The sequence below is a fragment of the Photobacterium sp. GB-56 genome, assembly GCF_003026105.1.
Taxonomy (GTDB): Bacteria; Pseudomonadota; Gammaproteobacteria; order Enterobacterales; family Vibrionaceae; genus Photobacterium.
This window is the reverse complement of record NZ_PYNW01000010.1, coordinates 1-57,671: the sequence shown is the minus strand read 5'-3', so window position 1 is coordinate 57,671 and position 57,671 is coordinate 1. Positions and strand designations below refer to the sequence as shown.

General features: G+C 42.9%; 56 protein-coding genes. 41 read left to right on the top strand and 15 right to left on the bottom strand.

All coding sequences use genetic code 11. The features are described from left to right. Window positions 1–60 precede the first annotated feature (60 nt). Both rpmE and C9J42_RS14135 read left to right on the top strand, forming a co-directional pair. Window positions 61–273 (top strand): 50S ribosomal protein L31, encoded by a 213-nt coding sequence (rpmE, locus tag C9J42_RS14140; protein WP_105061118.1) that lies wholly within the window; start codon window positions 61–63, stop codon window positions 271–273. Window positions 274–471: 198 nt separating this feature from the next. Continuing rightward, window positions 472–1,719 (top strand): malic enzyme-like NAD(P)-binding protein, encoded by a 1,248-nt coding sequence (locus C9J42_RS14135; RefSeq protein WP_107207482.1) that lies wholly within the window; start codon window positions 472–474, stop codon window positions 1,717–1,719. A 78-nt stretch (window positions 1,720–1,797) separates the two neighbouring features. Here the strand turns inward: C9J42_RS14135 and metJ are convergent, their stop codons facing one another. Continuing rightward, window positions 1,798–2,115 carry a met regulon transcriptional regulator MetJ gene (metJ, locus tag C9J42_RS14130; RefSeq protein WP_005371859.1) on the bottom strand — a complete coding sequence of 106 codons (318 nt, stop codon included), beginning with the start codon at window positions 2,113–2,115 and terminating at the stop codon, window positions 1,798–1,800. Window positions 2,116–2,418: 303 nt separating this feature from the next. Between metJ and C9J42_RS14125 the strand changes: the two genes are divergently transcribed. Both C9J42_RS14125 and C9J42_RS14120 read left to right on the top strand, forming a co-directional pair. After that, window positions 2,419–3,585 (top strand): O-succinylhomoserine (thiol)-lyase, encoded by a 1,167-nt coding sequence (locus C9J42_RS14125; RefSeq protein ID WP_107260631.1) that lies wholly within the window; start codon window positions 2,419–2,421, stop codon window positions 3,583–3,585. Then, window positions 3,585–5,999: a bifunctional aspartate kinase/homoserine dehydrogenase II gene (locus tag C9J42_RS14120; protein WP_107207484.1), complete on the top strand. Its 2,415-nt coding sequence runs from the start codon at window positions 3,585–3,587 to the stop codon at window positions 5,997–5,999. Before C9J42_RS14125 ends, C9J42_RS14120 begins: the two co-directional genes overlap by 1 nt. A 138-nt stretch (window positions 6,000–6,137) precedes the next feature. Here C9J42_RS14120 and C9J42_RS14115 read toward each other — a convergent pair whose 3' ends face one another. After that, window positions 6,138–6,701 carry a PadR family transcriptional regulator gene (locus C9J42_RS14115; RefSeq protein WP_107207485.1) on the bottom strand — a complete coding sequence of 188 codons (564 nt, stop codon included), beginning with the start codon at window positions 6,699–6,701 and terminating at the stop codon, window positions 6,138–6,140. A 409-nt stretch (window positions 6,702–7,110) separates the two neighbouring features. Beyond that, complete coding sequence (ppc, locus tag C9J42_RS14110; RefSeq protein WP_107247099.1) at window positions 7,111–9,741, bottom strand: phosphoenolpyruvate carboxylase; 2,631 nt, start codon at window positions 9,739–9,741, stop codon at window positions 7,111–7,113. A 625-nt stretch (window positions 9,742–10,366) separates the two neighbouring features. Between ppc and argC the strand changes: the two genes are divergently transcribed. The 4 genes from argC (at window position 10,367) to argH (ending at window position 15,422) form a co-directional block, all read left to right on the top strand. Next, on the top strand, window positions 10,367–11,380 hold the full coding sequence (gene argC, locus C9J42_RS14105; RefSeq protein WP_107207487.1) for an N-acetyl-gamma-glutamyl-phosphate reductase: 1,014 nt from the start codon (window positions 10,367–10,369) through the stop codon (window positions 11,378–11,380). Between the two features lie 10 nt (window positions 11,381–11,390). Beyond that, complete coding sequence (gene argB / locus C9J42_RS14100) at window positions 11,391–12,170, top strand: acetylglutamate kinase (protein ID WP_107207488.1); 780 nt, start codon at window positions 11,391–11,393, stop codon at window positions 12,168–12,170. A 73-nt stretch (window positions 12,171–12,243) separates the two neighbouring features. Then, a complete protein-coding gene (locus tag C9J42_RS14095) occupies window positions 12,244–13,452 on the top strand; it encodes an argininosuccinate synthase (protein WP_045083862.1) in 1,209 nt (402 codons plus the stop codon). Window positions 13,453–13,544: 92 nt separating this feature from the next. After that, complete coding sequence (gene argH, locus C9J42_RS14090) at window positions 13,545–15,422, top strand: argininosuccinate lyase (protein WP_107247102.1); 1,878 nt, start codon at window positions 13,545–13,547, stop codon at window positions 15,420–15,422. A 153-nt stretch (window positions 15,423–15,575) separates the two neighbouring features. On the opposite strand, the gene C9J42_RS14085 is transcribed toward argH, so the two are convergent. Continuing rightward, on the bottom strand, window positions 15,576–16,304 hold the full coding sequence (locus tag C9J42_RS14085; protein WP_107207490.1) for a glutathione peroxidase: 729 nt from the start codon (window positions 16,302–16,304) through the stop codon (window positions 15,576–15,578). Window positions 16,305–16,459: 155 nt separating this feature from the next. Between C9J42_RS14085 and oxyR the strand changes: the two genes are divergently transcribed. Further along, entirely contained in the window at window positions 16,460–17,371 is a 912-nt protein-coding gene (gene oxyR / locus C9J42_RS14080) for a DNA-binding transcriptional regulator OxyR (RefSeq protein ID WP_005371846.1), read from the top strand. A 64-nt stretch (window positions 17,372–17,435) separates the two neighbouring features. On the opposite strand, the gene C9J42_RS14075 is transcribed toward oxyR, so the two are convergent. Then, window positions 17,436–20,084, bottom strand: a complete 2,649-nt coding sequence (locus C9J42_RS14075) for a penicillin-binding protein 1A (protein WP_107247104.1) — start codon at window positions 20,082–20,084, stop codon at window positions 17,436–17,438. A 148-nt stretch (window positions 20,085–20,232) separates the two neighbouring features. Between C9J42_RS14075 and pilM the strand changes: the two genes are divergently transcribed. From pilM to dam, 9 genes are all read left to right on the top strand, one after another. Further along, entirely contained in the window at window positions 20,233–21,216 is a 984-nt protein-coding gene (pilM, locus tag C9J42_RS14070; protein WP_107207492.1) for a type IV pilus biogenesis protein PilM, read from the top strand. Continuing rightward, window positions 21,213–21,818: a PilN domain-containing protein gene (locus C9J42_RS14065; protein WP_107207493.1), complete on the top strand. Its 606-nt coding sequence runs from the start codon at window positions 21,213–21,215 to the stop codon at window positions 21,816–21,818. Before pilM ends, C9J42_RS14065 begins: the two co-directional genes overlap by 4 nt. A 1-nt stretch (window position 21,819) precedes the next feature. Beyond that, entirely contained in the window at window positions 21,820–22,434 is a 615-nt protein-coding gene (locus C9J42_RS14060) for a type 4a pilus biogenesis protein PilO (RefSeq protein ID WP_107247105.1), read from the top strand. Between the two features lie 3 nt (window positions 22,435–22,437). Next, window positions 22,438–22,953 carry a pilus assembly protein PilP gene (locus C9J42_RS14055; protein WP_107207495.1) on the top strand — a complete coding sequence of 172 codons (516 nt, stop codon included), beginning with the start codon at window positions 22,438–22,440 and terminating at the stop codon, window positions 22,951–22,953. A 31-nt stretch (window positions 22,954–22,984) separates the two neighbouring features. After that, window positions 22,985–24,691 (top strand): type IV pilus secretin PilQ, encoded by a 1,707-nt coding sequence (locus C9J42_RS14050; protein ID WP_107207522.1) that lies wholly within the window; start codon window positions 22,985–22,987, stop codon window positions 24,689–24,691. 386 nt (window positions 24,692–25,077) lie between these two features. Continuing rightward, window positions 25,078–25,596 (top strand): shikimate kinase AroK, encoded by a 519-nt coding sequence (gene aroK, locus C9J42_RS14045; protein ID WP_105061105.1) that lies wholly within the window; start codon window positions 25,078–25,080, stop codon window positions 25,594–25,596. A gap of 24 nt (window positions 25,597–25,620) precedes the next feature. Then, complete coding sequence (gene aroB, locus C9J42_RS14040) at window positions 25,621–26,700, top strand: 3-dehydroquinate synthase (RefSeq protein ID WP_045083869.1); 1,080 nt, start codon at window positions 25,621–25,623, stop codon at window positions 26,698–26,700. A 13-nt stretch (window positions 26,701–26,713) separates the two neighbouring features. Continuing rightward, window positions 26,714–28,351, top strand: a complete 1,638-nt coding sequence (locus C9J42_RS14035) for an AAA family ATPase (RefSeq protein ID WP_107302085.1) — start codon at window positions 26,714–26,716, stop codon at window positions 28,349–28,351. A 114-nt stretch (window positions 28,352–28,465) separates the two neighbouring features. Next, window positions 28,466–29,323, top strand: coding sequence for an adenine-specific DNA-methyltransferase (dam, locus tag C9J42_RS14030; RefSeq protein WP_107207497.1), 858 nt, complete (start codon window positions 28,466–28,468; stop codon window positions 29,321–29,323). Here the strand turns inward: dam and C9J42_RS14025 are convergent, their stop codons facing one another. Further along, complete coding sequence (locus tag C9J42_RS14025; protein WP_107207498.1) at window positions 29,324–29,530, bottom strand: DUF2970 domain-containing protein; 207 nt, start codon at window positions 29,528–29,530, stop codon at window positions 29,324–29,326. A 178-nt stretch (window positions 29,531–29,708) separates the two neighbouring features. On the opposite strand from C9J42_RS14025, the gene rpe reads away from it, so the two are divergent. From rpe to C9J42_RS13985, 8 genes are all read left to right on the top strand, one after another. Then, the gene (rpe, locus tag C9J42_RS14020; protein WP_105061101.1) at window positions 29,709–30,383 is read left to right on the top strand and encodes a ribulose-phosphate 3-epimerase; all 675 of its coding nucleotides are present in this window, start codon (window positions 29,709–29,711) and stop codon (window positions 30,381–30,383) included. Further along, the gene (locus C9J42_RS14015; protein ID WP_369918984.1) at window positions 30,383–31,069 is read left to right on the top strand and encodes a phosphoglycolate phosphatase; all 687 of its coding nucleotides are present in this window, start codon (window positions 30,383–30,385) and stop codon (window positions 31,067–31,069) included. Before rpe ends, C9J42_RS14015 begins: the two co-directional genes overlap by 1 nt. Before the next feature lie 91 nt (window positions 31,070–31,160). Then, on the top strand, window positions 31,161–32,183 hold the full coding sequence (gene trpS / locus C9J42_RS14010; protein WP_107247110.1) for a tryptophan--tRNA ligase: 1,023 nt from the start codon (window positions 31,161–31,163) through the stop codon (window positions 32,181–32,183). A gap of 113 nt (window positions 32,184–32,296) precedes the next feature. Further along, window positions 32,297–32,872, top strand: coding sequence for an aminodeoxychorismate/anthranilate synthase component II (locus C9J42_RS14005; protein WP_107207501.1), 576 nt, complete (start codon window positions 32,297–32,299; stop codon window positions 32,870–32,872). 328 nt (window positions 32,873–33,200) lie between these two features. After that, window positions 33,201–34,421 (top strand): aspartate aminotransferase family protein, encoded by a 1,221-nt coding sequence (locus tag C9J42_RS14000; protein WP_105061097.1) that lies wholly within the window; start codon window positions 33,201–33,203, stop codon window positions 34,419–34,421. Between the two features lie 115 nt (window positions 34,422–34,536). Continuing rightward, window positions 34,537–35,553, top strand: a complete 1,017-nt coding sequence (gene astA, locus C9J42_RS13995; protein WP_107207503.1) for an arginine N-succinyltransferase — start codon at window positions 34,537–34,539, stop codon at window positions 35,551–35,553. 29 nt (window positions 35,554–35,582) lie between these two features. Further along, window positions 35,583–37,040 (top strand): succinylglutamate-semialdehyde dehydrogenase, encoded by a 1,458-nt coding sequence (astD, locus tag C9J42_RS13990; protein ID WP_107207504.1) that lies wholly within the window; start codon window positions 35,583–35,585, stop codon window positions 37,038–37,040. Window positions 37,041–37,084: 44 nt separating this feature from the next. Continuing rightward, entirely contained in the window at window positions 37,085–37,873 is a 789-nt protein-coding gene (locus C9J42_RS13985; RefSeq protein ID WP_107207505.1) for a DUF1338 domain-containing protein, read from the top strand. A gap of 53 nt (window positions 37,874–37,926) precedes the next feature. On the opposite strand, the gene C9J42_RS13980 is transcribed toward C9J42_RS13985, so the two are convergent. Together C9J42_RS13980 and crp are read right to left on the bottom strand one after the other, a co-directional pair. Further along, on the bottom strand, window positions 37,927–38,109 hold the full coding sequence (locus tag C9J42_RS13980) for a hypothetical protein (RefSeq protein WP_008988108.1): 183 nt from the start codon (window positions 38,107–38,109) through the stop codon (window positions 37,927–37,929). Between the two features lie 188 nt (window positions 38,110–38,297). Continuing rightward, window positions 38,298–38,930, bottom strand: a complete 633-nt coding sequence (crp, locus tag C9J42_RS13975) for a cAMP-activated global transcriptional regulator CRP (protein WP_005371802.1) — start codon at window positions 38,928–38,930, stop codon at window positions 38,298–38,300. A gap of 379 nt (window positions 38,931–39,309) precedes the next feature. Between crp and C9J42_RS13970 the strand changes: the two genes are divergently transcribed. Further along, window positions 39,310–39,714 (top strand): OsmC family protein, encoded by a 405-nt coding sequence (locus C9J42_RS13970; protein WP_107294663.1) that lies wholly within the window; start codon window positions 39,310–39,312, stop codon window positions 39,712–39,714. A 69-nt stretch (window positions 39,715–39,783) separates the two neighbouring features. On the opposite strand, the gene C9J42_RS13965 is transcribed toward C9J42_RS13970, so the two are convergent. From C9J42_RS13965 to C9J42_RS13950, 4 genes are all read right to left on the bottom strand, one after another. After that, a complete protein-coding gene (locus C9J42_RS13965; RefSeq protein WP_005371800.1) occupies window positions 39,784–40,653 on the bottom strand; it encodes a phosphoribulokinase in 870 nt (289 codons plus the stop codon). A 181-nt stretch (window positions 40,654–40,834) separates the two neighbouring features. After that, window positions 40,835–41,050, bottom strand: a complete 216-nt coding sequence (locus C9J42_RS13960) for a YheU family protein (RefSeq protein ID WP_005371799.1) — start codon at window positions 41,048–41,050, stop codon at window positions 40,835–40,837. A 61-nt stretch (window positions 41,051–41,111) separates the two neighbouring features. Then, entirely contained in the window at window positions 41,112–42,083 is a 972-nt protein-coding gene (locus C9J42_RS13955; protein ID WP_107290821.1) for a hydrolase, read from the bottom strand. Window positions 42,084–42,095: 12 nt separating this feature from the next. After that, window positions 42,096–43,499, bottom strand: coding sequence for a PLP-dependent aminotransferase family protein (locus tag C9J42_RS13950; protein ID WP_107260657.1), 1,404 nt, complete (start codon window positions 43,497–43,499; stop codon window positions 42,096–42,098). Window positions 43,500–43,677: 178 nt separating this feature from the next. On the opposite strand from C9J42_RS13950, the gene C9J42_RS13945 reads away from it, so the two are divergent. Beyond that, window positions 43,678–44,277 (top strand): LysE family translocator, encoded by a 600-nt coding sequence (locus C9J42_RS13945; RefSeq protein ID WP_107207509.1) that lies wholly within the window; start codon window positions 43,678–43,680, stop codon window positions 44,275–44,277. A 78-nt stretch (window positions 44,278–44,355) separates the two neighbouring features. Here the strand turns inward: C9J42_RS13945 and C9J42_RS13940 are convergent, their stop codons facing one another. Further along, window positions 44,356–46,278 carry an ABC transporter ATP-binding protein gene (locus tag C9J42_RS13940; protein WP_107207510.1) on the bottom strand — a complete coding sequence of 641 codons (1,923 nt, stop codon included), beginning with the start codon at window positions 46,276–46,278 and terminating at the stop codon, window positions 44,356–44,358. A gap of 229 nt (window positions 46,279–46,507) precedes the next feature. On the opposite strand from C9J42_RS13940, the gene kefG reads away from it, so the two are divergent. From kefG to slyD, 4 genes are all read left to right on the top strand, one after another. After that, a complete protein-coding gene (gene kefG / locus C9J42_RS13935) occupies window positions 46,508–47,098 on the top strand; it encodes a glutathione-regulated potassium-efflux system ancillary protein KefG (RefSeq protein ID WP_107207511.1) in 591 nt (196 codons plus the stop codon). Further along, complete coding sequence (gene kefB, locus C9J42_RS13930; RefSeq protein WP_107260659.1) at window positions 47,088–48,893, top strand: glutathione-regulated potassium-efflux system protein KefB; 1,806 nt, start codon at window positions 47,088–47,090, stop codon at window positions 48,891–48,893. The genes kefG and kefB overlap by 11 nt, the downstream gene beginning before the upstream one ends. A 35-nt stretch (window positions 48,894–48,928) precedes the next feature. Beyond that, complete coding sequence (locus tag C9J42_RS13925) at window positions 48,929–49,138, top strand: YheV family putative zinc ribbon protein (RefSeq protein ID WP_107207513.1); 210 nt, start codon at window positions 48,929–48,931, stop codon at window positions 49,136–49,138. Between the two features lie 82 nt (window positions 49,139–49,220). Next, entirely contained in the window at window positions 49,221–49,784 is a 564-nt protein-coding gene (gene slyD / locus C9J42_RS13920; RefSeq protein WP_107207514.1) for a peptidylprolyl isomerase, read from the top strand. 73 nt (window positions 49,785–49,857) lie between these two features. Here slyD and C9J42_RS13915 read toward each other — a convergent pair whose 3' ends face one another. Together C9J42_RS13915 and C9J42_RS13910 are read right to left on the bottom strand one after the other, a co-directional pair. Continuing rightward, window positions 49,858–50,079 (bottom strand): SlyX family protein, encoded by a 222-nt coding sequence (locus C9J42_RS13915; protein ID WP_005371779.1) that lies wholly within the window; start codon window positions 50,077–50,079, stop codon window positions 49,858–49,860. An 8-nt stretch (window positions 50,080–50,087) separates the two neighbouring features. Next, window positions 50,088–51,065, bottom strand: a complete 978-nt coding sequence (locus C9J42_RS13910) for a WD40 repeat domain-containing protein (RefSeq protein ID WP_107302084.1) — start codon at window positions 51,063–51,065, stop codon at window positions 50,088–50,090. 191 nt (window positions 51,066–51,256) lie between these two features. On the opposite strand from C9J42_RS13910, the gene fkpA reads away from it, so the two are divergent. The 9 genes from fkpA to C9J42_RS13865 all read left to right on the top strand — a co-directional run. Next, window positions 51,257–52,111, top strand: coding sequence for an FKBP-type peptidyl-prolyl cis-trans isomerase (gene fkpA / locus C9J42_RS13905; protein WP_107207516.1), 855 nt, complete (start codon window positions 51,257–51,259; stop codon window positions 52,109–52,111). Window positions 52,112–52,295: 184 nt separating this feature from the next. Next, window positions 52,296–53,018, top strand: coding sequence for a transcriptional regulator (locus C9J42_RS13900; RefSeq protein ID WP_005371773.1), 723 nt, complete (start codon window positions 52,296–52,298; stop codon window positions 53,016–53,018). Beyond that, on the top strand, window positions 53,015–53,407 hold the full coding sequence (gene tusD, locus C9J42_RS13895; RefSeq protein WP_107260661.1) for a sulfurtransferase complex subunit TusD: 393 nt from the start codon (window positions 53,015–53,017) through the stop codon (window positions 53,405–53,407). Before C9J42_RS13900 ends, tusD begins: the two co-directional genes overlap by 4 nt. 10 nt (window positions 53,408–53,417) lie before the next feature. Next, entirely contained in the window at window positions 53,418–53,774 is a 357-nt protein-coding gene (gene tusC / locus C9J42_RS13890) for a sulfurtransferase complex subunit TusC (protein ID WP_005371769.1), read from the top strand. A gap of 7 nt (window positions 53,775–53,781) precedes the next feature. After that, on the top strand, window positions 53,782–54,075 hold the full coding sequence (tusB, locus tag C9J42_RS13885; RefSeq protein WP_107260663.1) for a sulfurtransferase complex subunit TusB: 294 nt from the start codon (window positions 53,782–53,784) through the stop codon (window positions 54,073–54,075). Between the two features lie 176 nt (window positions 54,076–54,251). Further along, complete coding sequence (gene rpsL, locus C9J42_RS13880) at window positions 54,252–54,626, top strand: 30S ribosomal protein S12 (protein WP_004399892.1); 375 nt, start codon at window positions 54,252–54,254, stop codon at window positions 54,624–54,626. 95 nt (window positions 54,627–54,721) lie between these two features. Then, entirely contained in the window at window positions 54,722–55,192 is a 471-nt protein-coding gene (rpsG, locus tag C9J42_RS13875) for a 30S ribosomal protein S7 (protein ID WP_005371760.1), read from the top strand. A gap of 89 nt (window positions 55,193–55,281) precedes the next feature. Beyond that, window positions 55,282–57,387 (top strand): elongation factor G, encoded by a 2,106-nt coding sequence (fusA, locus tag C9J42_RS13870; RefSeq protein ID WP_107287706.1) that lies wholly within the window; start codon window positions 55,282–55,284, stop codon window positions 57,385–57,387. Between the two features lie 100 nt (window positions 57,388–57,487). Beyond that, the coding region (locus C9J42_RS13865; RefSeq protein ID WP_233217677.1) for a GTP-binding protein at window positions 57,488–57,671 on the top strand (184 nt) is incomplete at its 3' end.

Genomic DNA, 57,671 nt, shown 5'->3' with positions numbered 1-57,671 from the left:
ACGTGTGGTGCCCGGCTTTGGATCGGGAGAGCGACACGGCCTTTATTTTGAGGTTATCCCATGAAACAAGGTATTCATCCTGAGTACAAAGCAGTAAACGCACGTTGTTCTTGTGGCAACACTTTCGTATTTAACTCTACTATGGGTAAAGACATCAACCTTGATGTATGCGACAAGTGCCACCCATTCTACACTGGTAAACAACGTCAAGTTAGCTCTGGCGGCCGTGTTGACAAATTCAACAAGCGTTTCGGTGCGCTTACTAGCAAGTAATTACTTGCCAGATGAATTTAGAAAAAAGGGATGCGAAAGCATCCTTTTTTTTATGTCTCAATAAAATATGTGAAGAATAACTGTTAGCTATCAGCTGGGAAATTAATACTTAATGGCATATGATTTAATAACAAATACGAATTACACATAGATGTAATTTGCCATTATAAATGTCAGCGTTGAGGCTCAAATATCACTATGACCGAAGATTTTCGTCAACAAGCTCTAGATTACCATTCCCTTCCTACTCCTGGAAAAATAGCCGTTGCACTGACAAAGCCAGCAAATACGGTTGAAGATCTTGCTTTAGCGTATAGCCCAGGTGTTGCTGAGCCCGTAAGGGAAATCGCTCAAGATCCTGATAACGTTTACAAATATACCGCAAAAGGGAATATAGTTGCGGTGATCACCAATGGCACCGCTATTTTAGGTCTTGGTAATTTAGGCCCGTTAGCTTCTAAGCCTGTTATGGAAGGGAAATCATTACTTTTTAAGCGCTTTGCAGGTATTGATTCGATTGATATTGAAGTCAAACATCGCACTATTGATGAGTTCGTTGATACTGTCGCAAATATTGCCGATACTTTTGGTGGTATTAATTTAGAAGATATTAAAGCGCCAGATTGTTTTGAGATCGAACAGCGCTTAATTGAGCGTTGTAATGTTCCGGTGTTTCACGATGATCAGCATGGTACGGCGATTGTTACCGCTGCTGGTATGCTCAATGCCATAGAGTTACAAGGCAAAGATATTAGTGAAGCGGTGATTGTGTGTTTAGGTGCGGGGGCTGCTGCTGTTGCGTGTATGGAGCTCTTGATCAAATGTGGCGCGCAACGTGAAAAAATTTACATGCTCGATCGTAAAGGCGTTATTCATACTCGCCGTGATGATATAAATGAATATAAGCAGCTATTTGCTAACAATACCGATAAGCGCACATTAGAAGATGTGATTGCGGGAGCCGATATTTTCGTTGGTGTATCAGGCCCTGATTTATTACCACCTGAAGCGCTAGCACTAATGGCTGAAAACCCTATTGTATTTGCTTGCTCTAACCCTGATCCTGAAATAAAGCCTGAATTAGCTCATCAAGTTAGAGATGATTTAATTATGGGAACGGGACGATCTGATTATCCTAACCAAGTAAATAACGTTCTGTGTTTCCCGTTTATTTTCCGCGGTGCATTGGATGTGCGTGCAAGTCAAATTAATGATGAAATGAAATTAGCAGCCGTTCATGCAATTAGAGAGTTAGCGAAAGAGCCAGTACCACAAAGTGTGCTTGAGGCTGCGGGTGTATCACAGCTTGAATTTGGCCGAGAATATATTATTCCAAAACCGATGGATCCACGTTTATTACCGCGTGTCGCAAAAGCAGTTGCACAAGCAGCCATTGATTCAGGTGTCGCGCGTATTGAGATGCCAATGGGATATATGGAAGTGTAATCGCGCTATTCTATTGATGACAAAAAAATAAAAACCAGCTGTTAGGCTGGTTTTTTTGTAGACATAGTACTGCAATAATTATTCATTAATGTCTTCGTAGCTAATGCCCATTGCGTCCATTAATGCTTTTGCTTCTGCAGGTAGATCGTCTGGGCGATCTTTACGAATGTCATCATCAGTGGGAAGCGGTTGACCTGTGTAGGCATGCAGAAAGGCTTCACAAAGTAATTCACTATTTGTTGCGTGGCGAAGGTTATTCACCTGACGACGAGTACGTTCATCAGTCAGAATCTTAAGCACCTTTAATGGAATCGAAACAGTAATTTTTTTTACTTGTTCGTTTTTCTTACCGTGTTCCGCGTAAGGGCTAATATATTCGCCATTCCACTTTGCCATGTTTTACCTTCTCAGCGATATTGGGTTAATAATGGTGGTAACAGGAATCAACATTTTCTGTTAGCAACGGGGATTGTAGGGCGGCGATATTACGTGAACATCGCGGTTTTGTCCCGTATTGAACAGAAAAATTACAGTAAGGTTGTTACCATTATTTTGTTATGGCTGAATTTTAGCGGGATTTACTGCCATAAGCAAAGACATATAGACGTCCAGATGTGTTGACGTCTTGTTTTGTAGTGGTTAAAGTTGTTATAAATTTATTATCTTGGGTTAAATCCTGCCCCGACAAGGAATGTTTGTATGAGTGATAAGCGACTGGCGACAATTGCAGTAAGAACCGGTATTGATGTTGACTCTCAATATAATGCTGTTGTTCCTCCTATTTATTTAACGTCGACCTATAGCTTTCCAGCTTTTGGCGAAGTACCGCAATATGATTATTCTCGTTCAGGTAACCCAACTAGAAATACGTTAGCTGACGCGCTTAGTGAGATGGAAGGCGGTGCGGGTGGTGTGGTAACCAGTTGTGGTACAGCTGCGATGAATTTATTGGTTACTGCATTATTAGGTCCTGATGATTTGATTGTTGCGCCGCATGATTGTTATGGCGGTACCTATCGATTATTTAATACTCGTGCCAATAAAGGTGACTTTAAGGTTGAGTTCGTTGACCAATCGGATCAAGAAGCACTTACAGCGGCTTTAGCGAAAAAACCTAAACTAATCTGGGTTGAAACGCCGTCTAACCCATTAGTGCGTGTGATTGATATTGCGGCGCTGTGTCAGCAAGCAAAAGCCGTGGGTTGTCTTGTTGCTGTAGATAACACTTTCTTATCGCCACTATTACAACAACCAATTGAATTAGGTGCCGACTTTGTTGTTCACTCAACAACCAAGTACCTCAATGGTCACTCGGATGTGGTTGGTGGGGTACTGATTTCAAAAGATGCCGAAATGGCAGAAAATATTGCTTGGTGGGCGAACTGTATTGGTGCGACTGGCGCACCATTTGATGCTTACCTAACTCTGCGAGGTCTACGTACATTATCACCGCGTATGAGAATGCATGAAGAGAATGGTACCGCGGTATTAAGTTACCTTCAGCAACAAGCGATGGTGGGTACTATTTATCATCCAAGCCTTGCATCCCATCCTGGTCATGAGATTGCCAAACGTCAGCAAAAAGGTTTTGGCTCTATGATGAGTTTTGAGTTTGCGGGTGATCAAACCCAACTAGAAGTGTTTGTGAAAGAGTTAAAGCTGTTTTCACTGGCAGAATCATTAGGTGGTACTGAGAGCTTAATTGCGCATCCATCAAGTATGACTCACCGTGCAATGTCTGATGAAGCACAGGCAGAAGCGGGGATCACCACCTCATTATTACGTCTTTCGGTTGGTCTTGAAGACCCTAGTGATTTAATAGAAGATCTTGATCAAGCCTTTAAACTCGCGGCGGAGGCTCACTAATGACAAAAGCATTACGCCAATTACATAAATTTGGCGGTAGTAGCTTAGCTGATCCTGAGTGCTATCGCCGAGTAGCGGATATTCTGGCGGAGTATTCAAACAATGAAGATTTAATTGTTGTGTCAGCCGCGGGAAAGACAACAAACCAACTTATATTATGGTTAGCGCAATTAGAAAAAGATGGTCGTCAAGCCCATGAAACCTTGTTATCTGTCCGCAGTTATCAGCAACAATTAATTGAGTCTTTGCTTTATTCGCCGACAGCAGAACGTTTGATTGAATTACTACATGATGATTTATCAACCATTGCTCGCTATGGTGAAAGCCCTATTAGCCCTGCACTTCGAGGCACCATTCAAGGGTATGGTGAAGTATGGTCTGCGCGACTATTAGCGGCATTACTGTGCCAGCGTGACTTACCTGCCACAGATTTGGATTCTCGGTTATTTTTACGCGCCGAACACGCCGCACAGCCAGAAGTCGATAGCCGATCGTCGAAGCCATTATTACAACAGCAGTTTGCACAACATAGCCATCACCGTTTAGTGATCACAGGTTTCATGGCTCAAAATGAGCAAGGGGAAACTGTCTTACTTGGTCGTAATGGTTCAGATTATTCTGCGACAATCATTGGTGCATTAGCAGATGTTTCTCGAGTCACGATTTGGAGTGATGTGGCTGGAGTCTATAGTGCTGATCCACGTAAAGTTAGCGATGCCTGCCTATTACCGTTATTACGATTAGATGAAGCTAATGAGCTTGCTCGCCTTGCTGCCCCTGTTTTGCATAGCCGTACGTTACAACCGGTGGCACAAAGTGCGATAGATTTAACATTGCGTTGTAGTCATCAACCTGAATCAGGCTCTACGCGAGTAGAGCGTGTTCTGGCATCGGGTCGAGGGGCAAAAATTGTCTCTTCGCTTGATGATGTGTGTTTGATTGAAGTTGATGTACCACGAGGTATGGATGTTCAACATGTACGTGAAGACGTTGAGCGTTTATTGTCGCGCCATCAATTAGCACCTTTAGCGCAAAGCCTAGAGCAGAGTAAAGGCCGTATTATGCTGGCTTATACTCGAGAGGTAGTGAATGACGTATTAAATTTACTGCAAGATAGCGGAACACCTGCCGAATTACGGTTGCGAGAAGGCTTCTCAATGGTTGCTGCTGTGGGCGCTGGGGTGATCAATAACCCTATCCACTGTCATGGCTTTTATCAGCAGTTAAAAGGCTTACCGGTTGAGTTTATGACAGAAGCGGATTCGGGATTAAGTTTGGTTGCTGTATTGCGCCATGTCGAAACTGAAAGCTTGGTTAGTGATATTCACCAAGCGCTCTTTCAAGCTCAAAAACGAGTAGGGCTAGTACTTTGTGGTAAAGGCAATATTGGCACCCGTTGGCTTGAATTATTCGACCGAGAGAAATCAGCGTTAGAAAAACGTCATGGTTTAAGTTTTACTTTAATAGGGGTACTCGATAGTCGTCGTTGTTGGATGAACTTTACAGGTATCGATCCTTCGCTAGCACTGACACAATTTGAACAAGAAGCCATAGAGTATCAAGAGGGTGCGCTTTTCTCTCATCTTGCGAGTGCTGATTATGACGATGTGATTGTGCTTGATGTCACTGCAAGTTCCGAGCTGTCAAAGCGTTATGCAGAAATAGCAGAACACGGTTTGCACTTAATTTCAGCCAATAAAGTGGCGGGTTCCGCGAGCAGTAAAGATTATCATGCGGTGATTGATGCGTTTGCGAAAAGTAGCCGTCATTGGTTGTATAACGCGACGGTTGGTGCTGGGCTTCCGGTGAATCATACTGTCCGTGATTTACGAGAGAGTGGCGATCAGATCATCGCTGTTTCTGGTATTTTCTCAGGCACCTTGTCTTGGTTGTTCCAACAGTATGATGGCAGCGTGCCATTTTCTGAGTTAGTAGAACAAGCGTGGCAACAAGGACTCACTGAACCAGATCCTCGCCATGATTTAGATGGCAGTGATGTGATGCGTAAGCTCGTGATATTAGCCCGTGAATCAGGCCTAGAGATTGAGCCTGAACAGGTTAAAGTTGAAAGCTTAGTCCCAAGCGAACTTGCAGCATTATCTGTTGAGCAGTTTTTTGAACAAACTCAAGTGCTCGATGAGATTTTAGCTGAGCGATTAGAAAGTGCGCGAGAGGAAGACAAAGTGCTGCGTTATGTAGCTCGTTTAGATCGCCATGGCAACGCTTATGTTGGTGTTGAAGCCTTACCCCAAGAGCACGCGCTAGCTAATTTGCTTCCGTGCGATAATATCTTTGCCATTGAAAGCCATTGGTACCGTGATAATCCGTTAGTGATTCGAGGACCTGGAGCGGGGCGTGATGTAACTGCTGGTGCATTATTATCAGATATAAATCGTCTGGCCTGCTTACTGTAACGGTTTGATAAAATTTTAAAGCCCGCTTATTGTTAGCGGGCTTTTTATTTTTTTAAAGCAGCGTTGCGATTGGTTTGTGCCGTAAAAAATAAACCGCAGTAAACTGCGGTTTATTTATTTTATGAGAGAGATAAAGAACTATAGCGCAACAGGGCTGCCGTTACTGTCCATATCTTTTAGCTCAATAAGCACTTCTTCAGCCCAGTCAATCCAAGCTTGGCGGTTATGTAAACCACGACGAAGTGTTAATCGATCTAAGCGTTGTTGGCGGTCCATTGACTTATAATCGCTGAAATGAATTTTTTCTAGCTCTTTGTAATGGCCGATCAGTGTTTGAGATTCATCGATCAATGCAGCAAGTTGCTTTTGCATTGGCTCTGAATTGTGAACACCACAAACTAACAGCTTTGCTGAGAACTCATCGCGAGTTGTGGGATTACGTGCAGGTTCTTCAAACCAATTAAAGAGTGCTTGGCGACCGGCATCTGTAATGGCATAGACTTTACGATCAGGTTTACCCTCTTGAGGCTCAAGTCGACATGTTACTTGATCATTAGTCGCCATCTTATTCAGTTCACGATACACCTGTTGGTGACTCGCTTTCCAAAAATAGCCAATACTATGAGAAAACTCTTTAGTTATATCATAACCCGTTGCTTCTCTGTTGCTCAGCACGGTTAAAATTACGTGTGGTAGTGACATCTCTTCTATCCGTTAAATACGTCAAATAAAAATAACAACTGAACTAGATTACATACGCTTCGTAATGGCGTTTTTTATTTATAATCTTAATATCTTATAGTTCGGTTGAGACCGCATACAATATCATTAATTTGCTTAATATCGATACATCAAGATGAAATATCTGATGTACGGGCTTGCAAATTTATTATCTTGTGACCTTACTTCGATAGCGAAAAATCACTCGCACCATTAAAGGCTTAAACAATCTTATACATCATTGCTCATATCGAAGTTATAACTATCATAGCTCTGTTAAGAAACTTTATGCTGTATCAATATTGAGACAAAAAAGATTTTTCTTAACATATCGATAAATAACGGGAAAAAAAAGGGCCATCAAATGACCCTTATTAATTATTGCAATTTGCTATCCAGTATTTCGCATACCTGTTGCAATACCAGCAATAGTAACCATTAAGGCTTCTTCAAGTGCAGGGGGCAACTCTTCCTGTTGTCGAGTTCGATATAACAGTTCTGCTTGTAGCATATTAAGAGGCTCAACATAAATGTTGCGTAATCGAATTGATTCTGCGCCCCAAGGGTCTTGTTCCATTAAGTGATCGCTATTTTCAACCGTTAATACGGCCTTAATATCTTTACCTAATTGATCACGAAGCTTTTGACCTAATGGCCATAGAGATTCATCTGTTAGACGCTCGTCATAGTATTTAGCAATACCTATATTGGTTTTGGTGTAAACCATTTCAAGCATACCTAGACGTGTCGAGAAGAAAGGCCATTCTCGGCACATCTCTTCTAACAATTTCGTGTGGCCGTTGTTGATTGAATACTGAATAGCTTCACCAGCACCCAGCCATGCGGGTAGCAATAGGCGGTTTTGACTCCATGCAAAAATCCATGGGATCGCACGTAAGCTCTCTACACCACCTTGTGGGTTACGTTTCGCTGGACGAGAACCAAGAGGCAGTTTACCTAATTCAAGTTCAGGCGTCGCAGCACGGAAGTAAGGAACAAATTCAGGATCAACACGTACAACATTACGATAAGCTTCACAAGAGACTTCAGACAACACATCCATCAGTTCACGCCATTCTTGTTTAGGCGCTGGAGGCGGAAGCAGATTAGCTTCCAGTGTTGCACTCGCGTAAAGGCTTAAACTATTGATAGCGACTTCTGGTAAACCTAACTTAAAGCGGATCATTTCGCCCTGTTCGGTTACACGTAAGCCACCTTTTAAGCTGCGTGGTGGTTGGGATAACAGTGCAGCGTGAGCTGGTGCACCACCACGACCAATACTACCGCCACGGCCATGGAATAGGGTGATTTCAACGCCAGCTTGTTCGCAAACATCAACCAGTTTTTCCATTGCGCTATATTGCGCCCAACCTGCAGACATTACACCCGCATCTTTAGCTGAATCTGAGTAGCCGATCATGACCATTTGGTGGTTTTGAATAAAGCCACGATACCAGTCAATATTCAGTAGTTGCTCAATCACATCTGCACCATTATTCAAATCATCAAGGGTTTCGAATAATGGACAGACATCCATTCTAAATGGACAGCCCGCTTCTTGCAGTAGTAAGTGAACAGCAAGTACATCAGAGGCCGTTCGCGCCATTGAAATGACGTATGAACCTAATGCTTCACGGGATTGTTCAGCAATAGTTTTACAGGTTTCAATGACCTCTTTAACTTCTGCCGATGGCTCCCAATCACGAGGAAGGAGTGGGCGTTTTGATGATAGTTCACGAACAAGGAAAGCAATTTTATCTTGCTCGCTCCATTGGTCGTAATCACCCAGTCCAAGGTAACGAGTAAGCTCTGAAATTACATCTGAATGACGAGTACTTTCTTGACGAATATCTAAACGGACTAAGTGTACGCCAAAACATTTAACGCGACGTAATGTGTCAAGCAGTAGACCATCAGCAATGATAGCCATGCCACACTCATGCAATGATTGGTAACACGCATACAGTGGATCCCACAGCTCTGCAATATCTTCAATAATAATATCGGAGGCGGGTTTTTGACCATGAATCTTCGCATCAAGATTGTCACGAGTGTGAAGCAGCTTATTACGTAGTTGCTTTAGAATCGCGCGGTAAGGTTCATGCTCTTCGCCTGCAAGCTCACGCACCGTCTCGTTACACTGAGTCATGGATAATTCGTTGATTAACTCTTGAATATCATTGAGGTAAAGATCTGCCGCTTTCCAGCGTGATAAAGCGAGCACTTCACGTGTCACTTTCGAGGTAACAAATGGGTTACCATCTCGGTCTCCACCCATCCAAGATGAGAAGGTGACAGGTGATGCGTCAAGAGGTAGGGCTTCGCCAAGATGTTGCTGTAATTTTTCATCAAATAGGCGAAGAAATTCTGGTACAGCTTGCCATAGTGAATTTTCAATAACGGCATAGCCCCATTTGGCTTCATCAATCGGGGTTGGGCGTTGCTGACGAATAACATCGGAGTGCCATGCTTGGGCAATAAGCTGTTCCAGGCGCTGTTCGATACGCGCGCGTTCAGAGGTTGATAGCTCGCTAAGTTCTAATTGAGATAAACATTTATTAATCTGTACCAATTTGTGAATCATGGTACGTCGGGCGATTTCTGTTGGGTGTGCTGTTAGCACCAAATCAATATTTAGTTCACGAACCGCTTCAATAGAATCAAGCTGATTGACGTCATTATCGGTCAGCTTATTAAATAGCTCATCGAGTGCATTAGGGCTGCATAGTGTGGTTTCACATTGACGAGAGATAGTATGGTATTGCTCTGCAATATTCGTGAGATTTAGGAATTGGCTAAAGGCGCGAGCAACTGGAAGTAATTGATCATCGGGTAAGTTCTGTAGCTCATCGATAAGCTTTGCACGATCTTCTTCACTACCAGAATGTGCTGATTTAGATAGTTTACGAATAGTTTCGACTTTATCTAACAGTTCGTCACCATGTGCCGTTTTAATGGTATTACCAAGCAGGTGGCCTAGCATACTTACGTTACTTTTTAACGTGCTGTATTTCTCATTCATATCGCATCCATCTCGTAATTTAGTTACATCCAATTTAAACTTCTAACAGACAATCTAGCCGTGATCTCACTTTGAGGTCAACTATCATTACATTTATAAGTGTTAAAACCACTCTACTTTGATTTTGGTCATAAATGCGATTGAAGTCTGTAATTTTGTTTCATTATTGCTCGTTTGCTAACAAATAACAGTTAGTAATAATATTGTCTCAAACTGATGTCAAATCGATGAATGATGAAAATGTTACAAAAAGATGAATAAAAAGTTTTGAAAAGGATGGCGAAAGTGAGGTTTTTAAGGCTTTTCTGTTGACAGTACGTTAATTAATCAGTAAACATATAAATGCAACGCAAACGAATAATTTATTGCTTTATTTAGCCGTAACCTGAGCAAGGAATGCCGGGTCTCCATTGTTAATTTAGGATGTTTTAACATGAACCAAGCGAAGCTTTTTACTCATACCTTCCGACGACGCTAAGTCATATTCGCTTGGTGCGTATGCGCCCCTCATATTTGCTGTTTTCAGCACTCCTTGTTACACGTTACTGCTGCGAAAAATAAAGACTCAAGCCAGTTTTGCGCCTAAACGGTAACAACAATCATTAGACTAAAAATGGAATTTGTAATGTTAAAGACTTTAATTATCGGTGCAAGTGGCTATACCGGTGCAGAACTTGCGAAAATGGTGGTTAAGCATCCTCATTTAGAACTTGCGGGTTTATTTGTTTCTGAAAATAGCCTTGATGCGGGTAAACCGTTAAGTGATTTGCATGGTCAATTGAAAGGCATTGTTGATTTACCGTTACAACCGTTAATCAGTCCAAGTGATATTGCTAAAAATGCTGATGTTGTCTTACTTGCCACAGCCCACCAAGTCAGCCATGACCTTGCTGCTAGTTTCCTTAACGAAGGGTGTCAGGTTTTTGATTTATCCGGTGCGTTTCGTGTCAAAGGTGATGATTTCTATACCCAGTATTATGGTTTTGAACACCAGTACTCAAATTGGCTTGAACAAGCGGTTTATGGGTTAGCTGAATGGAATCATGATGCCATTGCTAAAGCTCAATTAATTGCCGTTCCGGGCTGTTATCCAACCGCATCACAATTAGCGCTTAAACCATTAATTGAAGCCGGTTTACTTGATACCGAGCAGTGGCCAGTGATCAATGCGGTCAGTGGGGTATCTGGTGCTGGTAGAAAAGCGACCATGACAAATAGCTTCTGTGAAGTAAGTCTCCAAGCTTACGGTTTATTTTCCCACCGTCATCAACCTGAAATCAGTACTCATCTAGGTCGCGACGTTATTTTTACCCCCCATCTTGGCAATTTTAAACGTGGCATTCTTGCAACGATTACAGCGAAGCTAGCACAAGGCGTTACGCTAGAGCAGGTAACGGAAGCATTGAACCTAGCATATGCATCTACAGCAGATAAACATGCGGTACGTCTTTTAGGAACACAAGCGGCACGTTTGCAAAATGTAGTGGGTACTTGTTTCTGTGATATTGGTTGGCAGGTGGATGCTCAACATATCATTTTAACATCAGCGATTGATAACCTTTTAAAAGGGGCTTCTTCGCAAGCGATGCAGTGCATAAATATTCGAAATGGTTTCCCACAATTAACCGCTTTAGTGTAGGAGTTCGATGATGAGTCAGGTTCCATTGGTCATTAAATTAGGTGGTGCAGTACTTTCATGTACAGAAACCTTAGAAAAGTTATTTTCGGCGATTGATCATTATCAAGCTAATTCGCAGCGTCCATTAATGTTAGTGCACGGTGGCGGTTATTTGGTTGATGACTTAATGACAAAACTGCAACTACCGACAGTAAAAAAACAAGGTTTACGCGTAACGCCTAGTGATCAAATTGCTGTTATTGCTGGTGCATTAGCAGGAACTGCGAACAAATTACTTCAAGGACAGGCGATTAAGTCTGGCGTAAAAGCAGTCGGGCTCAGTCTGGCCGATGGGGGTTTATGCCAAGTGACGCAATTAGATCCTGAATTAGGTTCAGTGGGTAACGCTAAGCCGGGTAATGGCGCATTGATCACACAAATCATGGCTTCGGGTTATATGCCGATCATTAGCTCAATTGGTTTAGATGGGCAGGGCGAGCTGATGAATGTTAATGCCGACCAAGCCGCCGTTGCCGTTGCCGCCGCCGTTGATGGTGAATTGGTATTACTCTCAGATGTGAGTGGTGTATTAGATGGTGAAGGGCAGTTAATTGAAGCGTTAACAGAAGCTGAGGCTGAATCGTTAATTGAACAAGCGGTGATCACCGATGGCATGATTGTCAAAGTACGCGCCGCATTTGATGCCGCAAAAGCGCTAGGCCGTCCTATTGAAGTGGCGAGTTGGCGTTCCCCTGAAAAATTAACAGCACTATTTGCTGGCGAGAGCATCGGTACCAAATTTACGTTGTAATTGAAATTAAGTTAACAATATTTAGCACATCGCCTAAACGGAATAACCGCAAGGCTGATAAGGAGAACAGCACATGAGCAAGATTAATAAAGTTGTATTAGCCTATTCTGGCGGTTTAGATACATCGGCTATCATTCCATGGTTGAAAGAAAACTATGACTGTGAAGTTGTCGCATTCGTGGCCGATGTGGGTCAAGGCGAAGAAGAGTTGGTCGGTATTGAAGAAAAAGCATTGGCTTCAGGAGCTTCATCTTGTTATATCGCCGATCTTAAAGAAGAGATGGTGAAAGATTATATCTATCCATCACTAAAAACTGGTGCGGTGTACGAAGGTAAATACCTACTGGGTACTTCAATGGCGCGTCCAATTATTGCTAAAGCACAAGTTGAATGTGCATTAGAAGTGGGTGCTGATGCGTTATGTCACGGTTGTACTGGTAAAGGTAACGATCAGGTACGTTTTGAAGGTGCATTTGCCGCACTAGCACCACAGCTTAAAGTGATTGCTCCTTGGCGTGAATGGGATCTACGTAGTCGTGAAGCACTGTTAGATTACCTTGCTGAGCGTGATATTCCATGTACCGCATCGCTTGAAAAAATTTACTCTCGTGATGCGAATGCTTGGCACGTATCAACAGAAGGTGGGGTGCTAGAAGATACGTGGAATGCACCAAACGATTTGTGTTGGGTTTGGACAAAAGATCCAGAGCAAGCACCAGATCAAGCTGAAACGGTAACACTTAAGATTGAACAAGGTGAAGTGGTTGCGGTTGATGGTGAAGCAATGACGCCATACAACGTGCTAACGTACCTCAATGAAAAAGGTATCGAGCATGGTGTTGGTCGTATCGATATCGTAGAAAACCGCTTAGTAGGTATGAAGTCTCGTGGTTGTTATGAAACACCAGGGGGCACAATTATGATGGAAGCGCTACGTGCGGTTGAGCAGCTCGTACTGGATAAAGAATCGTTCGATTTCCGTCAAACGTTAGGTCTTAAAGCGTCGCACCTTATTTATGATGGTCGTTGGTTTACGCCATTATGCCAGTCATTAATTGCAGCAGCTGATGAGCTAGCAAAAGATGTGAGTGGTGAAGTGGTTGTTAAACTGTACAAAGGTCAAGCAACCGTGATTCAGAAACGCTCAACTAACAGCTTATATTCTGAAGAGTTTGCGACCTTTGGTGAAGATGATGTTTATGATCACAGCCATGCTGGCGGTTTCATTCGTCTTTACTCACTAGCAAGTCGTATTCGTGCTTTAAATAGCCAAAAGAAATAACCAAAACAATCACGGGGCTCCCTACTTAAGCCCCGTTTGATCACGCCATAACAAGATAAGCAAGTCGATACGTAGAGCAAAGGAGAGGTACCATGGCATTATGGGGCGGACGTTTTAGTCAGGCAGCTGACACACGGTTTAAACAATTCAATGATTCACTGCGTTTTGACTATCGTCTAGCAGAACAAGATATTGTTGGCTCAATCGCATGGTCTAAAGCCCTACGTCAGGTCGATGTATTAACTGAGCAAGAGCAGCAAAAGCTTGAGTTAGCATTGAATGAACTAAAGCTCGCTGTGATGGAAGATCCGGAGCAAATTTTATGCTCAGATGCGGAAGATATTCATAGTTGGGTCGAGCAACAGCTGATTGCCAAAGTCGGTGATCTTGGTAAAAAGCTTCATACCGGACGTTCACGTAATGATCAGGTGGCGACCGATTTAAAATTATGGTGTCGTCAGCAAGGTCAGCAATTGCTATTAATGCTAGACCGCTTACAGCAGCAGTTAGTGACAGTCGCCCGTGCTCATCAAGCTACGGTTCTGCCGGGCTATACTCACTTGCAACGTGCTCAACCTGTGACATTTGCCCATTGGTGCTTAGCCTATGTTGAAATGTTTGAGCGTGATTATTCTCGTTTAACTGATGCGCTCGAACGTTTAGACACCTGTCCGTTAGGCTCTGGCGCATTGGCGGGTACTGCCTATCCGATTGATCGTGAAGTGCTGGCGCATAGCTTAGGCTTCCACCGTGCAACACGTAATAGCTTGGATTCAGTCTCTGATCGCGATCATGTGATGGAGCTGCTTTCTACCGCTTCTATTTCTATGCTGCATCTATCACGTATGGCTGAAGACTTGATCTTCTACAACTCAGGTGAATCTAACTTTATTGAGCTGGCAGATACGGTGACATCAGGATCATCTTTGATGCCACAGAAGAAAAACCCAGATGCATTAGAGCTTATTCGTGGTAAATGTGGTCGTGTTTATGGCGCGATGACTGGCATGATGATGACAGTGAAGGCGTTACCGCTTGCGTATAACAAAGATATGCAAGAAGACAAAGAAGGCTTGTTTGATGCCCTCGATAGTTGGCATGACTGTATGGAAATGGCGGCGTTGTGTTTTGATGGCATCAAGGTTAACAAAGACCGTACTTTAGAAGCGGCTATGCAAGGTTACTCGAATGCGACAGAGCTTGCAGATTACTTAGTGGCGAAAGGCATTCCATTCCGTGAAGCACACCATATTGTTGGTGTTGCTGTAGTTGCTGCCATTGCTAAAGGTTGCGCACTAGAAGAGTTATCACTTGAGGAGATGAAGCAATTCTCTGAAGTAATTGATGACGATGTATATCCAATTCTGACTATTGAATCGTGTTTAGATAAGCGTTGTGCACTAGGTGGTGTGGCACCCAATCAAGTGGATTACGCCATTGGTCAGGCTGAAAAAAGGTTAGAGAAACGTTATTCGCCAAGTGTGAAAGTGCGTGGTGCTCGTTTAACGGATCTTGATGCGATTGAAGGTATGGTGGTGTACTGGGCGGGGCTGGGTGAAAACCTACCACGTAACCGAAACGAATTAGTCCGAGATATTGGCTCATTTGCGGTTGCGGAGCATCATGGTGTCGTCACAGGTTGTGCGTCGTTATATGTCTATGATTCAGGGCTTGCGGAAATTCGTTCGCTAGGTGTTGAAGCGGGTTGGCAGCAACAAGGGCAAGGTAAAGCCATTGTTGAGCACTTGCTTGAAAAAGCCGAACAAATGGCAATTAAGAAAGTCTTTGTACTAACACGTGTTCCTGAGTTCTTTATGAAGCGTGGCTTTACCCCGACATCAAAATCATTACTGCCAGAAAAGGTAATGAAAGATTGCGATCGTTGTCCGCGTCAACATGCCTGTGATGAAGTCGCGCTTGAAGTGCGATTGGATCAAGAGCAGCGAATTCCGACGGTTAATGTTGCTTAACGATGACTATGCCAATTATCTAGATCAAAAAAAGCCCTCATCAGAGGGCTTTTTATTTGGAGAGTTGTTGCGGTTTTGTTTTGGCTCACCAATTAAACGGCAGGTTTTAATTGATGAACAATCTGGACCACAATCCAGGCAATACTTGAAAACTTAGCCTAGGTAAGTTTCTAGCTCTTCGCTACCACCGATGTGTTTACCACCGATGAATACCTGAGGAACAGTACTACGACCCGTAATTGCACGTAAAGAAACGGTTGTCGCATCTTTGCCTAGAATAATTTCTTCATACTGTAGACCTTTGTCGATCAAGTTCTGTTTTGCTTTCACACAGAAAGGGCAACCAGGTTTAGAGAATACGGTAATTGATTCTTGTAGCTTTTGTTCTGGTGCGATGTACTTCAGCATAGTGTCTGCGTCAGACACTTTGAATGGGTCGCCTGGCTCTTCGTTTTCAACGAACATTTTTTCAACAACACCATTTTTAACTAGCATGCTGTAACGCCATGAACGCGCACCAAAACCTAGGTCATCTTTCTCAACAAGCATGCCCATGCCTTTCGTGAACTCACCATTACCATCGGGAATGAAAGTGATGTTTTCAGCGTGTTGATCGGCTTTCCATGCATTCATTACGAACGTATCGTTTACCGATACACATAGGATGTCATCCACACCATTCTCAGCAAACACTGGGGCTAACTCGTTGTAACGAGGTAAGTGGCTTGAAGAACATGTTGGTGTAAATGCGCCAGGTAGACTAAATACGACAACGGTCTTATTAGCGAATAAATCTTCAGTTGTTACGTCAACCCACTGATCACCTTTGCGTGTGTGGAAAGTAACTTGTGGTACAGCCTGACCTTCTTTAGATGCGAACATAATGTAATCCCTTAAAAATATAAATGAGTCTGATGTAATCGGAGTGTTTAATCACTTGCTCCGTTTACTGTAGTTATTATGTAACTTTACTCTTGATAGCTCCAATCGTTTACTGCTATGGTTTCAATAGTCAAATCCTATTATAAGACATGCTAATGAATATTCGTGATCTGGAATATCTTGTTGCTCTTTCTGAGCACAAACATTTTCGTAAAGCAGCCGAAGCCTGTTACGTCAGCCAGCCCACATTAAGTGGACAAATTAGAAAACTAGAAGATGAGCTAGGTGTTTCATTATTAGAAAGAACTAGCCGTCGAGTATTGTTCACTGACGCAGGTCTGAGTTTAGTCGCTCAAGCGCAGAAAGTGTTGCTTGAAGTCAAAATACTTACAGAACTTGCTAGTGTGCAAGGAGAAAGTATGTCGGGACCGCTGCATATTGGTTTTATTCCAACGGTTGGTCCGTACCTTCTACCGCAAATTATCCCAAGTTTGAAAGAAGCATTTCCTGAGTTAGAACTTTTTTTACATGAAGCGCAAACTCATCAATTGGTACAACAGTTAGAAGAAGGCAAATTAGACTGCATTATTTTAGCTGCGGTAAAAGAAAGTGAACCGTTCATTGAGTTGCCGCTCTATGATGAGCCGATGATGTTAGCTGTGCCTGAAACACATAAATGGGCGAGTGAAAAAGATATTGATATGTCTTTGTTGCACGGCGAAAGTTTATTGATGCTAGAAGACGGACACTGTTTACGTAATCAAGCTCTTGGTTTTTGTTTTGCAGCAGGCGCGCGTGATGACGGTCGCTTTAAAGCCACCAGTTTAGAAACGTTACGTAACATGGTTGCAGCGGGCAGTGGCATTACGTTACTACCACAATTAGCAAGCCCGAAAGAGCATTGCCGTGATGGGGTGTGTTATATCGCAGCGAAACATCCTCAGCCAACGCGTTTGATCACATTAGCCTATCGTCCAGGCTCGCCACTTAAAGCGCGATATGAAAAGCTAGCTGAAGTGATCAAAGAAAAAATGCCAGAAGTTTTTGCCAAACATACTCAGCCATAATCTCTGTTTACTGAAATAAAAAAAGAGCGCTCAATGAGCGCTCTTTTTATATATGTAACAGCGTTTAGAACAACTCTTCAGCCGTTTCTGTATCAAATTTTTGCTCTGATACCGCTTGCTGTACAGAGCGTGTCGGCTCAGTACCTTTAATGAAATACTCATACATTGAGCTTGCATCATTACGGTTTGAAAGCTGACCTGTTGCACGGTCAATACGCACTTTTACAATATCACTTGGAATTTGCTTTTCTTGTTCAGGGGTATTTTTCAACGCCTGACGCATAAAGTTAATCCATGCCGGTTGTGCAGCATTACCACCGAACTCACCACCGATTGTTTGGTTCTTACCCAGATTATTATTCCAGCTAGTGCGACCTAATTCACGGCGATGATCATCAAAGCCAACCCAAGTCGTTGCCACAATATTTGGGCCATAACCTGTGTACCATGCATCCTTCGCGTTATTGGTTGTACCTGTTTTACCACCAATATCATGACGTTTTAGTACTCTTGCACGCCAGCCTGTCCCATATAGATGCCCTGGCTCACCCCAAATGTTACTGTTGAGCATTTCACGTACAAGGAACGCATTTTGCTCGCTGATCACCTCTGGTGCGTAGCGAACGGGTGGCATAGATATTACTTTTTCAAGATCTGCCGGCGTTGGTTTTTCTGTTTCAGTCGGCGCTGTGGTAGTTACTGTTTTAGTTGCCGTAGTAGTTGCCGTAGTAGATGCTGTGGTATCTGTTGATTGATCGAATTTATGATCTTCAACAGCAGTTGCCATTGCCACTTGCATCTTCGCTTGTGGATTTTTAGCTTGGCATGCATCGTTACAAACAATGGCAGGATCAGCGTAGTAAATTAACTGGTCATCATTGTTATCAACCTTGTTAATTAAGAACGGTTCAACAGCATAACCACCATTAGCAAATACAGAGTAACCTTGTACAAGTTCCAGTGGCGTTAAACTACCAGCACCAAGCGCAATAGGCTCTGCGCGAGGTAAATCTGCACGCTTGAAACCAAAACGAGTAAGATAATCAATGGTGAAATCTAGCCCAGCAATACGTAGTGCACGAATTGCCATTACGTTAATTGAGCGAGCCAAGCCGATACGAGCACGGGTAGGACCACCATATTTACCATCAGCATTTTTAGGGCGCCATGCCGTACCTTGCCATTTATCCCATTTAGTAATTGGCGCATCATTAATGAGAGTTGCGAGGGTTAAGCCTTTCTCTATTGCAGCAGAGTAAATAAATGGCTTAATACCTGAGCCTACCTGACGAATAGATTGCGTTGCACGGTTGAATTTACTTCGGGTGTAGTTAAAACCACCGACCATTGCTAACACGGCACCATTTTCGGGTGACATTGCAACAAAAGACGTATTTGCTGCAGGAACTTGGCTAAGTAGCCATTGATTCGTCGTGACTGTAGCACCGCCTGTTTTATCACTCACAACATTTTGGTTATGTTGAACCCAAATTTGTTGACCTGCAGTAAGAATGTCGCTGGCTTTTTGGGGAGCGGGACCCTGACTTGAGTCAGAAAGGAATTTGCGAGCCCATTTCATACCATTCCAATCGATAGTGGCAATATCACCATTTTTAGTCACGATAGCTGCGGTTTTACCATCAACTTTCGTTACGACAGCAGGGATAAGTTTGCCATAGATAGGCTGATTTTGAAGTTTATTTACAATTTGATTGGCATTTAATGCCGGCTGTCCTGGCTTCCAAAGAACCGCTGTAGGACCACGGTAACCATGGCGTTGGTCATAACTTAGCAGGTTGTTTACTGCGGCTTGCTGGGCATCAAGCTGAAGTTTGCTATTGATGGTCGTATATACCTTCATGCCTTTTTCATACGCAGCCGGACCATAGCGATCCACCATCCATGCACGAGCACGCTCTGCAACATAAGGTGCGTAAAGTTGAATTTCTGCGCCATGATAGTGAGAGACTATAGGTTCAGCGCGCGCAGCATCCATTTGTGCTTTGGTGATGTAGCCCTCTTCAAGCATACGTCCTAAAACAACATTACGACGAGTTGTTGCTCGGTCAATGGAATAAATTGGGTTCATTGTGGATGGCGCTTTTGGCAGGCCCGCAATAACTGCAATTTCAGATAACGTTAGTTGATCAACGGTTTTACCGAAATAGACTTGCGCTGCTGCACCTACACCATAAGCGCGATAGCCGAGGTAAATTTTGTTTAAATAGAGATCAAGAATTTGATCTTTAGTCAGTAGCTTTTCAATATGAATAGCAATGAAAGCTTCTTTGATTTTACGCATGATTGTCTTCTGATTGGATAAGAAGAAATTTCGTGCGAGCTGTTGAGTAATAGTACTGGCCCCTTGACGAGCAGAGCCTGATGTCAAGACGACAAAAGCTGCACGGGCAATACCGATAGGATCGACGCCTGGGTGCTCATAAAAACGACTGTCTTCTGTCGCAATAAAAGCTTCCTGCATGAGAAGAGGAATTTGATCTAATTTAAGAGGTATACGTCGCTTTTCACCAAACTGTGAGATCAGTTTACCATCTTCGCTATACACCTGCATCGGTGTTTGCAGCTCGACATTTTTTAACGTTGCTACATCTGGAAGGTCAGGCTTTACATACAGGTAAAAGCCAAAAATAGTACCAACTCCAAGAATTATGCAAATTAATGCAAGTATTAGTAATCGCTTTATGAACTTCACTTGAGATTTCCCGTTACGCCATCGTGCTAATTGTCATTATCCATTATCTTTTAATTACTAGTATAAAGATAACAAAAAGAAAATTAATGCCGTTGATGGTGTTTATTCGAAATAGTTTGTTTTTTCGCCACATGGGAGCATAACACGGATGTTTCGGAACCCATTAAGTATTGGGGTAGATATTGGTAGCCATAGCATAAAAGCTGTGGCGCTACAGCAGAAAAAAGATCAGTTTGAATTGGCTGCATACGCTGAAGTTGAATTAACCAAATCGGTAATCAATGAACAGCATAATGTAAATGCGACAGCGCTGTTGTCAGCAATACGTCAATTAAAGAAACAACTGCCGTGGCAAGCCAAAAACGTTACTTTAGCCTTACCTGATAGTGCTGTTATCAGCAAAGTTGTTCAACTCGATACCAGTCTCAATGAAGATGAGGCTGAGTTTGCTATCGTCCAAGCATTGGGCGCTGCGTCCCCTTTTCCTGTCGAAGAGTTGTGGTTTGATTACTTCCCTATGGTGAGTGAACGCTTCTCAGAAGCTGCCACTACAGCACCATATCAAGTCTTTGCTTCTCGTAAAGAAACCATCGATAGCCGCGTTACTGTTTTAAAGAAAGTTGGCTTTAAACCAAAAGTCGTTGAATTACAGACCAACGCATTGTTATGGCTAACCGAATATTTAGCTGAGATAGGCAGCCAGTATACGCAGTGGGGACTGGTTGATGTCGGTAAATGCCACACAGAATTTTGCATGAAACCGGAAGGTAGCAATGCTTACCACCGTGAAATTCGCTTTGGTACTAGTCAATTTGAGGATTCACCATATCAACAAGAGGCTGAAGAAGAGAATACTGTTGAGCGTTTTACCGAGCAATTTGCTGAACAATTAAAACGCCAAATCCAGCTTTATAACTCAACACATCCTCGCTGTAGCATTAAAGGGTTATGGCTTGCTGGTGGTTGTCAGTCCTTGATTTCAGATGCGCTATTAAAGCAGTTAGTGGGACTAGAGGTTGTTTGGATCAAACCGTTTGAACATTTTAGCCAGCCGAAGAAAGTGACATTACCGAGTGATATGTCGAGTCAATATGCTGTCGCGACCGGATTAGCGTTACGGGGGATGGCATGATCGATAAATTAAACCTTCTGCCATGGCGTGAAGAACGTCGTAAGCAACATAAACAGCGTTTTATTGGGCTTATGGCTTCTGCGGTGTTGGTTGCGTTTTTAGCGAATTATGGGGTAGTTCAATACCTAGATTTGCAGCAACAACAGCAACAAGCCCGTAATGACCAATTTCAACAGGAAATTGATTTACTCGAAAAACGATTAGCCTTTCTACCTAAGTTAGAAGAGCAGCGTAAAGCGATTCAGCTGAGGCTAAACGTGATTGCTGATATTCAACAATCACGTAATCGCGCAACGCAGTTATTGAATCAATTACCGAATGTTGTACCTGGCGGTGTCTATCTTGAATCATTAAATTTGAACTCACAACGAGTCGGCATTAAAGGGGTGGGGGATTCTAACGGTCACTTAGCCGCATTACTGGGTGGGGCAGAGCAATCTAAATGGTTCATTAATGTTGATATGCATTCATTGGTGACAACCAAAGGTAGTCAGTCTGAACAGCTTTCTCAGTTCAATGCTTCTTTTGATTTAACTGTGCCTTCTTTTGCGCAACCAAAAGTAAATAAAGTCGCAAAAAAAGACATTAATAAGGGGAAGTGATATGGCTGATTGGCAAGAACTTGAATTAGATGAAATCACTGAATGGCCTTTGCTGCCTCAATGTATTGTGGCAACGGTCTTGGCTGTGGCGTTAAGCGCGTTTGGTTATTGGTATTGGGTTAGCCCTAAAAATGATCAGCTTGAGCAAATGAAACAAAAAGAGCAGACCCTTAAGTCCCAGCTAGTCAGTCGAGCTTCACAAGTCGCTGCACTGCCTCGGGTTAAAGAGCAAGTTGCAGAATTAAACCGTCGTTACAATGAAATGATTGAGCAGTTGCCGGAAGAGCAAGAACTTGCGAGTTTGCTCGCGGGAATTAATGATATCGGTGTCAACAATGGTTTGGTGTTTCAATCAATCAAATGGGCACCCAGAGTTGAGCACGAGTTATATTACGAATTACCTATCAATATGCAGTTGACGGGGAATTACGAGCAAATTGGTAAGTTTGCGGAAGCTATTGCGCGCTTGCCTCGTATTGTGAACTTAAACAATGCTGAGTTAAGTCGCGTTAAGCCGTTAGGTCAGCCTGATGAAACCTTGTCTTTGAAAGTCTCTGCAACGACCTATCGTTTCAAGACACCAAGCCAAGAAAAGAACAATAGTGATGAGGGCTAAGCTATGAAAAAAGTAGTGTGGTTATTACCTATTGTTATTGGTTTAGTAGGGTGTCAGGCCAATGATGATTCTGTCGCAGAGTTTATCGCAACGACCCATAACGAAGCAAAGGCGCGAGTTAAGCCTTTGCCTGAGCCTTTTGTCTTTGAGGCTGAAAAGTTTGTAATGACCAGCAAACGAGTACCGTTTGTTAAACCAATTCCAGAGCAGTTGCTGGCCAAGAAAGAGACGGGCGAGTGTTGGCAACCACAACTTGATCGTCAACTCAGTAAACTTGAAAACTTTGCGTTAGAAAAACTCTCAATGAAAGGGGCAATTGGAAACAAAAAGCAACTTTGGGGACTAGTTTTTACACCTGAAGGCGACTTGATGAAAATTAAGCCCGGTCAATATATTGGTCTTAATCGCGGTAAGGTACTTACAGTTAGCGACAAAGTAATTGAAATCGAAGAAACATTACCAGATGGCAAAGGATGTTGGCTTAAACGACCGACTAAACTGGCGCTAGTTCAGCAGTAATCAAGGATAAGTTATGAAAGGGAATGTGTGGATGTTAAGCCGCCAGTATCTAGCAACACTTTGGCTGTTATGCTGTGGGGTATTAGCTTTTCCGAGTGTTGCTGCTATACCTGCAGCTGGAATGATTGATAATCAGATTCAAGCTATTGATTTTCGTCGTGATGGAAAAGGACGAGGGGTATTAACCGTTCGTTTAGATAAGCCGCAGTCGTTAGTTGATTTACGTCGTAATGGTAACAAACTGCAGTTAGATATTTTTGATACTGTACTTAAAGATGACATGATTTATACGCTTGATGTCGTTGATTTTGCAACGGTTGTTAATAGTATAGAAACTATGCGTGTATCGAACGGTGCGCGCTTAATTTTCACTATGAAAGGCAGTTACGATTATGATTACAATCTTCGTGGTAAGCGTCTTGAAGTGATCATTGAAAAGCGTGTGAAAAAAGCGGTAAAAGGCACCAGCTCTAACGCCAAGATCAATTACAAAGGCAAGCCGATTTCAATTAACTTCCAAGATATCCCTGTGCGTAATGTTCTGCAGCTAATTGCTGATTATAACGACTTTAACTTGGTTGTCTCGGATTCGGTTAGTGGTAATGTCACGCTACGTCTTGATGATGTACCTTGGCCGCAAGTGTTAGATATTATTCTGCAATCAAAAGACTTAGATAAGCGAGTGCGTGGTTCTGTGTTATTGGTTGCCCCTAAAGCGGAACTTACAGCAAGCGAACATCAGGTAATGGAAGCGAAGCGTAAGCAACAAGAGTTGTTGAGCCTGCGTTCTGATTTGATTCAAGTGAACTATGCGAAAGCAACGGACATTGCAGAGCTTTTAAGCGGCAGTACTGATGGTGTTGGGATGCTCTCTGAACGTGGTTCATTGCATGTTGATGAGCGTACCAATGCACTTATCATCAAAGATACCCCTGATAATATTCGTAGTATCAAAGATATTGTGTCATCACTTGATATTCCGGTTAAGCAGGTACAAATCGAAGCGCGTATTGTCACCATTAATGAAGGTGATATTGATGAGCTTGGTGTGCGTTGGGGGGTCTCGAAAGTGAATGGCGATACCACTGTTGGCGGTTCAATTGAAGGTAACTTAGCAAGCTCTGGCCTATTGGGTGAAGATGCAAGCGTTGATGATTTTCTTAACGTTAATCTAGGTGCTGGCGCTGGTGCCGCTTCAATAGCGTTCCAGGTTGCAAAGTTAGGTAATATCTTACTTGATTTAGAGCTATCGGCCTTACAGACTGAAAATAAAGCAGAAATTATCTCTAGTCCTCGTTTGATGACCACTAATAAGAAGACGGCGTATATCGAGCAAGGTACAGAAATTCCGTATTTAGAAGCGTCATCCAGTGGTGCAACATCGGTATCGTTTAAAAAAGCAGTACTGAGCTTAATGGTTACACCACAAATTACACCGGATGATAAACTCGTGTTAGATCTTGAAGTGACTCAAGATAACAAGGGTGAAGATGTCCCTACCGGTACGGGCACTGCGATTTCTATTGATACTCAGCGTATTGGTACTCAAGTACTGGTAAATAATGGCGAGACAGTGGTTTTAGGCGGTATTTACCAACACAGTATGACCAACGTGACACGTAAAGTACCGTTATTGGGTGATATTCCAGTATTAGGTGCATTATTCCGTCATAAAATGGAACAAATGGGTAAGCGTGAATTACTTATCTTTGTGACACCTAAAATTGTTATTCAGTAGTCTTTACTGGTAATCAACAAACCTTAAAAATTTAGCTACACTGTTATAGCAGCGGATGGATCCTTATTAAATTAGTTCCATCCGTTGTTTTTTTGGACTATATAATTATTATTTTGCCATATTCATGCTCAGCAATAGCGGAATTACAAGGTTATTACGATTGACCTTAGACCGCTGCTGAGCCATTATGGCGACCTCTTTGGGTAGGACAGGCATAATAAAATACTGATTAGGAGTGACTAGCGCTTGCAATGTAGCTATCAGTCCTGAGATAATTTTCTGTCTTATCACGAATTATATGTGAGGAACTTGGCGCCTCGGGCTTATTAATTAAATAGAGCCTGCGGGTGGTGTCGTTTTATTAACCGCGCGTAAAATTGCTAAAAATGGCTGAAAAACGAAATATTTTCTTGGTCGGCCCAATGGGTGCCGGCAAAAGCACTATTGGTAGACACCTTGCACAGCAGCTGCATATGGAATTCTTTGACTCAGATACAGTTATTGAAGAACGTACAGGTGCTGATATTAGTTGGGTCTTTGATGTGGAAGGTGAAGACGGGTTCCGTGTTCGCGAAGAAGCCGTTATCGACGATCTAACACAAGAGCAAGGCATTGTTCTGGCAACAGGTGGTGGTTCTGTTAAAACTAAAGAGAACCGTAATCGCCTTTCTGCACGTGGTATCGTAGTTTATCTAGAGACGACTATCGAGAAGCAACTTGCTCGAACTCAACGCGATAAAAAGCGTCCTCTACTTCAAACTGATACGCCTCGTGAAGTGCTGGAAGCACTTGCAGAAGAGCGCAATCCATTATATGAAGAAGTCGCTGACTACGTTGTTCGCACTGATGATCAAAGTGCGAAGGTAGTGGCGAACCAAATCATCAAAATGCTAGAAGAGCGTTAATCAACAAAAAGAGAGAAGCTGACCATGGAACGGATCAATGTCAATTTAGATGACAGAAGCTACCCTATTTCAATTGGCGCCGAGTTGTTTTGCAACTCGGCGTTGTTTGCATCTGCGATTCCTGCGGGAAAGCGGGTGGTAGTGGTCAGTAACGAAACTGTTGCCCCGCTGTATGCACAGCAGGTAATGGAAACCATCAGTTCATTAGAGTGCCAAGTGGCATTACTTTCTCTCCCTGATGGTGAACAATACAAAACGTTAGAGACTTTTAATCAAATCATGACTTTCTTACTTGATGGTAATTATGGTCGTGATGTTGTGATTGTAGCGCTCGGTGGCGGCGTCATTGGTGATGTCGTGGGCTTTGCTGCTGCAAGTTATCAACGTGGCGTAGATTTTATTCAAGTACCTACAACATTACTTTCTCAAGTGGACTCATCTGTTGGCGGCAAAACCGCAGTGAATCACCCATTGGGTAAAAATATGATAGGCGCTTTTTATCAGCCCAAAGCGGTAGTGATTGATAATCACTGCTTACAAACCCTACCTGAACGTGAGTTTGCAGCGGGAATGGCTGAAGTGATCAAGTATGGCATTATTGCCGATCACGACTTTTTTGTCTGGTTAGAAGACAACATTGAACGCTTACAAGCACTCGATAACGATGCATTGTGTTATGCCATTGCACGTTGTTGTCAAATTAAGGCAGATGTTGTTGCGGCTGATGAAAAAGAATCAGGTGTACGAGCTTTACTTAATCTCGGTCATACATTTGGTCATGCGATTGAAGCAGAGATGGGCTATGGTAACTGGCTGCACGGCGAAGCGGTGTCGGCAGGCACAGTACTAGCGGCTAAAACTGCGGCAATACAAGGCCTTATTAGTGATGACGATGTAGCGCGAATTATTCGACTGCATGAGCGAGCAAAGCTACCGGTAATCGCACCTGAAACAATGGGCTTCGATGATTTTATTAAGCACATGATGCGCGATAAAAAGGTATTATCAGGCCAGCTACGATTGGTTCTACCGACATCCATTGGCAGTGCTGAAGTCGTGTCTAACGTGACACATGAAGTATTGCGGGATGTGATTAATCACTAAGTCGTGGTTATTCATGCGTAGCACACTAGAGGCAAAAAACTTGGATCTGGATAGCCAGATCCAGTTGCTCTCTCGAGTACAATTTATTACTCGATTTAGCTCTCATCTTATTTTATTGAATGGTACGCAGGGCTCAGGAAAAACATGGCTTGCACATCAATACCTCGAAAACTATGCCCAACATGCTGAACAAGCATTGCTGACGTGCACAGATGATCAAACACTGCTGCAACAACGAACACTGCTACTGCAACAATTTCATTCAACCCCAATGTTTAACGAGCAAGATTCGTTAAGTCAAAGTGCTGAGCATTTACTGCCTGAAAAGATCAACTTCGTTATTATTATTGATAATGCACACTTTTTAGCGCCTGAATTACTTGCTGAATTATGGGCACTGGTTCGTCAAACAGAAATGCATTCTGGTTGGCAAATTAATGTATTGCTCTTTGCTGATCCTAATGCCATCACTCAGCCATTCGGCGATATTGTTCGTACAATAGGGCCGGCCTTACTTGAGTTAGACATTAGTGAGTTAAGCCCTAATGAAATTAGTCAGTTTAGCGAGATGTTACTCAATGATGAGCAACTCGGAAGTCAGCATCGACGAGACATTAAGTCACGATTAGCTAGAGTTGAACCTCGCCCTGGTGCATTACAACAATTACCACAACAGGACGTGACTGCGATGAGTCAAGGATCACGACGTTTACCCCCGGCGCAACTGTTAATAGGGTTGATTGCCATAGTGTGTATCAGCATTGTGGGATGGTTTGGATTTAAGGCATTACAAGGCACAAAGACAACAAAAGTTACGTCTGGTGAGACTTTTCTTGCATCTAAGGCTGAGCCTATTGTGGCCGATACCATCGAGAGTACAGGTAGTGGTATTGTTATTGATGAAACGCCATTACCAACAGAGATCCATAGTGAAGGGCTGACGGTGGGACGTGCTGAAAATGAAGCGCAACGGGTAGTTGTACCATCACCACTGATTGATGCGATACTTGATGAGCAACGTGTTGGTGGTACAGGCGAAAGTGCTGCCAAAGAATTTACCCAAGAGGTGCTAGACGTACCTGCTCAAAGTGAGCCTGTTATATCTGATGGTGTAGCGACACAGACTCGTCAGCAAGCCACTACAGGCAATGCGGTAACACTCGAAGATGAGACTGACGTAAAAGCCCAAAGCACGTCAGCGACTAGTATTAAGTCACATGATTCAAGCGCTTTACCTGCATCTGCTGTTAAGATAACAGAGCCCAAACTAAAGCTCTCTGCAACGACAATGATTGCAAAGTCAGATAGTAAACCGCGACTGCCGAAAAAAGAGGGGGCTGTTCAAACGCCGATTAAGCTTGCTAATACGGCCTCTATACTCGCGATAAATAAAAGGCATTATGCTATTCAATTGTCAGCTTCAATGAGTTGGAATGAAACTAAAGCCTTTGTTGAAAAGAATAAAATCCAGTCTTCTGCTCGTATTTATAAAACACGTCGAGACGACAAAATATGGTTTATTGTAATTTCGGGTGATTACACAACAGCGACTCGGGCACGCTCGGCAATAAAAGCCTTACCGAAGCAATTAAAAGCGTTAAGCCCGTGGCCTAAATCATATCGAAAAATTCAACAAGAAATAGAACGTTGAAAATAAAGCTGTGAGGGCAGTTATTTACGTGAATTGGTATCGGTAGAGGGTAGAAATGAGGTACAATCCGCGACCTTTCGTGACAATATTGCTAGTGTTGGTGGGTTTAGCTTAATGAAAAAGCATCGTGCATTCCTAAAATGGGCTGGGGGTAAATACTCTCTCGTTGAGGATATTAAACGACATCTACCGCCTGCGCGTAAATTGGTTGAGCCTTTTGTTGGGGCGGGGTCGGTTTTTCTTAATACCGATTACGACCATTACTTATTGGCCGATATCAACCCTGATCTGATCAATCTTTATAACATCCTCAAGCATGAGCCTGAACGCTATATTGAAGATGCACGTAAACTTTTCACGCCTGAATACAATAATAAAGAAGCGTATTTGAAAATTCGTGAAGAATTTAATGCGAGTGATGATCCGTATTTACGCTCATTGTATTTCTTATACATGAACCGCCATGGTTTTAACGGCTTATGTCGTTATAACAAAAAAGGTGGCTTCAATGTGCCGTTCGGCTCGTATAAAAAACCTTATTTCCCTGAAGCTGAAATGTATTATTTCTCGGAAAAAGCAAAACGAGCTACGTTTGTCTGTGAAGGTTATCTCCAAACATTTTCACGCGCGAGAAAAGGGTGTGTGGTGTACTGCGATCCGCCTTATGCGCCATTATCTAGCACGGCTAACTTTACCTCTTATTCTGGTAATGGCTTTAGCTTAGATGATCAGGCCACCCTTGCTGACGTTGCAGAAAAAGCGGCAGCAGAGCGAGATATAGCGGTGTTGATTTCTAACCACGATACAGCACTAACGCGTCGTTTATACACAGGAGCAGATCTTTCTGTGGTTAAAGTAAAACGTACCATTAGCCGCAATGGTAGTGGGCGCAATAAGGTCGATGAGCTGTTAGCTTTATTCTCTGTTTCAAGCACAGAGCAGGCGCCCGCGTTTGCTTCTGAAGAAGAATAATTAGATCGCCGTTGCCCATTGCGCAACGGCAATGATTGCCATAATCATTGCGCCAATAACTACAATCCCCGCAACAATAAATGACCATGGGCTTGATTGTTTAAAATCATGCTGCCGATTATTATCTGATTGAACGCCAAATAACGCCGCTAACACACTCACAATAACTTGTAATGGTGTGCTTTTCTTTGACTTAGCTATATTCATCTAGCCTCTTCTTCTTCCCCTTTTTACTGAGTGTAGTGGCTTGTCTCATCATTTTGATCAACTGAAGTAATAAATAAATCCATTGGGACAATATTTCACGGTTCGGGTAGAATTATGGCAATTTATTGAGCTTGGTTTTCCAAGTATCAGGTTTTGTGTATCGAAGAGAGGCAAGTACATGAAGGACTTCTTGATTGCTCCATCTATCTTATCGGCTGATTTTGCACGTTTGGGTGAAGATGTTGACAAGGTGTTAGCTGCGGGTGCAGACGTTATTCACTTTGATGTTATGGATAATCATTACGTGCCTAATTTAACGTTTGGTGCGCCTATCTGTAAGGCTCTTCGTGACTACGGTATTACCGCACCGATTGATGTGCATTTAATGGTAAAACCGGTGGATCGCATTATTCCTGATTTTGCTAAAGCTGGCGCAACGATGATCACGTTTCATGTTGAAGCGTCAGATCATGTTGACCGTACTTTACAACTGATCAAAGAACATGGTTGTAAAGCGGGTGTGGTTTTTAATCCGGCAACGCCACTCCACCACCTTGATTACATTATGGATAAAGTCGATATGATTTTATTGATGTCAGTGAATCCAGGTTTTGGTGGTCAATCTTTTATTCCAGCAACACTTGATAAACTACGTGAAGTTCGTAAACGTATTGATGCATCAGGCCGTGATATTCGTCTTGAAATTGATGGTGGCGTCAAAGTTGATAATATTCGAGAAATTGCAGCTGCTGGCGCAGATATGTTTGTCGCGGGCTCTGCCATTTTTAATGAACCTGATTATAAAGTCGCGATAGACAAAATGCGCGCAGAATTAGCTGAGGCTAAATGCTAATGGTATTTGAAAACATCAAGTTTATAGCGTTTGATTTAGATGGCACATTACTCGATAGCGTACCTGATTTAGCGGATGCTGCTGATAAAACGATGCGTCACCTTGGACGAGAAGGCGTGACCGTAGAGCAAGTTACCACTTGGATCGGTAATGGTGCTGATATTTTAATTGGTCGCGCATTAAGTCGAAGTGTTGATGTCGATCCAACGATTGATCCAGAGCTGCAAAAAGAAGCTCGCCAATTATTTGATCACTACTACGAGCTTGGCGGTCATGTAAAAAGTGCATTGTATGCAGATGTAAAAGCGACACTCGCTGCATTTCATCAAGCGGGTATGTCAATGGCGATTGTAACCAATAAACCGTCGCAATTTGTCCCGCATTTACTTGAAGAGCATGGCATCAGCGAGTATTTTGTTGATGTGATTGGTGGCGATACTTTCCCACTGAAAAAACCAGATCCTTATGCACTGCATTGGTTAATGGAAAAACACAATATTGCCGCGTCTGAGATGTTAATGGTGGGTGATTCTCGCAATGATATCTTGGCAGCAAAGGCTGCAACATGTCATTCGTTGGGTTTAACCTACGGCTATAACTACGGTCAGCCTATTGCAGAGAGTGCACCTGATGTTGTGTGCGATCACTTCAAGCAATTAGCAAATGTGGTTAAACTAGGCGACTAGTACATTCCAGTGTACACTGGCTAACAAAGTAAAAAGCGGGAGTATGCCTCTCGCTTTTCTATGAATAAGAAACTAACAGGATTGTCTGATCATGAGTAAACCCATTGTATTAAGTGGCGTACAGCCTTCTGGTGAATTAAGTATTGGTAACTACCTAGGTGCGCTGCGTCAGTGGGAACAGATGCAAGACGATTACGATTGCCAATACTGTGTGGTTGATTTGCATGCCATTACAGTACGTCAAGATCCTAAAGCGCTGCATGAAGCAACATTAGATGCATTAGCGATTTGTTTAGCGGTGGGTGTTGATCCACAAAAGAGCACGTTATTTGTTCAGTCACATGTGCCGGAGCATGCTCAACTAGGCTGGTTATTAAACTGTTACACCCAAATGGGTGAGCTAAGTCGTATGACGCAGTTTAAAGACAAATCAGCGCGTCATGCGAATGATGTAAACGTGGGCTTATTCGGTTACCCAGTATTGATGGCAGCTGATATTTTATTATATGGCGCACATCAAGTACCTGTAGGTAGCGATCAGAAGCAGCACTTAGAGTTAGCTCGTGATATTGCTACACGTTTTAATAATTTGTATGGCACAGAAGAAAGTCCAATTTTCCAAATTCCTGAGCCGTACATTCCATCGGTTGGTGCGCGTGTCATGAGCCTACAAGACGCGACTAAGAAAATGTCGAAGTCTGATGATAACCGTAAGAACGTGATCACTTTGTTGGAAGATCCAAAATCGATTCTTAAGAAGGTTAACAAAGCACAAACTGATGCAGAAACACCACCACGCATTGCATTTGATACCGAGAACAAAGCAGGGATCTCAAACCTAATGGGTCTGTATTCAGGCGCAACAGGTAAGACGTATGCTGAAATTGAAGCACAATATGCAGGCGTTGAAATGTATGGCCCATTTAAGAAAGATGTTGGTGAAGCATTAGTTGCTATGCTTGAGCCAGTACAAGCAGAATACCATCGTATTCGTGCTGATCGTGCTTACCTTGATAGCGTAATGAAGCAAGGTGCTGAAAAAGCCTCTGCACGTGCGGCTGAAGTACTGAAAAAAGCATACCAAGCGGTAGGCTTTGTTGCTCGCCCTTACTAACGAGTAACGATAGATAGATTAAGCAGGGCATTTGCTCTGCTTTTTTTATGGTTTGCGTTTCTAGTGATGTGTTGCACAATAGGGCGCAGAATAGAAAAGGTCGCTGTAGATATATGCTGTTAATTATTGATAACTATGATTCATTTACTTATAACCTGTATCAATACTTTTGTGAGTTAGGCGCTGAGGTTAAGGTTGTCCGTAATGATGAGATTGATCTCGCAGGTATTGAGTCGCTAGCACCCACCCATTTAGTCATCTCTCCTGGACCTTGTACCCCAAATGAAGCGGGTATATCACTACAAGCCATTGAATACTTCGCAGGTAAATTGCCTATTTTAGGTGTGTGCTTAGGTCATCAATCGTTAGCACAAGCTTTTGGTGGGGATGTGGTACGAGCAAGGCAAGTGATGCATGGTAAAACCTCTCCGATCAAGCATAATAATACCAGTGTGTTTGAAGGGTTAAATAATCCATTAACAGTGACTCGTTATCATTCCTTAGTCGTTAAACAAGATACGCTGCCAGATTGCTTTAACATTACAGCATGGACTGAGCGTGAAGGGGAACTTGATGAAATTATGGGGATCGCTCATAAAACATTGCCGTTAGAAGGGGTGCAATTTCATCCCGAGAGTATTCTAACGGAGCAAGGGCACGCCTTATTAGCCAACTTTCTTAAGCGCTAGATTTCGAATTAAATCGCGATTTTTATTATATTCCTGTCTTAAAATCGCGATATCAACCACACATCTTCTATTTTTATATTTCCAACTCTCATTTGTTGAAATTGCAAAGCTATTCACTAGCATATTTCTCTGTGCTATTCATTTCCTGATAGGAAACACACCTTTTTGTCTTTGTTGGTTAATAAACTTGCCGAGATAACGCATAACTATGTCAGTTTTATTAAAAAAAGCATCGTTGCCAAAGAGCAAAAAAAATATTCTGCTATTGGCAAAGGTTAATAAAATGTAAATACTATGATTATAGCGTTATACACAGAAGGATAATGTGATGACTACAGAGCAAAGAGTAGAACGTAATTTATTTGATGAGGTAATGGTACCTTGTTATTCACCTATGGCTGAGATCCCAGTACGTGGCAGTGGTGCGCGAGTATGGGATCAACATGATCGTGAATATGTCGATTTTGCCGGTGGAATTGCGGTGAGTTGTCTGGGTCATTGCCATCCAATTATGGTTAATGCATTAAAAGATCAAGCCGATAAGTTATGGCATTTAAGTAATGTGTTAACTAATGAACCTGCATTGCGTTTAGCGAAAAAACTCACTGAGTTATGTTTTGCTGACAAAGTCTTTTTTGCTAACTCGGGAGCTGAAGCTAACGAAGCGGCACTGAAATTGGCTCGCCGTTATGCGGTCGATAAGTTTAGTGCTGAAAAAGATCAAATTATTGCCTTTCATCAAGGTTTTCACGGTCGTACTTTTTTCACCGTTACTGTTGGTGGGCAAGAAGCTTACTCAGATGGTTTTGGCCCTAAACCTCAAGCGGTAACGCATATTCCTTATAATGACTTATCAGCTTTAGCTGAGATTATGTCTGAGCGAACTTGTGCGGTGATGATGGAGCCATTGCAAGGTGAAGGTGGTTTGGTTAGCCCGAGCGTTGAGTTTGTTCAGGGCGTGCGTGAGTTATGTGATAAGCACCAAGCCCTATTGATATTTGATGAAGTCCAAACTGGCAATGGTCGTACCGGTGATTTTTATGCCTATCAAGGCTTAGGTGTAACACCTGATATTTTAACGACGGCTAAGTCACTGGGTGGTGGTTTCCCAATTGGCGCAATGCTTACCACAACAGCATTAGCAGAACATTTAAAAGTCGGTACTCATGGTTCAACGTATGGCGGTAATCCGTTAGCATGCGCTGTCGCAGAAGCGGTAATTAATGAAGTGAGTAAACCCGATGTTCTAGCTGGCGTGAAAGAGCGTGAACAGTGGTTCCGTGAAGGGCTGACAGCGATTAATGCTAAATACCCAATTTTTGCTGAGATCCGCGGTAAAGGTTTATTGCTGGGAGCGTCTCTCACAGAAGAGTGGCAAGGTCGTGCACGTGACATTCTTGTTCAAGCTGGCAAAGAAGGCTTAATGATGCTAGTTGCTGGTACGAGTGTTGTGCGCTTTACGCCATCGCTAGTGATTGAAAAAGCCGATGTGGATGAAGGTATGGCTCGTCTAGAACGCGCTATCGCAACACTCTATAACGCCGAGTAATTCTACTTTGCATTGCTGCTGGCAGTTGAGGAATGACTGCCAGTTATCTTATAAGACTTATTGTTATCCATCTAGTTAGTGACAATAGTCACTACCTGCATCAGGAGGGAAGTCGATGCTGGTTATTCGTCCTATCATCGCTGATGATTATTCTGCACTCATGCAGTGCGCTGAAGAATCAGGTCATGGTTTTACTTCATTACCTGTTAACGAAGAAATGCTTCGTAACCGCATTGCTCATTCAGAGCGCAGCTTTGCCAAACATGTCGTTCGCCCAGAGGATGAAGGCTACCTGATGGTCGCTGAAGATACAGATACCGGCGAGATAGCAGGCACTACAGCCATTGAAGCGGCGATTGGCTTAGAAGCCCCTTTTTATAACTATCATCTAAGTACTGTGGTTCATGCCTCGCGTCGATTAGGGGTACACAATACCGTACAGTTACTGACATTAGGTAATCACTACACCGGAGATACCGAGCTTTGCACGTTATTTTTACGTACACCATGGCGTGAAGGTTTAAATGGTCGTCTATTGTCTAAAGCGCGCTTTTTAATGATGGCAGAGCATCGTCATCGTTTCGCCGATGTGGTATTTGCTGAAATGCGCGGTGTTTCCGATGCAGAAGGGAACTCACCTTTTTGGCAATGGCTAAAAGATAACTTTTTCTCGATTGATTTTATTCATGCTGACTATCTAACGGGGATCGGAGCAAAAGGCTTTATTGCGGACTTAATGCCTAAACTTCCGATATACGTCAATTTACTGAGCAAAGAAGCCCAAGCGGTCATAGGTCAAGTTCATGACAACACGCGTCCTGCATTACGTTTGCTAGAAAATGAAGGTTTTTCATGCCGTGGTTATGTCGATATTTTTGATGCAGGCCCGACGGTTGAATGTGATGTACGTAATGTTGAAACGGTTCGCCACTCAAAGCGTTATATCGTTGAAATTAACGATCATCAAAGTGAACAGCAGTGCCTAGTGGCGAATACATCATTTACTGATTTTCGTGCGGTTGCGAGCCCACTGGAAATCAATGATAAAGCGCAAACCGTGGTTATGACGCAAGAGGTCGCTGATACTCTCATGGTTAATACCGGTGAGCCTGTGCGCTTTATTGAGCTGTAAAACTACGAATATAAAGAGGGGAGAAAAGTATGAGTCAATGGATTGCGGGTCAATGGGTTGATGGTTTAGGTGATGAGATGGCATCGCTCAACCCCTTTACTGATGAAGTGATTTGGCAAGGCCGAGCCGCGACAAGTGAGCAAGTCTCGCAAGCGGTGAATGCCGCGCGTGAAGCATTACTTCAATGGCGTCATACTTCCCTTGTTGAGCGCCAAACCATCGTGGAAAAATTTGCTGAGTTGGTGAAAGCCAATAGTGAAAATATTGCCATTACGATAGCAGAAGAAACGGGTAAACCGTTATGGGAGACGCGAACAGAAGCAGGAGCAATGGTGGGGAAAGTGGCGATTTCTTTACGTGCTTATCATGAACGGACAGGCCAACGCGAGAAAGATATCGCAGGTACCACAGCAGTTGTACGTCATCGACCATTAGGGGTGATGGCTGTATTTGGGCCTTATAATTTCCCCGGTCATTTACCCAATGGCCACATCGTACCTGCATTGCTTGCAGGTAATACGGTGGTATTCAAACCTTCTGAATTAACGCCTAAAACGGCTGAAGTTGTAATGAAACTCTGGCAACAAGCCGGATTACCTGATGGGGTTATTAATCTTGTGCAGGGAGCTCGCCCAACTGGAGAGGCACTCGCCGCTTCAAAAGATATTGATGGTTTATTATTTACGGGCAGTGCCAATACTGGGCATATTCTACATCGCCAATTTGCAGGTCAACCGGGCAAGATGCTGGCATTAGAAATGGGGGGGAATAACCCGATGGTAATCTCCAATGCTTATGGTGATCTCAATGCTACCGTTTATACCATTTTACAATCTGCTTTTATCAGCGCAGGACAACGGTGTACTTGTGCTCGCCGACTATACTTACCCTTGGGTAGCGAAGGGGATGCGTTGTTGGCAGCTTTAGTGGAAGCAACCAAAGCGATTGTGGTCGATGGACCATTTGCCGAGCCTGCGCCGTTTATGGGGCCTCAAATCTCCCGTCAAGCCGCAGACAATATTGTGCAAACTCAACGACAATTAGTATCGCTTGGTGGCGAAGTATTGGTAGAGGCAAAGCGCGGACAGGGAGCGGTGGTTACACCTGGGATCGTTGATGTTACGAATATCGAAAATTTACCCGATGAAGAATACTTTGGCCCATTATTGCAGGTAGTGCGTTATCAAGATCTTGCTCAAGCCGTGTGTCTTGCGAACGACACCCGTTATGGCTTATCAGCCGGGCTTGTATCAACCGATGATAGTGAATGGCAATATTTTATTGATCATATTCGCGCGGGGATTGTAAATCGTAATCGCCAGTTAACGGGAGCGAGTGGAGATGCACCGTTTGGTGGCCCAGGAGCATCTGGTAATTTACGCCCAAGTGCTTACTACGCTGCTGATTATTGTGCTTACCCAATGGCATCAATGGAAGGTGAGGCAACATGCTTACCTGAGCAGTTATCTCCGGGGATTTCACTCTGAGACTAATAGGTTCACTGTATTACTTACAGTAAGGATTGTGCAGCATGGAACAATTATTTACCGCGTTATGGCAAGATTATACTCAGCGATTATGCCCTTCAGCGCTGAATATTCGGCAATTACTTACCGAAGATGCGCCACTTAGAAATGATCATATTGCGTTGCGTACTTTTGCACTACCGAAATGTGGTTTAGCAAGATTAGCGGCCCCTTTTATTGCGGTAGGTTATAAACCCAAAGGTCGATATCATTTCAAAGCGAAAAAGTTATATGCAGAGCACTTTGAACATCCCGATCCTGCTGCGCCTAAAGTATTTATTAGTGAACTGCAATTAGGATTATGTTCAACAGAGTTACAAACAGAAGTACGTCAGCTTGTCGATCAAGTTGATGATGCTTATTTTGCTGATCCTGCTTTTCTTTCTCAAGGTAAACCATGGCAATTAAGCCGTGATAGTTATCAGTTTTTAAATGCAGAAAGTGAATATGCAGGGTGGGTGGCAGCGCATGGTTTTGGTGCTAATCATTTTACTGTTGATATTAATCAGCTTGAGCAATTTAATGAAATTTCTGAAGTGAACCATTTTCTCGAATCAAGTGGTTTTGACATTAATCAGGCGGGAGGTGCGGTAAAAGGCGATCCTACTGTGATGTTAGAGCAATCAGCAACCATGGCTGATAAAGTCATGGTCACGTTTTCTGATGGTGAGATGTTGGTCTCTGGCGGATTTTATGAGTTTGCTAAACGTTATTTACAGCCAGATGGTGAGATTTATACCGGGTTTGTAGAAGCTTCGGCAGATAAGATCTTTGAAAGTACTTATAACTCTTGAACAGTGTAAACAATGCAATAAAAAGCAGCCAATTGGCTGCTTTTTTTAATCTGTTAATTATCGAGGGGAGATCCCCAAATACCACTGTCTTCAACAGGACAGCGACGTAAACCTGTTTGCTGTTCTAAATAACAACGACGGTCACTAAAGCCTGTCATCTCAATAGTTGTAGGTTGAGGAGCGATAGCGCCAGGTACCGTGGTGTAGCTATTCGGGGCAAAACGTTCAATATCCATATAAAAACCAAAAAAAGATGAAGTCCATTCATTGCTTGAATTTAGCATTTAATTTGAGCAATACAAGTTAATTAATGGCATTAATGACACACTTTTTAAAGGTATTTATGGGGGGATTATTAATCAATAAGAAATAAAAAAGCCGCAACAGTGTGCGGCTTTTTTCGTACGGTTAAAGACGTTAAAAATTAACGCGTACCGTAAACAACAATCGTCTTACCGTGAGCAGAGATTAGGTTCTGCTCTTCAAGCATTTTCAGAATACGACCCACTGTTTCACGAGAACAGCCAACAATTTGACCGATTTCTTGACGAGTGATCTTAATCTGCATGCCATCAGGGTGCGTCATTGCATCTGGTTGTTTTGCAAGATTTAGCAATGTCTGTGCGATACGACCTGTAACATCTAAGAATGCCAAATCACCTACTTTCTGGCTTGTCACTTGTAGGCGACTTGCCATTTGAGCAGATAAGCGCATCAGAATATCAGGGTTAACCTGAATTAACTGACGGAATTTTTTGAATGAAATTTCTGCTACTTCACAAGGACTTTTCGCACGAACCCAAGCAGTACGCTCTTGATCTTCTTCGAATAAGCCAAGCTCACCAATAAAGTCACCTTGGTTTAGGTAAGAAAGGATCATTTCCTTACCTTCTTCATCCTTGATTAGTACAGCAACAGAACCCTTCACAATGTAGTACAACGTTTCTGCTTTCTCACCTGCGTGGATCAGCGTACTTTTCGATGGGTACTTGTGAATATGACAATGGGAAAGAAACCACTCTAAAGTTGGATCTGTTTGCGGTTTACCTGGAACCATATTACTAACTTCCTCTGCATTTGTTGCCCAACAGCATTGGTTTCTTTTCTAACTTTTATCACGAGAAAAAAAACTGCCTACTGATAGGGTATCCATTCAGCCGCTGGGCTGCAAGCTAACTTGAATAAGTTAGAGTGTATCCTTTTTCTGCGCCTTTTTCTTGATATTGATCTAGTAGATTCGTTCATTTCATATGGATAACTGTGCACAGGATCACAATGCGGCGAGATAATTTTAAGTGGTGCGATAAGTAATGATTATTACGACGATTTTTAGAGAGGAAAAAAGTTGTTATTAAGGCGGAGAATTAGGATTTACATTCATTATTTAATCAATAAGACTAGAGACAATTATTGGGCGTTTGAATAAGGATTAAGCGATGCAGTCCCGAGTAAAATGGGTAGAAGATATGACTTTTTTAGGTCAATCTAGCTCCGGTCATAGTGTAGTCATGGATGGTAATGGAGGGGATAAAGCTCCAAGTCCAATGGAATTGGTATTAATGGCGGCGGGAGGGTGTAGCTCGGTAGATGTTGTCAGTGGTTTACAATCCCAAGCGCAAAATATTGTGGGTTGTGAGGTTCTTATTTCAGCTGAGCGTCGAGAGCAAGCGCCACGTTTATTTACCGCAGCCAATTTGCATTTTATTGTTTCAGGTTTTGATTTAAATGAAACCTTAGTGGCTAACACTATTGCTGATTCTTTAGAGAAATATTGCTCTGTATGCTTGATGATTGCTGAAAAGGTTAAGTTGACTCATTCGTATGAAATCATCACTGCTTAATAATGATTGAGATGAAAAAGGTTGGTGTTTGTGCCAACCTTTTTTCTATTTATTTTCGTTTGTGCAAACTTAACTGATTTTCCCGGTATTAATCAGTTTCTCGATAAGGGGGCGCATGATCAATTCCATTGCAAAACTCATTTTTCCACCAGGGACGACAAGCGTGTTATGACGTGACATAAATGAGCCTTGGATCATGGAAAGTAAATACGGAAAATCGACATTATTTAAACCGCGAAATCGGATCACAACAAAGCTTTCATCTAAGCTTGGGATCCCTTTGGCACTCACCGGGTTTGAGGTATCAACGGTTGGTACACGTTGAAAGTTGATATGTGTGCGTGAAAATTGCGGAGTTAAATAATTTAAGTAATCGTCCATGGAGCGAACGATTGACTCCATCACCGCTTCGCGAGAGTGCCCTCGATCTCTCGTGTCACGAACAATTTTTTGGATCCACTCCAAGTTAACAATGGGTACCATGCCAATAAGAAGATCAACATGCTGTGCGACATGGATCTCGCCATCGACAACCCCACCATGTAAGCCTTCATAAAAGAGTAAATCAGTGTTTTCTGCTAACTGTTGCCACGGAGTAAACGTTCCGGGCATTTGGTTGTAGGGTACGGCTTCGTCAAATGTGTGTAGATAACGGCGAAAGCGGCCAGTGCCATCTTCACCATATTGTTTGAAAAATTGCTCTAATTGGGCAAAGTCATTGGCTTCTGAGCCAAAATAGCTGATATGTCGACCTTGCTCTTTAGCTTTGCGGATCTCAGTGTCCATTTCAGGGCGGGTATAGCGATGGAAGCTATCGCCTTCTAGCCATGCCGCATTAATGTTCATCATATTGAACATCTTTCGGAATGCTTCAGAAGTCGTCGTGGTTCCTGCTCCTGATGAACCAGTAACTGCAATAATAGGATGTTTTGCAGACATGACTAACCTTGTCGTTGTTGATTATCGAAAGATAAATGAGAAAGCAGGCAATAATAAAATTACCTGATCGGGCAACAATGCTACTACAAGTTAACAGGGATGTCGGGATTGAAAAGTGAAACTGCTAGCGGAGGCAAGTTTTGAGTCGTAACTCTCTGGGCACGACTCACATTAATAAAACTTATTGCAACTGATTGCGTAATTTTATGTCGACAGATTCATGCAATTCAGAAAATACAATCACAGCATCACCGGATTTCAGTTGCTGCATCACATAATTCACTTTGTTTTCTAAGCTCATTTCAACTTCACCGTAATCAGTGCCTTCACGTAGCACAAATTGTTCAATCAGGTTAGTCAGTGTTTCTGGGGCGATATCTTGCCAAGGAATGATCATTTTATGTCTCGTCGACTGCGTTACTGATACGGCGCAGTATATGATAAAAATATCACTAGCCCTATTGAGGAGTGGTGAGTTTGGTTTTAAACCATGTTGGAACGCTGTGTTCGAGCCAAAACGTCGGTTTAAAAATAGAACCACTAACGAACCCAACATGGCCACCTTTTTCATATAAGTTGTAGTCGATATTACTCGGCAATGGTTGTGATGGGATCACCGATTCGGTCATGAAAGGATCGTCTTTGGCATGGATAATCCGCAGTGGTGTACTGATCAAGTTGAGCTGTTGAAGGCCACTACAACGTTGATAATAATCGTCAGCATCAATAAAGCCATGGAGAGGTGCGGTAATGTGCTGATCAAATTGCCATACCGTATTTATCGCAGCTAATTGCTGGTGGGTGATAGGCATTTTATCTTGATGAAGTGTTATTCGTTTTGCCATTGTGCGCTTCATCGAGTTGAGTAGATATTGCTGATAGATCTTAGAAAAACCTTGTTGAATACGTGCCGAGCATGAGGCTAAATTTAATGGGGGAGACACCGCTTGAGCGGCAACGAGATCACTGTCGTCACCATATTTTGCCAGGTAGTTAATCAGCATGTTGCCGCCGAGGGATACTCCCACTGCGATAAAAGGCCGTAGGGGGAATTGCTCACGTAACCATGTAATGAAAAAGCGTGCATCACTGACTTCACCTGAGTGATAACCTCTAGGTTGACGGTTTAGCTCACCGCTGCAGCCTCTAAAATGCATCATAACCCCAAGCCAACCTTGTTGTTTTGCAGCATATAATAGTCCATTGGCATACGGACTATGGAAGCTACCTTCTAAACCATGAAACAGGATCATTAATGGTTTGCTATCGTCGGTAGGAGCTTCTGTCCAAGCGAGATCAAGAAAGTCATCATCAGGCGTGGTCAGTCGTTGCGTCACAGGTGTGAATAGTGGCTGGCGACGAACAAATCGCGGTAATAAGGTTTGAATGTGTGGATTTTGTAACCCTGATGCTGGCGTAAATTGAGACATGAATATCCTCTGTTACAGCGAAAAATGGGATAAAGGGGGGTGGCGTAATAACTCGGCAATGGTTTTTAAGCCAAAGATCAATTGCTGTTGGTTTAGCGGTGAGCTAATGGCGAGCCGTACTGCTGGTTGAATATGATTACCTCTAGGAGTAAATAATTCTGCTGATTTAACTATGACTCCACGGGCTGTTGTTGCCGCCATAAAATCACTTAAGCGCCAGTCTTCTGGTAATTGCAGCCAAACATGAAAACTATAAGTCTGGGTTGTAATGGCAAACTCACCAAGGTATTGCTGTACCAATAATTGCCGTTGTTGTATTTCAGTACGAACGGTCGTTAATACCCGATCGGCATCACCTTGAACAATTAATTCACAAGCGATAGCAGAGAGCAGTGGGCTGATCATTAAGCTGTGGTTATAGAGTGCTGCACTTAGATGTTGCTGCCACTGTTTCGGCACTTGGATGTAACCTAAGCGAAGTCCTGGTGCGAGGCATTTTGATAACCCTCCGATGTGGATTACATGTTCAGGTGCTAGGTTGATTAAAGGCGGTGGCGGTGAGGGCGGCAGTAATCCGTTGACGTCATCTTCCGCAATTAACACATTATGCTCACGACACACGCTAATCACTTCTTCACGACGAGAGAGCGGCATTGTTACCGAAGTTGGGTTTTGCTGGGTTGGTGTTAAATATATTAGCCGTGGTTGGTAGAGTTCACAGGCCGATGCGAGACTGGCAGGGATCACCCCATCTTCATCCATCTCAACACTTTTTAGGGTAATACCATGTTGACGAGCAAGGGTTAGAAAGCCGGGGTAGCAAAAGTGTTCGACTAACACGGTATCACCAGCACGACAGAAAATACTCAGCAATAATTCCGCAGCATGTTGTGCGCCTGAGGTGAAATACATCTGCTCTGATGAAACATTAATGCCTTTTTGATTTAACCATTGGCAAACGATATGACGATGATTATCGATCCCTTGTGGTGGCTGATACAACATCATGTCATTTAATTGCGAGGGATTAGCACTAATTTTTGCCATCGCTTTGCTTATCATCTCACTGCGATCAAATCGCGGAGGAATGTTATAGCCGAAATTACATTCTTCAGTCTGTAACTCTTCTAATTGATAGATCCAGTGATGGTTTTTATTGTTATCACAGACATACGTCCCAGCCCCAATACGTGCTTCGACAAGATGACGTCGTTCCGCTTCTGCATAAGCACGTGTCACTGTACCGACGGTAACCTGTAATTGATCGGCAAGTGCGCGGTGTGTGGGGAGTTTCTCCCCAATTGCGATGTCACCTTGCTCGATAGCTCGTGCAATTCCATCTGCAATTTGACGATAAAGTGGTTCTTTAGTTTTAGCGATAAGTTGGATATTTAATAACTTTTTCTCGATTGTCATGGTGACAATAAATCCTTTGATCTTAATAACTTCCCTTGTTAGGTTAAATTGTGCGCACAAAACAACCGTATTGCCAGAGATTTTTTATGTTGTCGCGAAATAACTAAAATTGTATCGGTACAATTTCGTGGGAGATGATCTGGATAGTTTTATTTCTATCGTTTATTAAGGAAAGTGTGTGGAAGGATCAACAATCATCTCAGTTATTTTATTTGCCATATTAATGACAGGCACGCCGGGGCCTAACAATATGATGGTGACCGCCTCTGGAGCAAACTTTGGTTATTGGCGTAGTGTTCCGCATATTACGGGGATCAGTGTGGGTATGGCGAGCATGATCAGTTTACTGGCGGCAGGGCTCGGCATTATTTTTGAACGTTATCCTATGGTTCACGAGGTATTAAAAGTTGTTGGGTGTGCGTACTTATTGTATTTAGCATGGAAAATAGCCACTGCTGGCAGCATGAGTAAAACAGAGCAAACAGTGAAGGCGAAACCGATGAGTGTATTCTCTGCTGCTCTGTTTCAATACGTTAATCCTAAAGCATGGATGATGTCAGCAACGGCAGTAAGCACCTTCGCCGTTAGCGGGGAGCACTATTGGTTATCGATATTAATGATTGTATCGGTATTTTTCGTGGTGGGTTTTGTTTGCGTTTCGCTATGGACTGCAACTGGAGTGGTGATACGTCATTGGCTAACATCAGAACGTCGCACGATTCGGTTTAATCAGACGATGGGAGCACTAACGGCAGCATGCGTGATGATGATTTGGTAGTGGTTGCCCTTTGTTCTAGATAACTGAAAATAACAACGCCAACGAAGTACTCGTTGGCGTTATAGGTGTTAGGCGATATTATTCGGCACTAAATTGAGATTCCATCTCTTCTAATTGCTCTTGTAACTCCATCCAAGCAACTTCTACATCTTCCAAATCCGATTTTGCATCACCTTGCAGTTTTAATTGCTCATTCATACGGACTTTGTTCTCAGCCTCATAAATACTGCTATCACTTAATGCGGTTTCAGCATCGGTGATAATGGCATTAAGCTTGTCCATCTGTTTTTCAAGCTTGGTGATTTCTTTACGAATAGGGGCTGTTTGTTTACGGAACTCTGCCTCTAGACGTTTTTGCTCTTTACGCGATGCCGCGCTGTTATCTTTGTTGGTTTCAGGTTTTGTTGCTTGTTGATCACGGCGCTCATTACGCTGTTGCTCGGTAAGCCATTTGTGATAATCATTTAAATCACCATCAAACGGAACGACTTGGCGATCATGCACTAAATATAAGTCATCGGTTGTTGCACGTAATAAGTAACGGTCGTGACTGACAATAACCATTGCACCTTCATAAGATTGCAGTGCCAACGTTAGTGCTTGGCGCATATCTAAATCAAGGTGGTTGGTTGGCTCATCGAGCAGTAATAGGTTAGGACGTTGCCATACAATCAGTGCTAGCACTAAGCGGGCTTTCTCACCGCCAGAAAACGGACCGACTTTTTCTAGCGCTTTATCACCAATAAACCCAAAGCTACCTAAATAATCACGGAGTTGTTGCTCGGTTGCTTGTGGCGCAATACGTGCCATATGCTGAACTGGGGTATCATCAAGGTACAAGGTTTCTAATTGGTGCTGGGCAAAGTAACCAATTTTAACCCCTTGCGAATACGCCATATCACCGGCTTTCGCTGGTAAATCACCCGATAGCATTTTTATCAGAGTCGATTTACCGGCACCATTTCGACCAAGTAGGCCAATACGACTACCAGGAACAAGATTCAGGCGAATTTTTTCTAAAATCAGTAAGTCGTCATAACCTGCGGCAACTTGATCCATCATTAAGATTGGGTTCGGCAGAGCACTTGGCTCGCGGAATTCAAAACTGAATGGGTTATCAAACTGAGCCGGTAACACTTTTTCCATACGTTCGAGGGCTTTAATACGACTTTGCGCTTGGCGTGCTTTACTGGCCTTGTAACGGAAACGTTCAATGTATGACTGCATGTGCGTCATTTGCTTTTGTTGTTTCTGGTACATCGCTTGTTGTAGCACTAGTTTTTCGGCGCGTTGTACTTCAAACGATGAATAGTTACCGGTGTAACTGTGCATGGTTTGATTTTCAATATGGATAATGCGGTTAACCACAGGATCTAAGAAATCGCGGTCATGGGAAATTAACACCAAGGTACCACGGTAGCTTTGCAGCCATTTTTCCAGCCACATTACTGCATCTAAATCTAAGTGGTTAGTTGGCTCATCGAGTAGTAGCAGATCAGAGCGGCATAATAGCGCTTGAGCAAGGTTAAGGCGCATACGCCAACCACCCGAAAATTGAGTTAGGTTCCATTGCATCTGGTGCTGTGAAAAGCCGAGGCCGTCAAGTAATTCAGCCGCACGAGCATTGATACTATAGCCACCAATGGTGTCCATTTTACCGTGAAGCTCTGCGACTTTAGTACCATCATCAGCTTGTTCTGCGGCAAGGAGTTGGCGTTCAAGTTCACGGTATTCACGGTCGCCATCAATGACATACTCAATAGCTGCGCGCTCTAACGCTGGTGTCTCCTGAGCAACCCATGCCATTTCCCAGTTACTCGGAAATTGGCAGTTGCCAGCATCTAAGCTGAGCTCATTTTTCAGTAAAGCGAACAGGGTCGATTTACCACAACCGTTTTTACCGACAAGACCGACTTTGTCGCCCGGGTGGATCGTTGAAGTGGCGTTTTCAAGTAATACTTTGCCACCACGTAGAAGTTGGATATCTGAAAAGATAATCATCAATATTGCCGGGGTCTTGCCCGCTCCACTAAATAAACTGGACTTATGGGCGGAAGTCTAACTCAAACAGCGCAGAGTGGCTAACATCTCTCTATTGCTTTAGGTTACGTTTTGCTGAACAAATGATAAACAAAAGATCATGTTTGTTAACAATTAGGTATGATGGAATAATACTGAGCAAGTCCTTATTGTTGCACATGATGAATATGAACGATTGTCAAAGGATGTTATGACACGACAAAACTTACCATCAATTCTCATTATTTTTGCTCATCCTGATCCTGATGAGTCCGTTGCTAATCGCGCAATGTTGCAAGATATTGAGCTATTAGGTCACGTTACTGTGCATGATTTATATGCCACGTACCCCGATTTCTTTATCGATGTTGTCGCAGAGCATGAGCTGATCGCGAGTCACGACATCATTATTTTCCAGCATCCGCTCTATATGTATTCCTGCCCATCATTGTTGAAAGAGTGGTTTGATAGAGTGTTAAGCAAAGGCTTCGCTCACGGTGACGGTAATGAAACCGTGGGTAAATATTGGCGCTCGGTGATCACGACTGGTGGTGGAGCAGAAGCTTATAGTCCGGATGGTTATAACCGTTATGGTATTGATACCATTTTAAAGCCATTTGAAATTTGTGCTGATCTTTGCCAAATGCATTGGTTACCGCCACTTATCTTGCACTGGGCAAGACGCGTCACGCAGGATGAATTAAACCAACATGCACGCGCATACCAATCATGGTTAGCGAACCCTTTGATTATTGAGCCTCGAATTAGCTTAACGAAGAAGGAGACCAACAATGACCAATGATTTCCTTGTTCTAAGTGTGGTTTTTTTGGCCGCAGCTATTATTGCCGTCCCTTTGGCGCAAAAGCTTGGCTTAGGTTCAGTGTTAGGCTATTTGATTGCGGGTATTGCCATTGGCCCTTGGGGCTTAGGCTTGATCTCCGATGTTGATGCTATCCTCCATTTCTCTGAATTTGGTGTAGTGTTGTTACTGTTTCTGATTGGTTTAGAGCTTAATCCGAAAACACTGTGGCAAATGCGTAAACCCATTTTAGGGTTAGGTGGTGGACAGGTGGTGATCACCAGTGGGGTTATTGCCGTAGTGGTTATGAGCCTTAATGGCTTTTTACCTTCGCTGACGTGGCGTGATTCAGCCGTGATTGGCATGGGGCTGGCGTTATCTTCAACAGCAATTGCACTGCGTGTAATAGAAGAGCAGCAATTATCAGGAAGTGAAACGGGGCAATCGGGTTTTGCGGTACTGCTATTTCAAGATATAGCGGTGATCCCAATGCTTGCTTTACTCCCAGCTCTCGCTGGTGGTAAAGGGGGGAGTTGGAATGATGCATTCTGGATGTTAGGGGGTATCGCCGTACTCCTTGTCGGTGGACATTTTTTACTTCGTCCACTGTTTCGTTATGTGGTGATGAGTGGTGTTCGTGAACTGTTTAATGTTGCGGCATTACTGTTAGTGCTTGGTATTGCATTGATTATGCAGGCGCTTGGATTATCCATGGCGTTAGGGGCATTCTTAGCGGGGGTGCTATTAGCTGAGAGCGAATATCGCCATGAATTAGAAATTGCGATAGAGCCGTTTAAAGGGTTATTACTGGGGCTGTTTTTTATCTCAGTGGGTATGGCGGTAAATATTGGGTTACTGTGGCAATATCCATTACAGATTTTAGCCGCGGTATTAGCATTAATCGCAGTAAAAGGCATCGTGCTCTATCTTTTAGCCCGGATATTTGGCGTAAGAGAAAAGTCACGTAGTCAGATGGCGGCGATTTTAAGTCAGGGTGGTGAGTTTGCGTTTGTCTTGTTTACTGCCGCTCGTGCTGAAGGTTTACTAGATGCGCAATTATTAGCTTTCTTGCTGGTGGTTGTAAGTATATCAATGATGACAACGCCGCTCGTATTAACGCTTCAAAATCGCTGGTTTGTGCGAAGCTTCAAAGCGAGTGAGCAACCTGAGCCAGAATCGGATGTTGTTGATCGTGCCCCCCGTGTCATCATTACGGGTTTTGGACGCTTTGGACAAGTTATAGGACGATTACTGTTTGCTAATAAAATTAAAGTAACCGTACTTGAGCGCGATCCGAGCCAAATCCAATTTTTACGCAAGTTCGGTTATAAAGTTTTTTACGGTGATGCTACTCAGTTAGATTTGCTCCGCGCAGCAGGGGCAGATAATGCGGAAGCAATTATTATCTGTACTGATGCACCGACAGAAGTCATGGAAGTGGTGGCTATGTGTCAGCAACATTTCCCGCACTTAAAAATATTAGCGCGGGCGAGAAGTCGTGTTGAAGCGCACCAATTACTAGGTCAAGGTGTTGAATGTTTCTCACGTGAAACTTTTGCTGGTGCTCTTGATTTAGGTCGCCAAGCCCTCATATCTTTAGGTATGCATCCGTATAAAGCGAAACGTGCTGAGGCACATTTTCGTAAAATAGATACACAAGCCTTACGGGACCTATTGCCGCAGCATAGTGAAGACGTCAATTTAGCATCAAGGCAAAAAGAAGCCCGTAAAGAGTTAGAAGAAATTTTCGATCGTGAAATGCGAGGTGAGGAAGAGCGCCATCATGGTTGGGATTAAGCTAGCGCTTGTGTGATGATCAAGGAAAGAGCAGGATGATAAAAAAACGATTTATCGCAGGGGCTGCATGCCCTAGTTGTCAAACCATCGATACTTTACGCTGGTGGCAACAAGATGATGTTGAATATGTCGAGTGTGTGGCTTGTGATCATGCAGATACACGGGTGCCACAATCGGTACAAGAAAGTGAACAACTTTCGTCAACGACCAAACAACAAGTGATAGGTGTTTTCAAGCCTGACTAATACGGAATTAGCATCATTGCCATATTATCCTGTATGATGTCGCGCAAAACTTATCACCCCAAGCTCAAATTTTGGAGTAAACATGAAAGTCGCTAAAGACACAGTAGTAAGCCTAGCTTACCAAGTGAAAACTGAAGATGGTGTAGTTGTAGATCAATCAACAGTTGAAGCTCCACTTGATTACCTTCACGGTCATAACAATCTAATTCCTGGCCTTGAAGCAGCGCTTGAAGGTCATGTAGCTGGCGACAAGTTCGAAGTAACTGTTGCTCCTGCTGACGCTTACGGCGAGCACATGGACGAAATGGTTCAACGTGTTCCTGCAAACGTATTCCAAGGTGTTGATGAAATTACTGTTGGTATGCGTTTCCTAGCAGATACTGATCAAGGTCCAATCCCTGTTGAAGTAACTGAAGTTGATGGCGATCACGTAGTTGTTGATGGTAACCACATGCTTGCTGGTCAAACGCTAGGTTTTGATGTTGAAGTTGTTGCAGTACGCGCAGCGACTGAAGAAGAAATTGCACACGGTCACCTACATCAAGGTGGTGGTTGTTGTGGCGGCGAAGGCGGTTGTGGCGATCACGGTAACAGTGACGAAGGTTGCTGCGGTGGCGAAGAGAAAGGCGGTTGCTGCTCTCACTAATATCATTTGATGATATCAATAAAAAAGGAAGCTTAGGCTTCCTTTTTTGTTTTCATTTTTTAGTCAAACACGATTAATAGTGTGGCGGCGGAGTTTCTTCCGACTCGCTAGCCATATTTGGTGCTTGCATGCCTTTTACCTTACCCACTAAAAATCTCATCTGAACTTCCATGCGGTCAATCATGAACTGTTGTTTGGTAAGGGCATCATTAAGATCATCAATAGTTTGCTCTTGAAAGGCTTGTTTCATTTCAAGTTCATCAATACGGTGTTGTAATTGTTCAATCTCAGTCATGGTCGTTTTCAATCGGTTGACCAGGCTTGGGCAAATCCAGATGATGATCCAGAGATGACGTTACCTGTTGGGCTAATAGCGACATCATACACCACTGCTGTAGCGGGTCGAGTGTCTTGCTGACGTTCCGCCTTCCAACTACCGATATTTTTCCCATCCGATGTTTGCCATAACTCCACTCGGCGTGAGGGAGTGCCAGTTGCTACCATTGAACCATCATCAGAAAAACGCGCACTCGAAAGGGTTTGTTGGCGAAGGGTAATGTCTAGCTCTGATACTTTCTTGCCGTTGGTTAAATCCCAAATAAAGACGTCATTGGTGCCATCGGCAGTCAGGGCAAATTTTCCATCTCGTTGTAGTGCGACTCGAGTAATGCGACTTTTATGAGGGAAACCATACAAGATTTGTCCTGTTCGGGTATCCCATAAATAGCCATTATGATCATTGCCGCCGGATAGCGCGTAACGGCCATTAGGAGAGAGAGCGACACTATTAACTTTCTCTTGATGAGCTAAAAACTCAAGTCGTCTTCCTGTGCTAATATTGATAAATAAGGCCTTACCATTACTTAGCGCTAATAAGATGTCGTCGCCATTATTGGCAATAGCGACATCTCTAATGGTAGTGTCATCAATCGACCATAAACCTTGTGCTTGGGACCAGCCAAGATCCCAAATAGCAAACTTTTGTGCTGTGGCCGTGATAGCAAAACGTTTATTGTCAGAAATATGGCTACTTATCACCGTACTGTGATGTTGATCTTGAGAACCAAAATCAGCTAACTTTTTGTTTTGATGTAAGTCCCATAGCACGATACCTTGTTCGATTGCAGCAACTATTGCAAAACGACCATCTCGGCTAAGGCTAAAACTGGTTGCACCTTGTGGGGCTAATTGCCAGCGTTGGACTTCTGAGCCAGAAAAGAAACAACCACTCAAGGTCAAAGTGGATAAAAATAAACAAAATGAAAAAAAAGTTTTATACATTAAGCTCTTGTTCCGCTTGCATAGGGTAACTAGTAGAGTAAATTAGTCTGATTAAATAACTGAACTGACATGCTTTTTACAGTTACTTAATCAAATGCTAGTAGTATATTGTTATAACTTTATTTTCATACTCATTCTAAAAAGTACAGTTAAAAAATGAGGCATTGCCTCACTGACTGATGGAGAAATACATGAAACCTGTTCTAAAGATGTCTGTATTGGCAGCAACAATTTTCCTCGCTGTTGGTTGTCAGGATGATAATAAAGCAGACACCAATAAGCCTGCTGAACCTGCGAAAGTAGAGCAGGTTGCTGCTAAGACTCCAGCTGCTGATGCTAAAGTTGAATTTAAAACTGAAAATCAAAAAGCAGCTTATGCAATTGGTGCATCACTGGCGCAATACCTATCAGCCAACCTTGATCAGCAAAAAGAGCTAGGTCTAGACCTAAATCGTCAAGACGTACTTCAAGGTGTTGAAGATGTATTTGCGGGTAAGAGTCGTTTAACGCAAGAGCAAACCCAACAAGCGCTTCAAGAACTTGACCAGCGCGTAGCTAAAATTGTTGAAGAAAAAGCAAAAGCTGAAGCTGAGAAAAACATAAAAGCTGGTGAAGAGTTCCGTACTAAGTTCTCGAAAGAAGCGGGTGTTGTAACAACTAAAACCGGCCTAATGTACAAGATTGAGAAAGAAGGTACAGGTCCAAAACCAACAGCAACCGATACAGTTGAAGTAAATTACAAAGGCATGCTAACTGACGGTACCGTATTTGACAGTTCTTACCAGCGTAATCAACCTGCCACTTTCCCTTTAAATCAAGTAATCCCTGGTTGGACTGAAGGCGTTCAGCTAATGCCTGTAGGTTCAAAGTTTGAGTTTGTTATTCCGCCACAACTTGCTTACGGCGCTCAAGCAAACCCAAGCATTCCAGCTAATTCAACATTGGTATTCCAAGTTGAGCTACTAAGTATTAAAGGTGATAAAACTGCAAAACCTGCAGCGGCACCAGCTGAAAAACCAGCAGCTACAGAGACAAAAACACAATAGTTGAGCAATATTTACCAATAAATATGCTGATAAATATCAAGACCCGACTTATGTCGGGTCTTTTCTTTTTAATTATCTGATAAACTTACTAGCAATATTTTAAATTTTATTGATTCTATTTAATACATAAGTTGAATGTATAAGTCGTATTAATAGTATTGATTGCAACATGGAAGATTGAAAAGTGGTTTCAACTGATAACTTTGGTTCAGAGGTGATGGTCGACAGTGATATCGTCGATAGCCGAATCTTCTCTGAGCATGATTATATTATTCTTCGCTCTTATGAAGCCGTTGTTGATGGTTTAGCAGCGCTAATTGGTCCCTTTTGTGAAATCGTGCTCCATTCATTAGCCGATCTCAACACCTCTGCGATTAAGATTGCTAACGGAGAAAATACCGGCCGTAAAGTTGGCTCGCCAATCACTGATCTTGCATTACGCATGCTACGCGATATTGAAGGTTCTGAGCGCAATTTTTCTCGTGCTTATTTCACCCGTGCTAAAGGTGGTGACTTAATGAAGTCAATCACGATTGCCATTCGTAACGGTGAAAATAATATCATTGGCCTGCTGTGTATAAACGTTAATTTAGATGCCCCTTTCTCTCAAATTCTGCAGTCGTTTATGCCTACTGATGAAGCTAAACAAGCGGCATCAACCGTTAACTTTGCCAGCGATGTTGATGAGCTCGTTGATCAAACGGTAGAACGTACTATCGAAGAAATTAATGCAGATAAAAACGTATCAAATAATGCCAAAAACCGTCAAATCGTGATGGAGTTGTTTGATAAAGGCATTTTCGATATTAAAGATGCAATTAATCGTGTTGCAGATCGTTTAAATATCTCCAAACACACTGTGTATCTGTATATTCGCCAGCGAAAAACCGAGGATGGTGAGAAGTGAGCTTAACTTACGCTATCGTGGTCAATGGTCCTGCATACGGAAACCAAACCTCACGTTCAGCTTATCAATTTGCAAGTGCATTAATTGAAGAAGGACACGTATTACAACGCGTGTTTTTTTATCAAGATGGCGTGTTAAATGGCTCTGCATTAACGGCACCAGCATCCGATGAATTTGATCTTGTGGCGGCATGGCAAGCATTTGCTAAAACGCATAATGTTGAATTGCAAACCTGTGTGGCTGCCGCATTGCGTCGCGGTATTGTCAGTGAACAAGAAGCAGAGCAAAACCAATTATCTGCTGTCAATCTTGCAGATGGCTTTGAACAGGTAGGGCTTGGTGGTCTTGCTGAAGTCTTGTTAACGGCAGATCGCGTCATACAATTTTAGTGGTATAGATATGAATTCACTGGGCTTTATCTTTAGAACTTCACCACATGGCAACAATAGTGGGCGAGAAGGGCTAGATGCTGTATTGGCAAGTTCGGCTTATACTGAAGAGTTGTCACTGTATTTTATTGATGATGGCGTATTTCAGTTATTAAAACAGCAGCAGCCACAAGCAATTTTAAGTCGAGATTATATTGCGACATTTAAAATGCTTGAACTTTATGATGTTGAAAATATTTATGTGAATGCTGAATCACTCCGTGCGCGCGGACTAACAACAGATGATTTGATCATCGATGTGATTGTTTGTGAACAAGCACAATTAATAGAAAAAATGCATCAATGTCGACAACTTCTTACATTTTGAGGTCGTAATGCTTCATACCGTTACTCGCTCACCCTATCAAAGCCAATCTTTGGTCCAATGTTTAGCATATGTTGCCGCTGGTGATGAAATATTGCTGTTAGAAGATGCTGTGATCGCCAGTTTGGCAAAAAATAATTATTTAAATGTAATAAAAAATATTGGCGTAAAAATTTATTTACTTGAGGCTGATCTCATTGCACGTGGATTGCAAGGTAAATGTGATGAGAATCTTAATGTTATTGATTATAAAGGCTTTGTTTCGTTAACCGTTAAGCATGAGCAGCATATGAAATGGGCGTGAATAAGTATGATATTAGCCTTGAAAGTGATAAAAAACGGATTGTTTAAGAAATGATCACTTGATTGATCGTTGGTTAGATCTTGACACCCTAGGGTGCGATGCCTAAAATTTCGCGTCCTCCTGTTGTTGGGAGGCAGATTTTTCACCTTACGAAAGTAATATTCAGGAGCTATTTAATGGCAACTATTAACCAGTTGGTACGTAAGCCACGTGCTAAGCAAGTTGTAAAAAGCAACGTGCCAGCACTAGAAGCGTGCCCACAAAAACGTGGTGTATGTACTCGTGTTTACACTACTACACCTAAAAAACCGAACTCAGCATTACGTAAAGTATGTCGTGTTCGTCTAACAAACGGTTTCGAAGTAACATCATACATCGGCGGTGAAGGTCACAACCTTCAGGAGCACTCAGTTGTTCTTATCCGCGGTGGTCGTGTTAAAGACTTACCGGGTGTTCGTTACCACACTGTTCGTGGTGCACTTGACTGTGCAGGCGTTAATGACCGTAAACAAGGTCGTTCTAAGTACGGTGTGAAGCGTCCTAAGTCTTAATGGATTCCGTTAAGTAAGGCCAAACACTAAAATTATTTAATTTTGAAGAAACTGAAAAGTTTTGGATAACCTGAAGAAGACAACGGAGATAATCCATGCCACGTCGTCGCGTAATCGGTCAGCGTAAGATCCTTCCAGATCCTAAATTCAAATCAGAATTGCTGGCAAAATTCGTTAACATCCTTATGGTTGACGGTAAAAAATCTACTGCAGAAAAAATTGTTTACTCTGCACTAGAAACTATGGCTGAGCGTTCTGGTGAAGAACACCTAGCTGTATTTGAAAAAGCTCTTGAAAATGTACGTCCAGCGGTAGAAGTTAAGTCTCGCCGTGTGGGTGGTTCAACTTACCAGGTGCCTGTAGAAGTACGTCCAGTACGTCGTAATGCACTAGCTATGCGTTGGTTAGTTGAAGCTGCGCGTAAGCGTGGTGAAAAATCTATGGCTCAGCGTCTAGCAGGCGAAATGCTTGATGCGGCTGACAACAAAGGTTCTGCTGTTAAGAAACGTGAAGACGTTCACCGTATGGCAGATGCGAACAAAGCGTTCGCACATTACCGCTGGTAATATAGCTGGTAATACCGCTTGGGCACGGCAGGTTTTCCTGCTGTGCCTAAACCATATTCTAAGGTTCACCTTAGTAAGAGGATACAACCGTGGCACGCAAAACGCCTATCGAGCGCTACCGTAATATTGGTATCTGTGCTCACGTTGACGCCGGTAAAACAACAACGACCGAGCGCATCCTGTTTTATACAGGCCTATCTCACAAGATTGGTGAAGTACACGACGGCGCTGCTACTATGGATTGGATGGAGCAGGAGCAAGAACGTGGCATCACGATCACCTCTGCTGCAACAACCACCTTTTGGCGCGGTATGGACAAGCAGTTCGACGAGCACCGAATCAACATCATTGATACTCCAGGACACGTAGACTTCACCATTGAAGTTGAACGTTCACTACGTGTATTAGATGGTGCTGTTGTTGTGTTCTGTGGTTCTTCAGGTGTAGAGCCTCAGTCAGAGACTGTATGGCGTCAAGCTGATAGATACGAAGTACCACGCATGGTTTTCGTTAACAAGATGGACCGTACTGGTGCCGATTTCCTTCGCGTTATCGAGCAAATTAAAACCCGTCTTGGCGCAAACCCAGTACCTATTCAACTGAATATTGGTGCTGAAGATGAATTTAAAGGTGTAATTGACCTGATCAAAATGAAGGCCATTAACTGGTCAGAAGTTGATCAAGGGACTAGTTTTACCTATGAAGACATTCCTGCTGAGTTATTAGAAGAAGCAGAAGAATGGCGCATGAATTTAGTTGAGTCTGCCGCTGAAGCGAATGATGAACTAATGGATAAATACCTTGAAGAAGGCGAACTGACTGAAGCTGAAATTAAAGTAGGTCTTCGTCAACGTACACTCAACAACGAAATCGTACTCGCGACTTGTGGTTCTGCATTCAAGAACAAAGGTGTTCAGGCAGTACTTGATGCAGTTGTTGATTTCCTTCCTTCACCAACAGAAGTAAAAGCAATTACTGGTGAAGATGAAAACGGTAACCCTGTTGAACGTCACTCAGATGACAATGAACCTTTTGCAGCTCTTGCGTTCAAAATTGCAACAGACCCGTTTGTAGGTACGTTAACATTCATGCGTGTTTATTCTGGTGTTGTAAATTCAGGTGATACTGTCTTTAACAGCATTAAAGATAAACGTGAACGTTTAGGTCGCATTGTTCAAATGCATGCGAATAAGCGTGAAGAGGTCAAAGAAGTGCGTGCTGGCGATATCGCTGCAGCTATTGGCCTTAAATTTGCGACAACAGGTGACACCCTATGTGATCAAAATCATAAAGTGATTCTTGAGCGCATGGACTTCCCTGAACCAGTAATTCAGATCGTTGTTGAGCCTCGTTCAACAGCCGATCAGGATAAGATGGCAATCGCGCTAGAAAAATTAGCGATGGAAGATCCATCTTTCCGAGTAGAAATTGATAATGAATCTGGCCAGACATTAATTTCTGGTATGGGTGAACTTCACCTTGATATCATTGTTGATCGAATGAAACGTGAATTTAGCGTTGACTGTAATGTGGGTAACCCACAAGTTGCTTACCGTGAAAGTATTCGTGGTACAACGGAAGTCGAAGGTAAATTCATTCGCCAAGCTGGTGAAACGGGTGGGCGTAACCAATATGGTCACGTTTGCTTACGATTAGAACCAACTGAGCCTGGTGAAGGTTTCGTATTCGTAGATGAAATCGTGAATGGTAGCGTGCCGAAAGAGTATATCACGGCTGCTGCGATTGGTATCGAAGAACAAATGAAGAGTGGTGTGCTTGCTGGCTACCCAATGGTTGATGTTAAAGCAACGCTGTTCGACGGTTCATTCCACGAAACTGATTCTAACGATATTGCATTTAAAATCGCAGGTTCAATGGCATTAAGACAAGGTGCGCTACAAGCAAACCCTGTATTGCTTGAGCCTATGATGAAAGTTGAAATTACCACGCCTGAAGATTGGATGGGTGATGTTGTTGGCGATCTTAACCGTCGTCGCGGCATGATCGAAGGTATGGACGAAGGCAATGCGGGTATTAAAATTATTCGTGCACAAGTTCCATTATCGGCAATGTTTGGCTATGCAACTGATTTGCGTTCAGCAACACAAGGCCGTGCGTCTTATTCTATGGAGTTTAGCGAGTACGCTGAAATGCCAAAGAATGTTACTGACAAAATTATTGCAGAACGTAACTAATTTCATTATTGCGTCGATGGCTATTGACGCATAAAATACAAACTTCAGAGCCGTCCCCGACCTAGTAGGGGGCGTATCTTAACTAGGAAGGAACACAATTGTGTCTAAAGAAAAATTTGAACGCGTAAAACCGCACGTAAACGTTGGTACTATCGGTCACGTTGACCACGGTAAAACAACTCTAACTGCTGCTATCTGTACTACACTTTCAAAAGTGTACGGTGGTGCTGCTCGTGACTTCGCATCAATCGATAACGCTCCAGAAGAGCGTGAGCGCGGTATCA

What these genes read in the sequence shown, in the direction of transcription:
- rpmE (WP_105061118.1), top strand. Translation starts at nt 61, where the DNA reads ATGAAACAAGGTATTCATCCTGAGTACAAAGCAGTAAACGCACGTTGT.
- C9J42_RS14135 (WP_107207482.1), top strand. Translation starts at nt 472, where the DNA reads ATGACCGAAGATTTTCGTCAACAAGCTCTAGATTACCATTCCCTTCCT.
- metJ (WP_005371859.1), bottom strand. Translation starts at nt 2,115, where the DNA reads ATGGCAAAGTGGAATGGCGAATATATTAGCCCTTACGCGGAACACGGT.
- C9J42_RS14125 (WP_107260631.1), top strand. Translation starts at nt 2,419, where the DNA reads ATGAGTGATAAGCGACTGGCGACAATTGCAGTAAGAACCGGTATTGAT.
- C9J42_RS14120 (WP_107207484.1), top strand. Translation starts at nt 3,585, where the DNA reads ATGACAAAAGCATTACGCCAATTACATAAATTTGGCGGTAGTAGCTTA.
- C9J42_RS14115 (WP_107207485.1), bottom strand. Translation starts at nt 6,701, where the DNA reads ATGTCACTACCACACGTAATTTTAACCGTGCTGAGCAACAGAGAAGCA.
- ppc (WP_107247099.1), bottom strand. Translation starts at nt 9,741, where the DNA reads ATGAATGAGAAATACAGCACGTTAAAAAGTAACGTAAGTATGCTAGGC.
- argC (WP_107207487.1), top strand. Translation starts at nt 10,367, where the DNA reads ATGTTAAAGACTTTAATTATCGGTGCAAGTGGCTATACCGGTGCAGAA.
- argB (WP_107207488.1), top strand. Translation starts at nt 11,391, where the DNA reads ATGAGTCAGGTTCCATTGGTCATTAAATTAGGTGGTGCAGTACTTTCA.
- C9J42_RS14095 (WP_045083862.1), top strand. Translation starts at nt 12,244, where the DNA reads ATGAGCAAGATTAATAAAGTTGTATTAGCCTATTCTGGCGGTTTAGAT.
- argH (WP_107247102.1), top strand. Translation starts at nt 13,545, where the DNA reads ATGGCATTATGGGGCGGACGTTTTAGTCAGGCAGCTGACACACGGTTT.
- C9J42_RS14085 (WP_107207490.1), bottom strand. Translation starts at nt 16,304, where the DNA reads ATGTTCGCATCTAAAGAAGGTCAGGCTGTACCACAAGTTACTTTCCAC.
- oxyR (WP_005371846.1), top strand. Translation starts at nt 16,460, where the DNA reads ATGAATATTCGTGATCTGGAATATCTTGTTGCTCTTTCTGAGCACAAA.
- pilM (WP_107207492.1), top strand. Translation starts at nt 20,233, where the DNA reads ATGTTTCGGAACCCATTAAGTATTGGGGTAGATATTGGTAGCCATAGC.
- C9J42_RS14065 (WP_107207493.1), top strand. Translation starts at nt 21,213, where the DNA reads ATGATCGATAAATTAAACCTTCTGCCATGGCGTGAAGAACGTCGTAAG.
- C9J42_RS14060 (WP_107247105.1), top strand. Translation starts at nt 21,820, where the DNA reads ATGGCTGATTGGCAAGAACTTGAATTAGATGAAATCACTGAATGGCCT.
- C9J42_RS14055 (WP_107207495.1), top strand. Translation starts at nt 22,438, where the DNA reads ATGAAAAAAGTAGTGTGGTTATTACCTATTGTTATTGGTTTAGTAGGG.
- C9J42_RS14050 (WP_107207522.1), top strand. Translation starts at nt 22,985, where the DNA reads ATGTTAAGCCGCCAGTATCTAGCAACACTTTGGCTGTTATGCTGTGGG.
- aroK (WP_105061105.1), top strand. Translation starts at nt 25,078, where the DNA reads ATGGCTGAAAAACGAAATATTTTCTTGGTCGGCCCAATGGGTGCCGGC.
- aroB (WP_045083869.1), top strand. Translation starts at nt 25,621, where the DNA reads ATGGAACGGATCAATGTCAATTTAGATGACAGAAGCTACCCTATTTCA.
- C9J42_RS14035 (WP_107302085.1), top strand. Translation starts at nt 26,714, where the DNA reads ATGCGTAGCACACTAGAGGCAAAAAACTTGGATCTGGATAGCCAGATC.
- dam (WP_107207497.1), top strand. Translation starts at nt 28,466, where the DNA reads ATGAAAAAGCATCGTGCATTCCTAAAATGGGCTGGGGGTAAATACTCT.
- C9J42_RS14025 (WP_107207498.1), bottom strand. Translation starts at nt 29,530, where the DNA reads ATGAATATAGCTAAGTCAAAGAAAAGCACACCATTACAAGTTATTGTG.
- rpe (WP_105061101.1), top strand. Translation starts at nt 29,709, where the DNA reads ATGAAGGACTTCTTGATTGCTCCATCTATCTTATCGGCTGATTTTGCA.
- C9J42_RS14015 (WP_369918984.1), top strand. Translation starts at nt 30,383, where the DNA reads ATGGTATTTGAAAACATCAAGTTTATAGCGTTTGATTTAGATGGCACA.
- trpS (WP_107247110.1), top strand. Translation starts at nt 31,161, where the DNA reads ATGAGTAAACCCATTGTATTAAGTGGCGTACAGCCTTCTGGTGAATTA.
- C9J42_RS14005 (WP_107207501.1), top strand. Translation starts at nt 32,297, where the DNA reads ATGCTGTTAATTATTGATAACTATGATTCATTTACTTATAACCTGTAT.
- C9J42_RS14000 (WP_105061097.1), top strand. Translation starts at nt 33,201, where the DNA reads ATGACTACAGAGCAAAGAGTAGAACGTAATTTATTTGATGAGGTAATG.
- astA (WP_107207503.1), top strand. Translation starts at nt 34,537, where the DNA reads ATGCTGGTTATTCGTCCTATCATCGCTGATGATTATTCTGCACTCATG.
- astD (WP_107207504.1), top strand. Translation starts at nt 35,583, where the DNA reads ATGAGTCAATGGATTGCGGGTCAATGGGTTGATGGTTTAGGTGATGAG.
- C9J42_RS13985 (WP_107207505.1), top strand. Translation starts at nt 37,085, where the DNA reads ATGGAACAATTATTTACCGCGTTATGGCAAGATTATACTCAGCGATTA.
- C9J42_RS13980 (WP_008988108.1), bottom strand. Translation starts at nt 38,109, where the DNA reads ATGGATATTGAACGTTTTGCCCCGAATAGCTACACCACGGTACCTGGC.
- crp (WP_005371802.1), bottom strand. Translation starts at nt 38,930, where the DNA reads ATGGTTCCAGGTAAACCGCAAACAGATCCAACTTTAGAGTGGTTTCTT.
- C9J42_RS13970 (WP_107294663.1), top strand. Translation starts at nt 39,310, where the DNA reads ATGCAGTCCCGAGTAAAATGGGTAGAAGATATGACTTTTTTAGGTCAA.
- C9J42_RS13965 (WP_005371800.1), bottom strand. Translation starts at nt 40,653, where the DNA reads ATGTCTGCAAAACATCCTATTATTGCAGTTACTGGTTCATCAGGAGCA.
- C9J42_RS13960 (WP_005371799.1), bottom strand. Translation starts at nt 41,050, where the DNA reads ATGATCATTCCTTGGCAAGATATCGCCCCAGAAACACTGACTAACCTG.
- C9J42_RS13955 (WP_107290821.1), bottom strand. Translation starts at nt 42,083, where the DNA reads ATGTCTCAATTTACGCCAGCATCAGGGTTACAAAATCCACACATTCAA.
- C9J42_RS13950 (WP_107260657.1), bottom strand. Translation starts at nt 43,499, where the DNA reads ATGACAATCGAGAAAAAGTTATTAAATATCCAACTTATCGCTAAAACT.
- C9J42_RS13940 (WP_107207510.1), bottom strand. Translation starts at nt 46,278, where the DNA reads ATGATTATCTTTTCAGATATCCAACTTCTACGTGGTGGCAAAGTATTA.
- kefG (WP_107207511.1), top strand. Translation starts at nt 46,508, where the DNA reads ATGACACGACAAAACTTACCATCAATTCTCATTATTTTTGCTCATCCT.
- kefB (WP_107260659.1), top strand. Translation starts at nt 47,088, where the DNA reads ATGACCAATGATTTCCTTGTTCTAAGTGTGGTTTTTTTGGCCGCAGCT.
- C9J42_RS13925 (WP_107207513.1), top strand. Translation starts at nt 48,929, where the DNA reads ATGATAAAAAAACGATTTATCGCAGGGGCTGCATGCCCTAGTTGTCAA.
- slyD (WP_107207514.1), top strand. Translation starts at nt 49,221, where the DNA reads ATGAAAGTCGCTAAAGACACAGTAGTAAGCCTAGCTTACCAAGTGAAA.
- C9J42_RS13915 (WP_005371779.1), bottom strand. Translation starts at nt 50,079, where the DNA reads ATGACTGAGATTGAACAATTACAACACCGTATTGATGAACTTGAAATG.
- C9J42_RS13910 (WP_107302084.1), bottom strand. Translation starts at nt 51,065, where the DNA reads ATGTATAAAACTTTTTTTTCATTTTGTTTATTTTTATCCACTTTGACC.
- fkpA (WP_107207516.1), top strand. Translation starts at nt 51,257, where the DNA reads ATGAAACCTGTTCTAAAGATGTCTGTATTGGCAGCAACAATTTTCCTC.
- tusC (WP_005371769.1), top strand. Translation starts at nt 53,418, where the DNA reads ATGAATTCACTGGGCTTTATCTTTAGAACTTCACCACATGGCAACAAT.
- tusB (WP_107260663.1), top strand. Translation starts at nt 53,782, where the DNA reads ATGCTTCATACCGTTACTCGCTCACCCTATCAAAGCCAATCTTTGGTC.
- rpsL (WP_004399892.1), top strand. Translation starts at nt 54,252, where the DNA reads ATGGCAACTATTAACCAGTTGGTACGTAAGCCACGTGCTAAGCAAGTT.
- rpsG (WP_005371760.1), top strand. Translation starts at nt 54,722, where the DNA reads ATGCCACGTCGTCGCGTAATCGGTCAGCGTAAGATCCTTCCAGATCCT.